Origin of the sequence: Anaeromicrobium sediminis (assembly GCF_002270055.1) — a bacterium.
GTDB classification, from domain to species: domain Bacteria; phylum Bacillota; class Clostridia; order Peptostreptococcales; family Thermotaleaceae; genus Anaeromicrobium; species Anaeromicrobium sediminis.
Map to the genome: position 1 here is coordinate 1 of NZ_NIBG01000020.1, position 57,671 is coordinate 57,671.

General features: G+C 32.0%; 54 protein-coding genes, 1 pseudogene, 1 riboswitch and 2 other annotated features (1 of these 58 running past the window's edge). Of the genes and pseudogenes, 19 read left to right on the forward strand and 36 right to left on the reverse strand.

Going from position 1 to position 57,671, the window contains the following annotated elements; translation table 11 throughout:
• From CCE28_RS16995 to CCE28_RS17045, 11 genes are all read right to left on the reverse strand, one after another.
• Positions 1-2,280, reverse strand: a 2,280-nt coding sequence (locus CCE28_RS16995; RefSeq protein WP_095134923.1) for an efflux RND transporter permease subunit, incomplete at its 3' end; no start/stop codon positions are given.
• A 13-nt stretch (positions 2,281-2,293) separates the two neighbouring features.
• Positions 2,294-3,379: an efflux RND transporter periplasmic adaptor subunit gene (locus CCE28_RS17000; RefSeq protein WP_095134924.1), complete on the reverse strand. Its 1,086-nt coding sequence runs from the start codon at positions 3,377-3,379 to the stop codon at positions 2,294-2,296.
• A gap of 114 nt (positions 3,380-3,493) precedes the next feature.
• Complete coding sequence (locus tag CCE28_RS17005; protein ID WP_095134925.1) at positions 3,494-4,084, reverse strand: TetR/AcrR family transcriptional regulator; 591 nt, start codon at positions 4,082-4,084, stop codon at positions 3,494-3,496.
• A 333-nt stretch (positions 4,085-4,417) separates the two neighbouring features.
• On the reverse strand, positions 4,418-7,471 hold the full coding sequence (locus CCE28_RS17010) for an efflux RND transporter permease subunit (protein WP_095134926.1): 3,054 nt from the start codon (positions 7,469-7,471) through the stop codon (positions 4,418-4,420).
• A gap of 13 nt (positions 7,472-7,484) precedes the next feature.
• Positions 7,485-8,570, reverse strand: a complete 1,086-nt coding sequence (locus CCE28_RS17015) for an efflux RND transporter periplasmic adaptor subunit (RefSeq protein ID WP_095134927.1) — start codon at positions 8,568-8,570, stop codon at positions 7,485-7,487.
• A gap of 254 nt (positions 8,571-8,824) precedes the next feature.
• The gene (locus CCE28_RS17020; RefSeq protein WP_095134928.1) at positions 8,825-9,136 is read right to left on the reverse strand and encodes a hypothetical protein; all 312 of its coding nucleotides are present in this window, start codon (positions 9,134-9,136) and stop codon (positions 8,825-8,827) included.
• 408 nt (positions 9,137-9,544) lie between these two features.
• Entirely contained in the window at positions 9,545-10,009 is a 465-nt protein-coding gene (locus CCE28_RS17025; protein ID WP_176461892.1) for a DUF3231 family protein, read from the reverse strand.
• A 124-nt stretch (positions 10,010-10,133) separates the two neighbouring features.
• Complete coding sequence (locus CCE28_RS17030; protein ID WP_330396878.1) at positions 10,134-12,179, reverse strand: multicopper oxidase family protein; 2,046 nt, start codon at positions 12,177-12,179, stop codon at positions 10,134-10,136.
• A gap of 387 nt (positions 12,180-12,566) precedes the next feature.
• A complete protein-coding gene (locus CCE28_RS17035; RefSeq protein WP_095134931.1) occupies positions 12,567-13,925 on the reverse strand; it encodes a PFL family protein in 1,359 nt (452 codons plus the stop codon).
• A gap of 15 nt (positions 13,926-13,940) precedes the next feature.
• A complete protein-coding gene (locus tag CCE28_RS17040; RefSeq protein ID WP_095134932.1) occupies positions 13,941-14,213 on the reverse strand; it encodes an ACT domain-containing protein in 273 nt (90 codons plus the stop codon).
• Between the two features lie 137 nt (positions 14,214-14,350).
• Positions 14,351-14,438: riboswitch (glycine riboswitch) on the reverse strand.
• A gap of 410 nt (positions 14,439-14,848) precedes the next feature.
• On the reverse strand, positions 14,849-15,997 hold the full coding sequence (locus CCE28_RS17045; RefSeq protein ID WP_095134933.1) for a THUMP domain-containing class I SAM-dependent RNA methyltransferase: 1,149 nt from the start codon (positions 15,995-15,997) through the stop codon (positions 14,849-14,851).
• A gap of 283 nt (positions 15,998-16,280) precedes the next feature.
• Between CCE28_RS17045 and CCE28_RS17050 the strand changes: the two genes are divergently transcribed.
• From CCE28_RS17050 to aroF, 9 genes are read left to right on the forward strand one after another with little or no spacing between them, the layout of a single operon-like run.
• The gene (locus tag CCE28_RS17050; RefSeq protein WP_095134934.1) at positions 16,281-16,757 is read left to right on the forward strand and encodes an HD domain-containing protein; all 477 of its coding nucleotides are present in this window, start codon (positions 16,281-16,283) and stop codon (positions 16,755-16,757) included.
• Between the two features lie 18 nt (positions 16,758-16,775).
• Complete coding sequence (locus CCE28_RS17055) at positions 16,776-17,354, forward strand: anthranilate synthase component II (RefSeq protein WP_095134935.1); 579 nt, start codon at positions 16,776-16,778, stop codon at positions 17,352-17,354.
• A 10-nt stretch (positions 17,355-17,364) separates the two neighbouring features.
• Positions 17,365-18,726, forward strand: coding sequence for an aminodeoxychorismate synthase component I (gene pabB, locus CCE28_RS17060; protein WP_095134936.1), 1,362 nt, complete (start codon positions 17,365-17,367; stop codon positions 18,724-18,726).
• 8 nt (positions 18,727-18,734) lie between these two features.
• The gene (locus tag CCE28_RS17065; protein ID WP_095134937.1) at positions 18,735-19,496 is read left to right on the forward strand and encodes an aminotransferase class IV; all 762 of its coding nucleotides are present in this window, start codon (positions 18,735-18,737) and stop codon (positions 19,494-19,496) included.
• A 3-nt stretch (positions 19,497-19,499) separates the two neighbouring features.
• On the forward strand, positions 19,500-20,060 hold the full coding sequence (folE, locus tag CCE28_RS17070; RefSeq protein WP_095134938.1) for a GTP cyclohydrolase I FolE: 561 nt from the start codon (positions 19,500-19,502) through the stop codon (positions 20,058-20,060).
• A 13-nt stretch (positions 20,061-20,073) separates the two neighbouring features.
• Positions 20,074-20,916: a dihydropteroate synthase gene (gene folP, locus CCE28_RS17075; protein ID WP_095134939.1), complete on the forward strand. Its 843-nt coding sequence runs from the start codon at positions 20,074-20,076 to the stop codon at positions 20,914-20,916.
• Positions 20,904-21,269 (forward strand): dihydroneopterin aldolase, encoded by a 366-nt coding sequence (folB, locus tag CCE28_RS17080; protein ID WP_095134940.1) that lies wholly within the window; start codon positions 20,904-20,906, stop codon positions 21,267-21,269. The genes folP and folB overlap by 13 nt, the downstream gene beginning before the upstream one ends.
• Positions 21,262-21,747, forward strand: a complete 486-nt coding sequence (gene folK / locus CCE28_RS17085) for a 2-amino-4-hydroxy-6-hydroxymethyldihydropteridine diphosphokinase (protein ID WP_095134941.1) — start codon at positions 21,262-21,264, stop codon at positions 21,745-21,747. Before folB ends, folK begins: the two co-directional genes overlap by 8 nt.
• On the forward strand, positions 21,737-22,519 hold the full coding sequence (gene aroF, locus CCE28_RS17090; RefSeq protein WP_095134942.1) for a 3-deoxy-7-phosphoheptulonate synthase: 783 nt from the start codon (positions 21,737-21,739) through the stop codon (positions 22,517-22,519). Before folK ends, aroF begins: the two co-directional genes overlap by 11 nt.
• A 46-nt stretch (positions 22,520-22,565) precedes the next feature.
• Here the strand turns inward: aroF and nfsA are convergent, their stop codons facing one another.
• Positions 22,566-23,303 carry an oxygen-insensitive NADPH nitroreductase gene (gene nfsA / locus CCE28_RS17095; RefSeq protein ID WP_095134943.1) on the reverse strand — a complete coding sequence of 246 codons (738 nt, stop codon included), beginning with the start codon at positions 23,301-23,303 and terminating at the stop codon, positions 22,566-22,568.
• A 310-nt stretch (positions 23,304-23,613) separates the two neighbouring features.
• Here nfsA and CCE28_RS17100 point away from each other — a divergent pair, with 310 nt between their 5' ends.
• The 4 genes from CCE28_RS17100 (at position 23,614) to CCE28_RS17115 (ending at position 29,350) form a co-directional block, all read left to right on the forward strand.
• Positions 23,614-24,723: an RCC1 domain-containing protein gene (locus tag CCE28_RS17100; protein WP_278277590.1), complete on the forward strand. Its 1,110-nt coding sequence runs from the start codon at positions 23,614-23,616 to the stop codon at positions 24,721-24,723.
• 434 nt (positions 24,724-25,157) lie between these two features.
• Positions 25,158-26,261: an RCC1 domain-containing protein gene (locus CCE28_RS17105; RefSeq protein WP_095134945.1), complete on the forward strand. Its 1,104-nt coding sequence runs from the start codon at positions 25,158-25,160 to the stop codon at positions 26,259-26,261.
• A gap of 486 nt (positions 26,262-26,747) precedes the next feature.
• Entirely contained in the window at positions 26,748-28,463 is a 1,716-nt protein-coding gene (locus tag CCE28_RS17110) for a methyl-accepting chemotaxis protein (RefSeq protein WP_095134946.1), read from the forward strand.
• Positions 28,464-28,759: 296 nt separating this feature from the next.
• Positions 28,760-29,350, forward strand: coding sequence for a DUF3793 family protein (locus tag CCE28_RS17115; RefSeq protein ID WP_095134947.1), 591 nt, complete (start codon positions 28,760-28,762; stop codon positions 29,348-29,350).
• Between the two features lie 60 nt (positions 29,351-29,410).
• Here the strand turns inward: CCE28_RS17115 and CCE28_RS17120 are convergent, their stop codons facing one another.
• A complete protein-coding gene (locus CCE28_RS17120) occupies positions 29,411-29,683 on the reverse strand; it encodes a metal-sensitive transcriptional regulator (protein ID WP_095134948.1) in 273 nt (90 codons plus the stop codon).
• 337 nt (positions 29,684-30,020) lie between these two features.
• On the reverse strand, positions 30,021-30,416 hold the full coding sequence (locus tag CCE28_RS17125; protein WP_095134949.1) for a hypothetical protein: 396 nt from the start codon (positions 30,414-30,416) through the stop codon (positions 30,021-30,023).
• Between the two features lie 171 nt (positions 30,417-30,587).
• On the opposite strand from CCE28_RS17125, the gene CCE28_RS17130 reads away from it, so the two are divergent.
• Positions 30,588-31,025 carry a rhodanese-like domain-containing protein gene (locus CCE28_RS17130; RefSeq protein WP_095134950.1) on the forward strand — a complete coding sequence of 146 codons (438 nt, stop codon included), beginning with the start codon at positions 30,588-30,590 and terminating at the stop codon, positions 31,023-31,025.
• Between the two features lie 92 nt (positions 31,026-31,117).
• Here CCE28_RS17130 and CCE28_RS17135 read toward each other — a convergent pair whose 3' ends face one another.
• From CCE28_RS17135 to CCE28_RS17160, 6 genes are all read right to left on the reverse strand, one after another.
• Entirely contained in the window at positions 31,118-32,755 is a 1,638-nt protein-coding gene (locus CCE28_RS17135; RefSeq protein WP_095134951.1) for a DUF7922 domain-containing protein, read from the reverse strand.
• A 300-nt stretch (positions 32,756-33,055) separates the two neighbouring features.
• Positions 33,056-33,913, reverse strand: coding sequence for a 16S rRNA (adenine(1518)-N(6)/adenine(1519)-N(6))-dimethyltransferase RsmA (gene rsmA, locus CCE28_RS17140; RefSeq protein WP_095134952.1), 858 nt, complete (start codon positions 33,911-33,913; stop codon positions 33,056-33,058).
• 5 nt (positions 33,914-33,918) lie between these two features.
• Complete coding sequence (gene rnmV / locus CCE28_RS17145) at positions 33,919-34,464, reverse strand: ribonuclease M5 (RefSeq protein WP_095134992.1); 546 nt, start codon at positions 34,462-34,464, stop codon at positions 33,919-33,921.
• A 368-nt stretch (positions 34,465-34,832) separates the two neighbouring features.
• Positions 34,833-35,072 carry an MTH865 family protein gene (locus CCE28_RS17150; RefSeq protein ID WP_095134953.1) on the reverse strand — a complete coding sequence of 80 codons (240 nt, stop codon included), beginning with the start codon at positions 35,070-35,072 and terminating at the stop codon, positions 34,833-34,835.
• A 103-nt stretch (positions 35,073-35,175) separates the two neighbouring features.
• Positions 35,176-35,832 carry a Crp/Fnr family transcriptional regulator gene (locus tag CCE28_RS17155; protein ID WP_242973008.1) on the reverse strand — a complete coding sequence of 219 codons (657 nt, stop codon included), beginning with the start codon at positions 35,830-35,832 and terminating at the stop codon, positions 35,176-35,178.
• A 268-nt stretch (positions 35,833-36,100) separates the two neighbouring features.
• Positions 36,101-37,111 carry a 3D domain-containing protein gene (locus tag CCE28_RS17160; protein WP_095134955.1) on the reverse strand — a complete coding sequence of 337 codons (1,011 nt, stop codon included), beginning with the start codon at positions 37,109-37,111 and terminating at the stop codon, positions 36,101-36,103.
• 437 nt (positions 37,112-37,548) lie between these two features.
• Here CCE28_RS17160 and CCE28_RS22470 point away from each other — a divergent pair, with 437 nt between their 5' ends.
• Both CCE28_RS22470 and CCE28_RS23040 read left to right on the forward strand, forming a co-directional pair.
• Positions 37,549-37,713: a hypothetical protein gene (locus tag CCE28_RS22470; RefSeq protein WP_207652921.1), complete on the forward strand. Its 165-nt coding sequence runs from the start codon at positions 37,549-37,551 to the stop codon at positions 37,711-37,713.
• Positions 37,714-37,849: 136 nt separating this feature from the next.
• Positions 37,850-37,939, forward strand: a pseudogene (locus CCE28_RS23040) (HAMP domain-containing protein); the annotation flags it as partial.
• A gap of 142 nt (positions 37,940-38,081) precedes the next feature.
• Here the strand turns inward: CCE28_RS23040 and CCE28_RS17165 are convergent.
• The 10 genes from CCE28_RS17165 to CCE28_RS17210 all read right to left on the reverse strand — a co-directional run bounded on the left by CCE28_RS17165 (position 38,082) and on the right by CCE28_RS17210 (position 48,315).
• Positions 38,082-38,261, reverse strand: coding sequence for a hypothetical protein (locus CCE28_RS17165; protein WP_095134956.1), 180 nt, complete (start codon positions 38,259-38,261; stop codon positions 38,082-38,084).
• Between the two features lie 194 nt (positions 38,262-38,455).
• Positions 38,456-39,778, reverse strand: coding sequence for an argininosuccinate lyase (argH, locus tag CCE28_RS17170; protein WP_095134957.1), 1,323 nt, complete (start codon positions 39,776-39,778; stop codon positions 38,456-38,458).
• Between the two features lies 1 nt (position 39,779).
• Positions 39,780-40,982, reverse strand: coding sequence for an argininosuccinate synthase (locus CCE28_RS17175; protein ID WP_095134958.1), 1,203 nt, complete (start codon positions 40,980-40,982; stop codon positions 39,780-39,782).
• A 15-nt stretch (positions 40,983-40,997) separates the two neighbouring features.
• The gene (locus CCE28_RS17180) at positions 40,998-41,792 is read right to left on the reverse strand and encodes a transporter substrate-binding domain-containing protein (RefSeq protein WP_278277587.1); all 795 of its coding nucleotides are present in this window, start codon (positions 41,790-41,792) and stop codon (positions 40,998-41,000) included.
• Between the two features lie 715 nt (positions 41,793-42,507).
• Complete coding sequence (locus CCE28_RS17185; RefSeq protein ID WP_176461894.1) at positions 42,508-43,257, reverse strand: class I SAM-dependent methyltransferase; 750 nt, start codon at positions 43,255-43,257, stop codon at positions 42,508-42,510.
• 257 nt (positions 43,258-43,514) lie between these two features.
• Positions 43,515-43,976 carry a chemotaxis protein CheX gene (locus CCE28_RS17190; protein ID WP_095134961.1) on the reverse strand — a complete coding sequence of 154 codons (462 nt, stop codon included), beginning with the start codon at positions 43,974-43,976 and terminating at the stop codon, positions 43,515-43,517.
• Positions 43,967-44,830 carry a response regulator gene (locus CCE28_RS17195; RefSeq protein WP_095134962.1) on the reverse strand — a complete coding sequence of 288 codons (864 nt, stop codon included), beginning with the start codon at positions 44,828-44,830 and terminating at the stop codon, positions 43,967-43,969. Before CCE28_RS17195 ends, CCE28_RS17190 begins: the two co-directional genes overlap by 10 nt.
• A gap of 450 nt (positions 44,831-45,280) precedes the next feature.
• Positions 45,281-46,048: a TatD family hydrolase gene (locus CCE28_RS17200; RefSeq protein WP_095134963.1), complete on the reverse strand. Its 768-nt coding sequence runs from the start codon at positions 46,046-46,048 to the stop codon at positions 45,281-45,283.
• Between the two features lie 13 nt (positions 46,049-46,061).
• Positions 46,062-48,005 carry a methionine--tRNA ligase gene (metG, locus tag CCE28_RS17205; protein WP_095134964.1) on the reverse strand — a complete coding sequence of 648 codons (1,944 nt, stop codon included), beginning with the start codon at positions 48,003-48,005 and terminating at the stop codon, positions 46,062-46,064.
• On the reverse strand, positions 47,998-48,315 hold the full coding sequence (locus CCE28_RS17210; protein WP_095134965.1) for a hypothetical protein: 318 nt from the start codon (positions 48,313-48,315) through the stop codon (positions 47,998-48,000). The genes metG and CCE28_RS17210 overlap by 8 nt, the downstream gene beginning before the upstream one ends.
• 23 nt (positions 48,316-48,338) lie before the next feature.
• Positions 48,339-48,575: a binding site (T-box leader), on the reverse strand.
• Between the two features lie 170 nt (positions 48,576-48,745).
• Here CCE28_RS17210 and CCE28_RS17215 point away from each other — a divergent pair.
• Positions 48,746-48,904, forward strand: coding sequence for a DUF1540 domain-containing protein (locus tag CCE28_RS17215; protein ID WP_095134966.1), 159 nt, complete (start codon positions 48,746-48,748; stop codon positions 48,902-48,904).
• Between the two features lie 79 nt (positions 48,905-48,983).
• On the opposite strand, the gene CCE28_RS17220 is transcribed toward CCE28_RS17215, so the two are convergent.
• Positions 48,984-49,499 carry a tryptophan transporter gene (locus CCE28_RS17220; RefSeq protein ID WP_095134967.1) on the reverse strand — a complete coding sequence of 172 codons (516 nt, stop codon included), beginning with the start codon at positions 49,497-49,499 and terminating at the stop codon, positions 48,984-48,986.
• 128 nt (positions 49,500-49,627) lie between these two features.
• Positions 49,628-49,894: a binding site (T-box leader), on the reverse strand.
• A gap of 150 nt (positions 49,895-50,044) precedes the next feature.
• Here CCE28_RS17220 and CCE28_RS17225 point away from each other — a divergent pair.
• On the forward strand, positions 50,045-51,265 hold the full coding sequence (locus tag CCE28_RS17225; protein ID WP_095134968.1) for a sensor histidine kinase: 1,221 nt from the start codon (positions 50,045-50,047) through the stop codon (positions 51,263-51,265).
• A 48-nt stretch (positions 51,266-51,313) separates the two neighbouring features.
• On the opposite strand, the gene CCE28_RS17230 is transcribed toward CCE28_RS17225, so the two are convergent.
• The 5 genes from CCE28_RS17230 to CCE28_RS17250 all read right to left on the reverse strand — a co-directional run bounded on the left by CCE28_RS17230 (position 51,314) and on the right by CCE28_RS17250 (position 56,412).
• Complete coding sequence (locus tag CCE28_RS17230) at positions 51,314-52,342, reverse strand: ABC transporter permease subunit (protein ID WP_095134969.1); 1,029 nt, start codon at positions 52,340-52,342, stop codon at positions 51,314-51,316.
• Entirely contained in the window at positions 52,320-53,213 is an 894-nt protein-coding gene (locus CCE28_RS17235; protein ID WP_095134970.1) for an ABC transporter ATP-binding protein, read from the reverse strand. Before CCE28_RS17235 ends, CCE28_RS17230 begins: the two co-directional genes overlap by 23 nt.
• Positions 53,213-53,596, reverse strand: a complete 384-nt coding sequence (locus tag CCE28_RS17240) for a GntR family transcriptional regulator (protein ID WP_095134971.1) — start codon at positions 53,594-53,596, stop codon at positions 53,213-53,215. Before CCE28_RS17240 ends, CCE28_RS17235 begins: the two co-directional genes overlap by 1 nt.
• Positions 53,597-54,133: 537 nt before the next feature.
• Positions 54,134-55,237, reverse strand: coding sequence for a leucine-rich repeat domain-containing protein (locus CCE28_RS17245; RefSeq protein WP_095134972.1), 1,104 nt, complete (start codon positions 55,235-55,237; stop codon positions 54,134-54,136).
• Between the two features lie 14 nt (positions 55,238-55,251).
• On the reverse strand, positions 55,252-56,412 hold the full coding sequence (locus CCE28_RS17250) for a leucine-rich repeat domain-containing protein (RefSeq protein ID WP_095134973.1): 1,161 nt from the start codon (positions 56,410-56,412) through the stop codon (positions 55,252-55,254).
• A 233-nt stretch (positions 56,413-56,645) separates the two neighbouring features.
• Between CCE28_RS17250 and CCE28_RS17255 the strand changes: the two genes are divergently transcribed.
• Positions 56,646-57,671: the 5' portion of a beta-propeller fold lactonase family protein gene (locus CCE28_RS17255; RefSeq protein ID WP_095134974.1), read on the forward strand. Its footprint extends 510 nt past the window's final position; the window shows 1,026 of its 1,536 coding nt (coding positions 1-1,026); it begins with the start codon at positions 56,646-56,648; the stop codon falls past the right edge of the window.

The following is a 57,671-nucleotide window of genomic DNA, read 5'->3' on the forward strand; positions in this document are numbered from 1 at the left end:
ATTATTAATGTTACTTTCTAATTTAATATTATACTCATTTCCATTTTTCCTATATACTGAAGACTTTTTACCATATAGGGCCATATTTATTTGTCTCTGAATATCATACTTAGTTATTCCCATACTTATGGCCTTATCTTCATTCACATCCACATTTATTTCATATGTCTTATCCTTCATATTATGCTTTACGTTAGCTACACCTTCCATGTGGCTAATTTCTTTTTTAAGCATATTCGATACTTCTGCTAATCTATCTAAATCATCTCCTGATACTTTTATTTCTACCTTTGCATCGGATGGTGAAGCATTTGCTAGTAGTTTTACTTTACATTCACCTGCTGAAATATTTTCATCTAATAATACTTGTATAAAGTCTGCAAGCTCTAAATTAGAGTTAAATCTACTATCTCCCTTTTCTAAATCAAATTTACAAACCATTTGTCCATAGTCATTTGAAGGCATGGCTGGTGGCATGGATATATAAAACTTTGGAAGGCCATTTCCTACAGCAACCGTATAACTTGTTATCTCTGGCACATCCTTTAATAAGTCTACCACTTCATCTGTAAGTTCTTCTGTAGCATCTATATTCGATGCTGCTTCTGAATTCATATCTATATACAGCAAAGTCTTATCCGTATAAGGGAAAAATTCTGATGGTAGTGCTGGCATTAATATCTTAACCACTAAAATTAGTATTATAAATGTACTTATTACTACAGTTTTAGATTTATTTAAAGAATTTCTTAAAGTATTTTTAAAGAATTTTCTTAATACATTTTCTTTCCCATTCTTTTTAACTGTCTTTTTAAATAGCATAGCTGACATGGCCGGTGTAATAAACATGGATACCACATAAGCTGCTATTATGGATATTATAAGAACTAAAGGTATAGCCACTAAGAAGTCTCCTGCTACTCCTGGCAATCCCAATAATGGTGAAAATGCCGCTATAGTAGTTAGCGTTGCTGTGAATATTGGAATGGCAGACATGCTAGTTCCCTTCTGTGCTGCTTCATCAGGAGTCTCTCCATTATCTATTCTCACTTGGATAGTGTCACTAATAACTATGGCATTATCCACTAGGATTCCAAGGGCTACTATTAAAGCCGTTAAGGACATCTGATGTATTTTTATTCCCATTAAATACATGACTCCAAAGGTTATTAGTATGGACATGGGAATAGCTGCTGATACTACTAGGGCATTTCTCATACCCATTCCTAAGAATACTACTACAATAACCAATACTACACCCTCAACTAAATTTATCATAAAATCATTAACAGATTTAGATACATCCTCTGGTTGATATATGACTTCTTCTACTACTAGGTCCTCTGGTAATTGAGCCTTTACCTCATCTATTATTTTTCTTACGTCTTTACCTATTATTACTACATTTTTTCCTTCTTTAAAATATCCAGTTAAGAGTACAGCATTCTTTCCATTTTGTTTATACTTTTGAGCTCCTTCTTCAAGGCCCATATATATGTCTGCCACATCTCTTAACCTTACTGTACTACCATTTTGTGACGATATTCCTATTATAGTATTTTCTACATCCTTTAAAGATGTGAATATACCTGGTGTTTTTACTGTAATCTTATCTTTACCATATTCAATATCTCCAGATGGTATTTCAACATTTTGTGCTTGTAGTGCTTTATCTATATCATCAATTCCCATTCCATATTGATTTAATTTTTCTATATCTACAACTACTTTAACTTCTTTTTCTAATTTACCCTCTATGGTGAACTTAGATATTCCATCTACATCTGATAATTTATCTTCAAATAATTCACCAAAAGACTCTAATTGATCATAGGTATAATTGTCCCCTGATAAACTTATTATGATCCCTGCAGCTTCAGTTAAATCCGTATTTATATCACTTGCCATAGTGCCACTAGGAAGTTCACTTTCCACATCAGCTACGGCATTTCTCACATCCTGCATGGCCTTGTCATTATCCACATCACTATCAAAGGCTACTAAAACAATTGATAAACCTTCCTTAGATGTTCCTTCCACCTTATCAAATCCATCTAATTCCACCATCTTATCTTCTATCTTTTTGGTTACAAGTTCCTTCACATCGTTAGGAGATGCTCCTGGATAGGGAGTTACAATAAGGGCATAGGGTGCCGATACATCTGGACTCTCTTGTCTTGGCAATATATAGTAACTAACGGCTCCTACTATACCTATTACAATGGATAGAAATATAACTATTACCTTTTTCTCTATAACTTTTTTAATTATGCTATTCATAAGTATGACCTCTCTACTCCACTATTTTTATTTTAGTTCCATCATCTAAATTCTTCATACCGCTTATAGCTATTTTTTCTCCTGCCTTTAAGCCCTTTACTAACATCTTGTTATCAGAGATTTTATCTATTTGTATAGTTCTCTTAAAAGCTCGATCTCCATCTATTACATACACATAGTCTTCTCCATTAGAAAAAATCGATGTTACTGGTACCCATATGCCCGATTCCGCTCCTATAGGGAAATCCACATTGGCAATAGAACCTAATCTATACTTATTTGTATTAACTGTTACTTCCACATTATAGGTTCTACTTTCCTTATCTGGAACTTCTGAAATATTTGTTACAGTTCCATCAGCCTTATTTCCATCCACATCTACTTGGGAATTTTGACCTAATTTTAATTTATCAATATCCCTTTGAGATACCCCTACATTTATTACCTGTTCATTACTTCTAAGAACTAATATGGGATTATAGGCTCCTACTAATTCATTTTCTTCTACTAGCACATCTAATACAATCCCATCATTTTTAGATTTTAGTGTTGCATCATGAATTAAAGTAGTTTTATAATCATAATCAGCCTTTGCCTGTTCATATTGAGCCCTTGCCTGTAAATATACTGATTCACTTTGATCCAGTTGAAGTTTCACTTTGTCATATGTATCTCTAGATACGGCCTGTTGACCATATAATTTCTCTATTTTATTAAAATATTCTCTATTATAACTTAGAGCATCATTGGCCTTTGTAATATTTAACTCCGCTGCATCTAATACTCCCTTAGCAGCTGTTACTTGGAAATTTAAATCAGAAGTATCTAGTGTTGCTAGTATTTGTCCTTTACTTACTTTATCACCCTTTTCCACATTTATAGATCCAATCTTTCCATTTACTTTAAATCCATATTTAGTGGTTTCCTTAGAATCTACAGTTCCTATATAGTCTAAGCTAACAGGCTTTTCATCCTTAGCTACCTCTTGTACCTTTACAGCCTTAACCCTTTCTTCCTTTTCATCTGCCTCAGCTTTATTGCAACCTGAGAGTGAAAACATCAACATTAATATAACCATTAGTGATACTAGTTTTTTCATACTTTATTCATCCCCTTTTTTATAATTTAATAGGATTAATGAACCGATATTCATTAATGTGTATAATTTAAAATGAATGATTGGCCATTCATTTTTGATTTAAAAAAAATAATATTATTTTAATGCATTTACGCACATTTTAACTATTTTATTTACTCTCTCTTCTGTTAACTTATTTGTATCCATGCCATCCCTTAATAACCAACTTATGTAGGTAAAGGGCATTGCTACTAATACTAATCCCATGTCAGTAGAGTCTACTTCTTCATCTAGTTCTTTTTTCTTTTTTCCCTTCTCAACCATAGCATCAATAAATTTTTGAATCGGCATTTCACTATTTTTAATTATTCTTTGAAAAGTAGTTCCTGATTCTACAGCTAATACTGCTGCAAGCATGGCCTTTGATGGATAGTTTCTAGCCATGATAAACAGTTTTTTTATAAAATCCTCTATTATGTTATATATGGAATCTTCCCTTTTACATAAAGAATTTATCTCCTCATCATACATCCTAAAGTTACTTCTTATTAATTCAGTAACTAACTCTTCCTTACTTTCATAATGTCTGTACATATATCCAGTAGAAACCCCTGCACGTTTTGCTATTTGTGCTATGGAAGCTCCCATGTATCCATATTCAACTATCATTTCTATTGCTGCTTCTTTTATTTTCTCTATTTTTGTTGGATCTGTTCTTCTCGCCATAATTTACTTCCCTCTTCTTAAATGAATTTTAATTCATTTTATTACATTCATACACTTTAGTCAATAGGAAATATTAAATTTTCTTTTCCAATTATATATCATAATTAGTTTTTTAAATATAGTTATTTTTTATTTTTTTGAATTTTCCCACCAAAAGGCATACTTTGTATGCTTCGCTATGGAACCCTATGGTTCCCTTCGACGCAACTGAAGTTGCTGAGCACCCTCCTTTAAACAGGCAGGGGAATTCTTCCCCCACACCCCCTTCATTTTTAACTTATTCACAGTTTTAAAAGTTTATAATTTATGAGTAAGTTAAAAAGAGGTCTATTTCTAGACCTCTATTTTTCTTCCTTCCCTGAAAGTCTCTATTAAACTGTATATTACAGGTATTACTATCATAGTTAAAAAGGTAGATGCAGCCAATCCAAACATGAGACTTATGGCCATGGGTGAAAATAAACTACTATTGCCTATGGCTAATGGAACTAAACCCATTATGGTAGTTACTGCGCTTAGTATGATAGCATTAAATCTTTTATCAACTGCATCTATACAAGCCTCATCTATATTGTGACCCTCATTTCTTGCATCATTTATATACTCAATTAAAAGTATTCCGTTCTTAACAACCAATCCTATTAAAGCTATTATTCCTAAAAATGCCGTTAAGGACAGGGGCTTTTTAAAGAAGTATAGCCCTATAACAGACCCTATTATAGATAGTGGTATGGTCATAAGTATTACTAGGGGTTGTATAAATGAATTAAATTGTATAACTAAAATAATATATATTAATATTACTGTAAACCCTGCTAATATGCCTGCCACACTAAAGTATTCCTTTATGTCTTCACGTTCTCCATCAAAGGTAATTTTTACGCCAGACAAATCCATTTTAGGAAGCAACTCATTTTCTATTCTATATTCAATCTCTGTAGCATTGTATCCTGGTAATTCATTGGCTAATAGTTCTATTGATTGTTCCCTATTAAAGGTTTTTATAGTATCTAGCTTACTGGAATAATTTATTTGAGCAAATTGTTTTAATGGAACTTTTTTCCCTGTTATGGACGATTTTATTTTCATGTTACTAAGAAGGGCCGTATCTTTAATATTGCTTTCTATTTTTATATTGTATTCGCCTCCATCCCTTCTATAAACAGAAGATACCTTACCATAAAGGGCCATGTTTATTTGCTTTTGAATATCATATTTGGTTATTCCCATACTTATGGCCTTATCTTCATCTATATCCACTTGTATTTGATATACCTTATCCTTCATATCATGTCGTACATTAGTGGTTCCTTCTAATTTAGACACTTCTTTTTTCATAATATTAGCCACTTCCATTAATCTATCTAAGTTTTCCCCAGACATTCTTACTATGATCTTAGCATCTTTAGGTACTGCATTAGCTAAAAGCTTGGCCGTACACTTTCCTTCTGGTATATTTTCATCTAATATACTTTGTATATGGTCTAATAATTCTAGTTTTGATTTAAAACGATTTTCTCCTTTGGCTAAATCAAATTTGCAAAGCATTTGACCATAATCACTAGATGGTGTAGCTGGAGGCATAGTTAGATAAAATTTAGGTAATCCGTCACCTACGGCCACCGTATAATTTGTTATTTCTGGTATGTCCTTTAAAACCTCTACCACATGATCTGTAAGTCTTTCTGTAGCCTCCATATTAGCTATATTTTCCGAATCCATGTCTATATAAACTAAATCCTTATCCACATAGGGAAAAAACTCCGATGGTAACAGGGGCATAATTATTTTTACAGTAATTAATAAAACTATAAAGGTGCTGAGTACTACAGTTTTTTTTCTTTTCAAAGACTGTCCTAAACATTTGTGGAAAACTCCCCTTAACCTTTGTTTTTTTAATGCCTTCTCCTTAGTAGGTTTGAAAAAAATAGTAGCCAGAGATGGAGTTATGAACATGGCTCCCACATATGCTCCTATTATGGATATGATAAGCACTTGTGGTATAGCTAATAAAAAATCTCCTGCTGCTCCTGGTAAGCCTAGTAGTGGTGAGAAGGCTGCTATAGTAGTAAGGGTTGCTGTAAATATAGGGATTGATGACATACTAGTCCCTTTAAAAGATGCCAGTTCATTACTTTCTCCCTTATCGATCCTCACTTGAATAGTATCACTAATAACTATGGCATTATCCACAAGTATACCTAATGCTATAATAAGAGCTGTTAAAGACATTTGATGTATCTTTATTTTCATTAAAAACATTACTCCAAAGGTCATTAATATGCAAAGGGGTATGGAAGTGGATACTACTAAGGCGTTTCTAAGACCCATTCCTATAAAGACTACTATTATTACTAGTACGATACCTTCTAGTAAGCTTAACATAAAATTATTTACTGAATCCGATACATCCTTTGGTTGATATACTACCTCCTCCACTACTAAATCGGTGGGCAATTTACTTTTAACATTATCTATTATCTTCCTTACATCTTTACCTATTAATACAACATTTTTATTTTCCTTAAAATAACCTGTTAAAAGTACTGCATTCTTTCCATTTTGTTTATATTTAGCCATACCTTCTTCTAAATCCACATATATATTAGCCAAATCCTTTAAACGAAGAACATTTCCATTTTGTGGCGATACAGCTATTATGGTATTTTCTATATCCTTTATGGATGTGAATATACCAGGTGTTTTTACTGTAATTTTATCTCCATCATAATCTATATCTCCCGTTGGAATTTCAACATTCTGTGCTTGTAATATTTTATCTATATCATCAATTCCCAATCCTATTTCATTTAATTTTCTAATATCTATATCTACCTTTACTTCCTTGTCAAGTTTACCTTCTATAGTAAATTTAGATATGCCCTCTGCATTTGAAAGTTCAGTCTTAAACAGCTCTCCAAAGGACTCTAATTGTTCATAAGTGTAATTTTCACCAGATAAACTTATTATGATTCCTGCACTCTTAACCAAGTCCGTATCTATGTGGATACCCATTATACCTGATGGCAGATCCCTTCTCACATCTTCTATGGCATTTCTCACATCCTGCATGGCCTTATCGTTGTCCGCATCTGAATCAAACTTTACTATTATAATTGATAGACCTTCCTTTGAAGTTCCCATAGCCTTTTCAAAATCATCCAATTCTACCATCTTATCTTCTATCTTTTTCGTAACCAATTCTTTTACATCTTTAGGAGTTGCCCCAGGATAAGATGTTATAACCATAGCATAAGGAGCTGATACATCTGGACTTTCTTGCCTTGGTAAAATATAGTAACTATATATGCCTACTAAACCTATTATTACCGCTAAAAATATGGTTATTACTCTCTTTTCAATAAGTTTTTTAATTATTGTATTCATTCAAATAACCCCTTTATTTAACGATTTTAACTTTAGATCCATCGTCTAAATTTTTCATCCCGCTTACTGCTATAATTTCTCCAACTTTTACCCCCTCAATTTCCATCATATTGTCATATATATTTTTAATTTTAATTCCCCTTTTAAATGCCCTATCTTCTTTTATTACATATACATAATCTTCTCCATTAGAAAATATGGCTGTCATTGGAATCCATATGCCCTCTTCTTCTCCCACAGGAAAGGACACTTTAGCAATTGAACCTAATCTGTATTTTTCATTATTTACTACTACTTCCGTATTGTAAGTTCTAGTATTTTCATCAGGCACCTCACAAATGTTGCTTATTATCCCTTCTGAAATATTGTCTTCCACATCTACCCTAGCTTTCTTTCCCAATATAATTTCATCTATTTCACTTTGAGAAACACCTATATTGACTACTTGACTCTCACTTCTAACTACCACAGCAGGATAATATGCTCCTATCAATTCATTTTCTTCTACTAATACATCTAGTACGACCCCATCCTTCTTAGCTTTTATGGTAGAATCATCTATAATATTTATGGAATACTCATAGTCTGCCTTCGCCTTCTCATATTGAGCCTTGGCTTGTAAATATGATGCTTCATTTTGATCTAATTGAAGTTTAGCTTTGTCATAATTGTCTTTAGAAGCAGCATTTTCTTCATATAGTTTTTCTATTTTCTTAAAATAATCCCTATTGTAATCTAATGTATCCTTTACTTTCCCTATATTTAACCTGGCCGTGTCTAGTACTCCCTTAGTCCCCTTCATTTTAAAATTTAAATCCTTTACCTCTAATATAACTAACACATCTCCAACCTTTACCGTGTCTCCCTTTTCTACCATAATCCTCTCAATTTTCCCATTTACCTTAAATCCATATTTAGTAGTCTCTTTAGAATCTACAGTTCCTATATATTCTAAAAATACAGGCCTTTTTTCAAATTTTACTTCCTGAACTTTTACTGCTTTTACCCTCTCCTTATTTAAATCTGCCGATGCCTTTGAACAAGCTGTCAATGAAAATAAAAGTACAAAAGAAATTAATACCATACATACTCTTCTCATGACTATTACTCCCTTCTTTTTAATGAATTAAAATTCATTATTCGCCCAAATAAAATGAATGGTTAGCCATTCATTTTATACTTATTAAATTACTTTGTATACACACCAACTTTCCTGAGGATAACATCCCCCTTACAATATACTATATATATTCATATTGATTTAAAATATTACCAAATCAAAGAATTTTTTAATAATTTTTCAATAATTGATTCTCTTGAATTTTAAAAAAGCTAGGATTACTCCTAGCTTTTTCATTTAAACACATATTCTCTATATAAGATAAAAGTTAATCCTAAAGGAAATCTAATTCCTATAACAGGATGAGCCTTTAGGCCTTTACATGTCATAATGGAATAAATACTTCCCATAGAATAGGGATCTATATTTATATAATCAAAATGAAAATCTATTTCTATTAAGTAGATTCCACTAAAAATTAATATGACATACAATATTTTCTTTACAAAACTTATGCCATCTTTTTTTATCCATCTATATGATAACCAGGTACTTCCTATGAATAATAAAACCCATATGAACAAATAGATAAATTTCATGTACATAAATTTCTCCCCTTAAAATACCTTATCCACTTTTGATTATTGACTCTCTTGGTGCAACGATAGGTTCATGCAAATAATTTCTAAATACCCCTAAATAGAACTTAACGATCTGACGGATAACTCCCCCTGAATAACCACCAACAATCTTTCACATGTTCCCTTTATCGTTGCAACAGATAGTGTTACTTACTAAATATAAGTTCTACATTTAGGATGAACTTACCTTCTATTTTATATAATAATACAATATACCAAAAAATGTCTTATATAGAACAATAATGTGTTTTTAGGGAATGAAAATACACTTTTCTCCCCTAAAAACACATATCTCATTCAAATAAAGCTCCTAGATTAAAACTAGGAGCTTTTATATTTGAATATTTCCTAATACTATATTTATATCATCCCTTAGGATGTACTTGGTGGATTCATAATCCAATTTTTCTCGTAATTCAATTCCACAATTTTATCAAAGGCTTTTTTATCATCTTCAGTAATATCCCAAATAAATTTTCTCAAATCTCCCCTTGTAGCATCCATAAATGCAATATTATCAAGAATCAATGACAATCTTAATATTTCCATTATAGCTAACCCTATTTGTTCGTCAGTTATTTTTTTCCTCTGGGGCATTGACGGATAGGCTAATTCTTCTTTTTTTAAAAATTCTTGGATTTTTTCCACATGTGGAACTGCTTGCATTTCAGTGCCTTGTTTAATAAATCTTTTTAATTCAGGATCTTCACAAAGATCATGAAGTATATCAAGTACTGGTATTCCTATAATTTTATGACGACATATATCCCATAAACCGGAACTGCCACCCCAATGTAGTGGATGTTTGTTGTCCGTCAATATATCCGTTAGTTTCAATCTATTCACCCTTCCTTTATTCACTATGAATTTATTAAATATTATTTCTTATTGAAATAAAATTATTCACTAGTGTTTAAACTGGGTATAAGAAGACTTATTATAAGAAGTCAGATATTTATAGTTATCTTATACAGCCTTTTCTAATGCAAACTTTAACAATGTCCTTTTCTACAAATTTGTAAGCTAATGGTTTATCTGTATTAGGATCTGTTCCAAAATTTTGAGTACGAGCAAAAACTTCACATAATATGGTTGCACCTGTAATTCTAAATTTATCACCTTCGTTAGCATCTTCTCGATCAATTGCACATTGGAAAGGAATATCATCTACAATTTCTTTTTCTTGTTCAATTCCATTGTCCAAAAGGGCAGTATAGGTGATAGTCCTGCGAATGAATCCACTGATAACAACTTTTTCAGGGCATACCTTTTCAATTTCAGCATAAACTGCATTTTCATGAACAATAGGTTCATCCCTTAATGCAGGAGGAACTAATTGAGTGTCTCCCTCCACCATAACTTGGCAACAGGACTGAGGGTTAGCTACAGGTATAGGACAATCAACAACCTTAAGTGGTCTCATCATTTCATTGTCTTCATGGTCTATTATATGGCAATGCCATACATATCCAGGACCAAAGGTAGGATCAAATGGAAATAAATTTACCCCGGGCTTAACTTTTTTAGGATTAGCATCCTGCGGTGCCCAGCGAAGTTTAAGTCTAGTAACTTGTCCTGGCATCATTAAAACAGTATCTTTCCATCCACGCTCATTTGGTGGTGGATCAATCGGATTACCTTCCAAGAAAGGTTCAACAGGCAATGATATGGTTGGATGTTGAAGAGGAGGTTCACCATTAAGTTTGATCCATTCTTCACGGTATTTTGTACTATCAAAGTTTTGACGATTTAAAACTTGGAACTGTATTAGGTGTATGTGAATTGGATGTGCACCACCCGTAAGGTTCACTATTTCCCACTCCACCGTTGATCCTACTATAGGCAATTCTGAAACCGGAGCCCCCCACACCTGTCCATCCAGTAATAATTCAAGAGGCATTGTAGGTTGCCTGAATATCACGTTTAGAGTTAATACCTCTTTAGGCACATCTGGAGTCAGTACAGGTATTTTATTCAACTCTGCTGGAAGTTTATTTGGTGGTACTACAGGTGTATCAAGTACAGTGAATTGCATAATTTGTCCAACAGTATCCGGGTCTGGTATTGGACCATTTGGGAAAGGAGCACGTGCATTATTAGTCATAATGATATTTGTTCCAGGTTCTAACATTGAAAAATCAATCAAGATGTCAGCACGCTCTGCTGGTGCAAGTAGTAGCTCAGTCAACGTAACAGGGAAAGGTAGAAATCCTCCGTCAGAACCAATCTGAATAAAGGACTGATTATTTGAAAGCTTCAGATTATAGGTTCGGGTGTTAGATCCGTTAATGACCCTGAATCGGTATTGTCTACGCTCCACATTCAAATTAGGCCATACCTTTCCATTGACCATAATAGTATTACCTATAAATGCGGGACGCCAATAGGGGTGAACATCAGGAACGACGCCATTGCTAGGAAACAATAATGAACCATCTTCATTGAATGAACGGTCCTGAATAACTATAGGCATTTCATAGGGGCCACTTGGAAGAAGTGGAGATATTTTATTGTTTGGATCTCTTAGTAGATAGGCTCCAGCGAAGCCTCCATATACGCCAAGACGTGTGGTTCCTAGTGCATGATCATGATACCAAAGTGTAGTTGGCTCCTGTGTGTTTTGATAGGTAAAACGGGACTTGGAAAATGCCTCACCTTTTTTTTCCTCTCCAGCCGTAAACCATGCCTCTGGATGACCATCTGAATCAGATCTAACCTCTGCCCCATGTAAATGTACCACAAGAGGAACTGGACTCTGGGCTAAAGCATATCCTGGAGGAAATGGTAAAAATGGTGGTATTGGTCTTGGCATATTATTAGGATTTGCCCAATGTAGTGTTGGATCTACCGCAAACAAATTTGGTTCGGTAATGTTATTTACCCACTGCACATTTACGGGTATGTCTCGAACAGCTTCAAAGGTAGCACCTGGTGTACTACGGAAACAAGAAATCTCACCTATACACGGATCTTCCACAGTACCTTCAAATCCCCAGACAGTTGTCATAGGAAACATAGGCGGAAGGAGCTGTTGCATAAATTGGGTCATACTAATTGTATAGTTATGACTTATATCTTCACCTGTAATCGGATCTTTTACAATGGTAGGTTTAAATACAGGTGGAATAAACAATTGATTAACATATTTAGGGATGATATTTGGATCTAATGGTTTTGTCATCCCTATCGCCTCCTTTTTATATAAATATTTGAGAATAAGTTGTCCCTTCTCACTTATATAATATGAGGCTTGGCCAAAAAAGTGATTAATTAGCCTTTTATATTATTATGCCGTTTTGGCAGATGAAAATAGGGCTAGGCTTATAAAATCAAATTTTCAAGCCTAATCCCATTCCGTTACCCTATATATTCTAAAAACAAATAATAGTCTCCCTTAATTTTTGAAGCTATGAACTGGGGCTGGAACTCTTCCTCCTCTATTTATAAAATCAACACTACTAAATTTACTTACGGCCATAATAGGAGCACTTCCTAAAAGACCTCCAAATACTACTTCATCTCCGAGACCTTTACCATAAACGGGAATAATCCTTACGGCAGTTGTTTTATGATTTATTACTCCAATAGCCGCTTCATCGGCAATCATAGCTGAAATAGTTTCATCTGGAGTATCGCCAGGAATGGCGATCATATCAAGACCTACTGAGCAGACACACGTCATTGCCTCTAATTTTTCAATATTTAGTGAACCAGATTTTACAGCCTTTATCATTCCCTCATCTTCACTAACAGGGATAAATGCTCCACTTAATCCACCCACATGGGAAGAAGCCATAATTCCTCCCTTTTTAACAGCATCGTTTAAAAGGGCTAAGGCCGCTGTAGTACCGTGTCCCCCACAGCTTTCAATACCCATTTCTTCTAAAATTCTTGCCACACTATCTCCTATAGCAGGAGTTGGTGCAAGGGATAAATCTAGTATTCCAAAGGGAACATTCAGCCTATTTGCGGCTTCCTTCCCTACTAATTCTCCCATTCTCGTTATTTTAAATGCAGTTTTCTTTATGGTGTCAGCCACCACATCAAAGGGAGCACCCTTTACCTTTTCTAGTGCTGCTTTTACAACTCCTGGTCCGCTTACACCTACATTTATGACGCATTCCCCTTCTCCAGCTCCATGAAAGGCTCCTGCCATGAAAGGATTATCTTCTACTGCATTAGCAAAAACAACAAGCTTAGCACATCCTATACTATTTTGATCCCTCGTAAGATAAGCTGTCTTTTTAATGATTTTACCCATATGGGCAACTGCATCCATATTTATACCCGACCGGGTGTCTCCAATATTTACTGAAGAACACACTCTTTCTGTAACAGAAAGGGCCTCTGGAATTGAATCTATAAGAATCCTATCTCCCCTTGAATATCCCTTTTGAACAAGGGCTGAAAAACCACCAATGAAGTTAACGCCTACTGCCTTTGCCGCCTCATCTAGTGTCTTTGCAAACTCTACATAATTTTTATCATTGCTTGTTTGGGCAACTAATGATATGGGGGTTACAGAAATCCTCTTATTTATAATAGGTACTCCATATTCTGCTTCAAGTTCTTCTCCCACTTTTACTAGGTTTTCTGCATATCTTGTAATTTTATCGTAAATCTTAATCCGCGATTGTTTTCCATCTGTATGGCAGCAATCTAGTAAGGATATCCCCATGGTAATAGTTCGAATATCTAGTTTTTCCTTTTCAATCATTTGAATTGTTTCCATTATATTTTTAAATTTACTCATTGTCATCATCTCCCATTATGAAATTTTGTGCATAGAATCAAATACATCTTCATGTTGTATTTTAATAGAAACACCTATACTTCTACCCACTTTTTCAAGATTGTCTTTTATATCTTTAAAGAAATCTTTCCTATCTTTTAAATCTACAATCATAATCATGGTAAAGTAATCCTGCAAAATAGTTTGGCTAATATCTAAAATATTTATATTGTTTTCTGCTAAAGCAGAAGTAACCTTTGCAATTATACCAACCTTATCCTTTCCTATTACTGTAATAACGCCCTTCATAAAACACATCTCCTCTTTTATTGAATATAATTTTTTTAAAAATAAAAGAGACACAATCAAAATGATCGGTCTCTAGAAAGTAAAATTATAAATGAAAAATAAGTATGTATCCATAGGAATACACCCTTTTTCATTATTAATTATCCCCTGTCCTTTTACCTGAGAGTTTCACCATTGCTGGCTTTCCCCTTCGGTGCTCATATGAGTCTCTCCAGAGGCCCGTCCCATAACGGTCGCAAAAACTTCCGCTATCTTCAACCGGCACTATGAAATTATGTAGAGAATTATAACACAATTCTAAAATGTAACGCAACTACAAATTTAAAAATACATTTTTGAGACGTATATACCTTTTAGTTGTAAGCTCCATAAATCATAGCACCTACAAGTTTTTATAAATCAAAAATTTTTCAGCAGGTGGAACATCAGAACATCCTTTGCTGCAAACAATTATGAACCTTCTATCCTAACTATAACATTCACACTCTATAGTCTGATAGTGACTTGCCTGTGAAACGTTTTGATTTATGGAAATGTAGTAGGTCCACATAAGCCTAGCTTACATATAATTTCTCTCCATAGCAAAAAAGATTCTAGTTTTTTATGAGTAAAAAACTAGAACCTTCATATCTCATCTATTTATTATTAAAATATTCTTTCGGTGGCTTTGGGCCAAAGAATTGGTAGTAGTCTACCTTAATTCTACCGTTAAATAATTTTCTCTTTTTATCTGCTTTCTTACCATATAACTTCTCTAATTCTTCATCAGAAGTTATTATATATTTTGACCAGGTTTTAAATTTTGAAAAGCTCTTCCCCATTCTCTTATAAAGTCTTTGAACTTCTGCCTTCTCCCCTAATCTTTCTCCATAGGGAGGATTGCTGATTATATATCCATATTCCTTGTCAGAATGGATCTTTCCCATATCATGTGATTCAAATTTAATACACTCGTCTACACCTGCATTATATGCATTATCTTTAGCTATCTTTATAGTTTTAGGGTCTATATCTGATGCATATATGTCCAATTCAATATCTTGACGAATAGATTTAAGGGCATGAGTTCTAGCATCTTTCCAAGCTTGCTTTGGTATTCTTGACCAGTTTTCTGATATGAAACTTCTTTCCAGACCTGGGGCTATATTTTTACCTATCATAGCTGCCTCTATAGCTATAGTTCCAGAACCACAAAATGGATCTATAAGGGCTCTGTCCCCTCTCCATCTGCTTATCATTACCATGGCTGCTGCTAGAGTTTCTTTAAGGGGAGCTTCATTGGCCGTCTCCCTATATCCTCTTTTATGTAATCCTACACCAGATGTATCTATGGTAATTGTAGCTATGTCCTTTAAAAGAGCTACTTCTATTCCATATTCTGCACCCGTTTCTTTAAACCAATCTACTTTATATTGAGATTTTAATTTTTCTACTATGGCCTTTTTAGTTATGGCCTGACAGTCAGATATACTAAATAATGTGGACTTTACACTCTTTCCGTTTACAGGAAATTTGTCATTTTCACCGATCCATTCATGCCAAGGTAATTTTTTAACTCCTTGAAACAATTCTTCAAAGGTAGTAGCCTTGAATTCTCCCATTTTAACTAATACTCTATCTGCTACCCTAAGCCACATATTTAATATGGGAATATCCCTTTCCTCTGCCTTAAATTCTACTTTACCATTATCTACTTTTATTACTTCATATCCTAAGTTTTCCACTTCTATTTTTACTAATTTTTCTAACCCAAAGGTTGCCGTTGCAATTAAAGTTAATTCCATATTATCTCTCCTATATGTTATTCTTTAGTATTATAACACATATGGTTAATCAATATTAATTTTGTTGACTAATTGTTGACGTATTTTTTATAATATATAAAATGTCAAAATTTATCTAAATTCATAGGTTTAAGGATAAATATTCCCTTTTCTACTGTTATTAATTTATCTATATTGATTGTAAATAATAAATAATGATAAAATTAGACAAAGTAAGTTATATAGGGAGATAGTTTAGAAATTAAAGTTGTTAACAAATCCTTAAATACTCAGGAGAAATCATATGAATAGAGTAAACAAAATATTAGAAAATGAAAAGTACAAGGAATACTTAAATAGAATAAACATGTGTGAAAAAGACAGAATATTTTGCCGTCATACCCTACAACATTTTATTGACGTATCTAGAGTAGCGTATATTCTTTCATTAGAAAAAAATCTATCCTTAGAAAAGGAAATAATATACGCAGCAGGATTACTCCATGATATTGGTAGGTTTATGGAATACGAGGAAAATATAGACCATGCAGTAGCCTCTGCTCATTTATGTGTGCCTATCCTTGAAGATAGTTTATTTTCTCAGGAAGAAATAGGTTTAATAAAGCAGGCTATAAAAAGTCATAGAAATAAGGATTTATTAAAATCAGATTTAGATTTTATAATTTATGAAGCAGATAAAAAATCTAGATTATGTTTAGACTGTAAGGCACTCAAGGAATGTAAAAAATTCAAAAACACACTACCAAAACTCACATATTAAATAAGGGAGCTGTTTTAGTTGATATTAATGATTGATAACTATGATTCATTCACTTATAACTTAGTTCAGTATTTATCTTCATTAAAAGAAGAAGTAGTTGTAAAAAGAAATGATGAATTGACTATTGAGGACATAGAAAATTTAAATCCAGACATTATCGTACTGTCTCCTGGGCCATGTACTCCTAATGAAGCTGGTATTTGTATAGAAGTAGTTGAAAAACTTAAGGGTAAATATCCAATCCTAGGGATTTGCCTAGGTCATCAAACTATAGGACAAGTATTTGGTGGAAAAATAATAAAAGCGCTAGAACCAGTTCACGGAAAGGTTCACAATATAGATCATACTGATAAGGGCGTGTTTAAAGGACTTAACAATCCTCTTAAAGTAACTAGGTATCATTCACTAGTCATAGATAAGAATACGTTACCAGACTGTCTTGAAGTTACTTCTCTAACTAAAGAAGGAGAAATTATGGGTGTAAAACATAAGGAATTTATGATAGAAGGGGTACAATTCCATCCAGAAGCCATACTTACAGAGCAGGGAATGGAACTACTTCATAATTTCTTAAAGAGAGCTAAATCTAAAAAGTAGGTGACTAAGGATGAAAATAAAAAAAATAGATACTAAATATAACGGATTTGAACTATATACTTTATTTAAAAATTATCCCTATAGCTTCATTCTAGATAGCGGTATGGATAAGGAAAGACTGGGTAAATATTCTTTTATAGGATTTGACCCATTCTTAGTATTTAAAAGTAAAAATGAAACTATAACCATTGAAGAGGGTAATACTACTAGGGTTTGTAAAGGTAATCCCTTTGATGAATTACGAGATATTATGAAAAAATACGAATTCAAATATGATTCTCCCCTTCCCTTTATAGGTGGGGCCGTTGGATATTTTTCCTATGATTTATGCCATCACGTAGAAAATCTACCTAGAACTGCCCTAGATGATGTTAATATATATGATTGTCACTTTGGATTATACGATGGAATAATAGTAGTGGACCATACTGAGGACGAAACATATATATGCTCTTTAGGTATTAAGGATGATGAAAATAAGGTAATAGAATTTATAGAAAATATTATAAGTAAAAAGCCTCTGCCTTCTGTAGAAGAAGAAAATAAGGATGAAGTAACTATAGAATCTAACTTTACTAAAGAAAATTATGTAAAAGCCATAGAAAGTATTAAAAATTACATTAGAAGTGGTGATATATATCAAGCCAATATGACTCAAAGATTTACGGCAAATATGACCCAATCACCCCTTTCTTTATATTCTAAGTTAAGAAATATAAATCCAGCACCCTTTGCTGCATTTATGGACTTAAAGGACCATCACATATTATCCTCTTCTCCAGAGAGATTTATTCAGATAAGAGATAATCATGTGGAAACTAGACCAATTAAAGGAACTAGACCTCGTGGAAAATCCCCTGAGGAAGATAAATTAAATAGCGAAGATCTACTGAGCAGCGAAAAGGATAAATCTGAATTATTAATGATAGTTGATTTAGAGAGAAATGATTTAGGACGAGTTTGTAAGTCAGGAAGCGTATCAGTTCCTGAGTTATTTACCCTAGAAACTTATCCTACTGTATATCATTTAGTTTCCACAGTGGTGGGAGAGTTAAGGGATGAAGTTCATCCTATTGACTGTATAAAATACTCTTTCCCTGGAGGTTCTATTACAGGTGCGCCTAAAATTCGTGCCATGGAAGTTATAGATGAATTAGAACCCACTCAAAGAAATCTCTATACGGGATCAATTGGATATATTGGATTTAATGGAGATATAGATACTAATATAGTGATTAGAACTATCCTTTGTAAAAATAATAAGGCATATTTCCAAGCTGGTGGTGGAATAGTGTGGGATTCTGATGCTCACCTTGAATACGAAGAATCCCTTCATAAGGCACGAGCTTTGATGAATGCATTAAAGTTGTAGGTAATATTATGAAAAACTCACTTGCCTATCAATATGGATATGGACTATTTGAAACTATAAAAGTGGAAAGCTCTAAGTTACTGTTTTTAGATGATCACATTGAGCGATTAGCCTCATCTGCCACTCAAATAAATATGCCGGTAGAACCTTTAAAAAATTTAAAAAACAGGGCCTATTTATATATAAAAGAAAATAACATAAAAAATGGCATACTAAAAATTATGTATATTAAAGACACTAATTATAAAGTAGAATTCCTATATCGTGAAAATCCTTATAGTCAACACCTGTATGAAAAGGGATTCAAAATTAATTTTTCGGATTCAAAAAGAAACCCCTATTCAAATATGGTTTACTTAAAAACTAATAATTATCTAGAAAATATATTGGAAAAAAACAACTCCAAAAGTTTAGGATTTCATGAACCCTTATTTTTAAATGTACACAATCATATAAGTGAAGGTGCCACTAGCAATATATTCTTTGTAAAAAATAATATTGTTTATACGCCAAGTATAAATTGTGGCCTTTTAAATGGAATTATAAGAAAAAATCTAATAAAATTTTGTAAACAAAATAACATTCAGTTAATAGAAGGAGAATTTAGTAAAGAGTTTTTACTAGATTGTGATGAAGTCTTTGTCACTAATTCCATCCTAGAAATAATGCCTGTAAGCATGATAGAAAACAATTCATTCAATATAGATACTTACAATTTAACCAAAGAAATATATAATAAATTTTGTGACTATATGAGAAAAGAGGGGTAAACAATGGATAAGGAAAAAATTAAAAGAGCCGTAAGAGACATATTAGAAGCTATAGGAGAAGATCCAGATAGAGAAGGATTACAGGATACTCCTGACAGAATAGCTAGAATGTATGAAGAAATTTTTTCAGGTCTTAAAGAAGACCCAAAGGACCACTTACAAATATTTTTCCAAGAAGAAAAACATGAAGAATTAGTATTAGTTAAAGACATACCCTTTTATTCCATGTGTGAACATCACCTAGTTCCATTCTTCGGAAAAGCCCATGTGGGATATTTACCAAAGGGAGGAAAATTAACAGGACTTAGCAAATTAGCAAGGGTAGTTGAGACCGTAGGAAAAAAACCTCAACTTCAAGAAAGATTAACTGCACAAGTGGCTGAAACCATAGTGGAAATGTTAGATCCGTATGGAGTAATAGTAGTTGTAGAAGCAGAGCACATGTGCATGACCATGCGTGGAGTAAAAAAATCCGGATCTAAAACTATTACTTCTGCCGTACGTGGATTATTTGAAAGGGATGTAAAAGCAAGAAATGAAGCTATGACGCTTATTAAGTTTTAGGGGGAAATAAATAATGGGCAAAATGGATTTAAAATGCGGTAAATATACATTAAATTTAGGTAGTAAAACTTTCATAATGGGAATCCTAAATGTAACACCAGATTCATTCTCAGATGGCGGAGAATTTACTAGTGTAGATATAGCTATAAAACATGCTAAAGAAATGGTAAGTGAAGGAGCTCACATTATAGATGTGGGTGGTGAATCTACAAGACCAGGTAGTGAAGAAGTGGGAGTAGAAGAAGAAATAAAAAGAATAGCTCCTGTTATAGAAGCCCTTGTACGTGAGGTAGATGTTCCCATTTCAATAGACACTTATAAGTCTCAGGTGGCGGAAAAAGCCCTGTCCCTTGGTGCTCATATAGTAAATGATGTATGGGGAATGCAAAGGGATAAAAATATGGCTAATGTGGTAGCAAAATATAATGTTCCTATCATAGCCATGCACAATCAAATAGGTACTGAATATTCTACAGACATTATGGATAGCATGATAAATTTCTTCAAAGAAACTGTACGTATTGGTACAGAAGCTGGAATATCTCATGATAAGATAGTTTTAGACCCGGGTATTGGCTTTGGAAAAACAGCTGATCATAATATAGAAGTCATGAGTAGACTTGAAGAATTAAACCAATTAGGATATCCTATATTATTGGGTACATCTAGAAAATCTACCATAGGTAAAATACTAGACCTACCTCCTAAAGAAAGGGTAGAAGGCACTATTGCAACTTCTATCATAGGAATTCAAAAGGGCGTAGATATCTTAAGAGTTCATGACGTAAAAGAAAATTTACGTGCCGCTAAGGTAGCTGACGCCATAGTAAGAGGTGTAGTTCCATGGACAAAATAATAATGAAAAATTTAGCTTTCTTTGGCTACCACGGTGCAATGGCTGAGGAAAATGTTCTTGGTCAAAAGTTTTTTGTGGATGTGGAAATTTATACAGATTTAAAAAAGGCAGGAAAAAGTGATCAGGTAGAAGATACTGTTCACTATGGAGAAGCCTACACATTAGTTAAGGACATAGTGGAAAAAAAGACTTTTAACCTAATAGAAGCCCTAGCTGAAAACATAGCCAATGAAATATTAACAAATTTCTCAACAGTAATGGAAATTGATGTTACAATAAGAAAGCCAGAAGCTCCTGTTCCTGGTATTTATGACTATTTTGGAGTACAAATAAGGAGAAGTCGTCATGAGTAAAGCATACTTAGGAATCGGCACTAATATGGGTGATAAATTTAAAAACATAAAAGACACTTTAGAATTACTAAATAAAAATAGTAAAATAAATGTTACTAAAATATCCTCCTACTATGAAACGGAACCAGTAGGATATGCAGATCAGGATTGGTTTTTAAACATAGTTTGTGAAGTAGAAACGGATTTGTTGCCCTATGAATTATTGGATTACTGTGCTTTTATTGAACACGAATTAAAGCGTGAACGAATTATAAGATGGGGTCCTAGAAGCATTGATGTGGATATACTCATTTACGAAGGATTTACATCTACTGATGAGAAATTAACTGTTCCTCATCCTAGAATGACAGAAAGAAATTTTGTAATGATACCTTTACATGAGATAAATGACAATTTAGTAATTAATGGTGAACCTATCAAGAGCATTATTGATAGATTAAATGGAGAAGAAATTAGGAAGGTAAATCATGAAAGATAAAAAAATACTAAACGGACAAGAAATAATAGTTAATGTTAGAAATTTAAAAATAGGTGGAAAGAATCCTAAAATATTTATAGGAGGTCCATGTTCTGTAGAAAGTGAGAAACAAATCATGACTACAGCTAAACACCTTAAAGAAATTGGTGTGGATATTCTACGTGGTGGAGTATTTAAACCTAGAACTAGTCCTTATGCTTTTCAAGGATTAGAAGAAGAAGGTCTTAAAATGTTAAGAAAAGCTGGAGATGAATTTGACTTACCTATCATTACAGAATTAATGGACGAGAAAAATTTAGATTTAATGTTAGAATATACAGATATAATTCAAATAGGGTCACGAAACATGTATAATTATCCCCTTTTAAAGACCCTAGGAGGCGTAGACAAGCCCGTATTATTGAAAAGGGGTATGAGTGCTACCATAAAGGAATGGGTCCTAGCAGCAGAGTATTTAGCGGCCCATGGCAATAAAAATATTATCCTTTGTGAACGTGGAGTACGTGGATTTGATAATTATACTAGGAATATGCTAGATTTAGCAGCTGTACCTATTATGAAAAAAGAAACTGGTCTACCTATAATAGTTGATCCATCCCATGGTACAGGAGTAAAATGGCTAATACCACCTATGACTAAAGCTGCCCTTGCAGCCGGTGCCGATGGAATAATGGTAGAAGTTCATCCAAATCCAAGTGAAGCCCTAAGTGATGGAGATCAATCCCTTACTTTTGAAGAATATGAAAATATTTATAAGGAATGTGCAAAATAGCTTTGAGAAATCTCAAGGCTATTTTTTATTTGTACTATATATAAACTTATTTCATTTCAAATCCTTTACTTTTCAAAAACTCTCTCATATGAGGCCTTAACTCATTCCCCATTTTTTCTGCCATCTGCTTAGACCAAGAATCGTCTCTCTTTCCCCTAGTTCTTTTAAGATAATATTCACTGATTACCTTATCATACTCTTTTATTTTTTCTTCGTCCCCTTCTGTACTATATTTTTCTTCCTTAAATACCACATCCAAAGGTAATCTTGGCTTTATTTCTGGGTCTTGATTTGGATAGCCTAAACACATACCAAATAGGGGATATACATTTTTAGGAATATTCAAAAGATCACAAACCTTGTAAGGGTCATTTCGTATTCCTCCTATGTACACGCCTCCTAACCCCATTGATTCAGCAGCTACCATGGTATTTTGAGCAGCAAGGGCCGCATCTACAGTTCCTATGATGAGTGGCTCAGTGTACCCCTCTATCATGTGGGTATTATTCATTTTACAAGCTAAATCTAATCTATTTAAGTCTGCACAAAAGACTAAAAACAATGGGCACTTTTCAACATATATTTGGTCACCACTTAATTTTGCAATTTCTTTCCTTGTATCCATATCCTCTACCCTAATAATTGTATAGGCTTGAACAAAACTAGAAGTAGACGCACATTGTGCTGATTCAATAATCATTTTTATTTTCTCTTCTTCAACCCTTTTGTCTTGAAACTTTCTAATAGATCTATGGGATTTTAAAAGTTTAATAACTTCATTCATTTCAATACTCCCCTTCTTACTTTTCTTTTATTAGTACCCATACAAAGCCATAAATAATCCTATTCTTTTTTCTAAGTCTAAGAACTAAAAAAAATCATTAATTATGTTTTTGCCATTTGTTTTTTTCTTACTTCAATACTTAATTTAAGAAGTTCTTTTTCAAGTTTCACATTAAAAATACTTTTTTCACAAGTTTTTAGCTTGTCTAATATAATAAACTAAACGTAAAATAATTGTTTAGTTAGTACTTATATTTAGTTAAATATAATGGCAAATTGGAAGGTGATTCTATATGCGTTGTCAAAACGATATGGTTTGTAAAAATAATACAGGTTGCCAAGACGATATTCTTTTTTCATGGGGACGTAATAATTGGGGTCAATTAGGTATCGGCTCGTTTGGCGGTTCTAGCAATACTCCTATAAAAGTAATGAGTGGAGTAACTGGACTCTTCAATCCTATGGCTATAACTGCTGGTGGATTTCATAGTTTAGCAATTGATCCCAATTATAAAGTTTGGACATGGGGACGTAATGATAATGGTCAATTAGGTGATGGTACTTTCACTAGTAGTAATATCCCTGTGCGGGTGAGTAAAGTAACTGGACTCTCCAATGTTATAGCTATAACTGCCGGTAGATTGCATAGTTTGGCAATTGATTGCAATGGCCAGGCTTGGGGTTGGGGAGGTACCTTTTTTGGTGAATTAGGTGATGGCACTTCTGGTCCTGGCCAAGATATGAATACCCCTGTTCAGGTAAGTGAATCAACTGGCCTCTCCAATGTTATAGCTATAGCTGCCGGTGGTTTTCATAGCCTAGCAATTGATTGTAGTGGGCAACCTTGGGCTTGGGGACGTAATTGGTTTGGTCAATTAGGTAACGGTACTTCTGGTCCTGGTGTTATTAGTAGTACCCCTGTACAGGTAAGTGGACTCTCTAATGTTATAGCTATATCTGCTGGTAGTGCTCATAGTTTAGCAATTGATTGTAGTGGGCAACCTTGGGCTTGGGGACGTAATAATAATGGTCAATTAGGTAACAATACTACCACTGATAGTAATACTCCTGTACAAGTAAGTGGACTCACCGATGTAGTCGCCATATCTGCTGGCGGTGGGCGTAATAGCGTCGATGATCCTTTTGGCCATAGCTTAGCAATTGACTCTGCTGGTCAAGCTTGGGCTTGGGGACTTAATAATTGGGGCCAATTAGGTGACGGTTCTAACAGTGATAGTGATATCCCTGTCCAGGTAAGTGGACTCACCGATGTAATCGCTATATCTGCTGGTGGTGGGCATAGCTTAGCCATTGATTCTAATGGTCGGGTTTGGGCTTGGGGATTGAACTCCAGTGGTCAATTAGGTGACGGTAATTTCACTAATAGTGACACCCCGATTCAGATAAGTGGAGGAACTTGACTCTTTGATGTAATATCTATAGCTGCCGGTGGTCAGCATAGTTTAGGCCTAAAATATCTATCCTGTGGAATTCTGCTTTAGATAATGCCTTTTTACTTTAAGTAGAATACAAATTATAAAATGTTATCTACAGTAAATTCATATATTCTTAAATAGCCAAGCATAACCTAAGGTAACTCTTTCAGGTTATGTTTTGTTTATTTAACTGTCTCAATAATTCTACTTAATCCATAAAATTATTAACTTAAACTTTTAAATAGAAAATAAATTTATTATTAGTTATCCTACAGATTATATTCATGGCCAAGATTAACTGTCCCATAAAGTAAGTCACAAGTTTTCAGCTTGTCCAATATAATAAACAAACAGTAGAATAGCTGTTTAGTTAGTATTTGATTAGTTAAATATAATGGCAGGTTGGGAGGTGATACTATATGAGTTGTAAAAACAATATGATTTGTCAAAATAATATAGGTTGTCAAAACAATACCCTTTTTTCATGGGGACTTAATAGTTTTGGACAATTAGGTGATGGTACTAACATTAATAAGAATATCCCTGTAAAGGTAATCAGTGGAGTAACTGGACTCTTCAATCCTATAGCTATATCTGCTGGTCGATTTCATAGCTTAGCAATTGATTCTAATAATCGTGCTTGGGCTTGGGGACGTAATGATAATGGCCAATTAGGTGACGGTACTAACACTGATAGTAATATTCCTGTGCAAGTAAGTAAATCAACTGGACTCACTAATGTTATAGCTATATCTGGTGCTCGATTTCATAGCTTAGCAATTGATTGTAGTGGTCAAGCTTGGGCTTGGGGATTTAATAATAGGGGACAATTAGGTAACGGAGTAACAGGCGGTTCTAGTAATATCCCTGTACAGGTAGATACAACAACTGGACTCACCAATGTTATATCTATAGCTGGCGGTGGTAACCATAGCTTAGCAATTGATTGTAATGGTCAAGCTTGGGCTTGGGGGCGTAATAATTTTGGTCAATTAGGTAACAATACTACCACCGATAGTAATACCCCCGTGCAAGTAAGTGGAGGAACTGGACTCTCTAATGTTATAGCTATAGCTGGCGGTAATTTTCATAGCTTAGCAATTGATTGTAGTGGCCAAGCTTGGGCTTGGGGACGTAATGATGATGGACAATTAGGTGATGGCACTAACTTTAATCGTGATGAGCCTGTACAGGTAATTGGACTCTCTAATATTATAGCTATAGCTGCTGGTCGTGATCATAGCCTAGCAATTGATTCTGATGGTCAAGCTTGGGCTTGGGGACTTAATAATAGGGGGCAATTAGGTAACGGAGTAACGGGCGGTTCTAGCAATACCCCTGTGGCGGTAGATACAACAACTGGACTTACCAATGTTATCGCTATAGCTGGTGGTCAAACTCATAGCTTAGCTATTGATTCTGATGGTCAAGCTTGGGCTTGGGGCCGTAATAATTCTGGTCAATTAGGTGACGGTACTAACAATAATAGCAATACCCCTGTACAAGTAAGTGGAGGAGCTTGACTCATCAATGTAATATCTGTAGCTGGCGGTGGTCAGCAAAGTTTAGGCCTAACATCTCTATCCTGTAGAATTCTATCTTAAGAAACACTTTTTACTTTAAGTAGAATACAAATTATAAAAGGTTATCTACAGTAAATTCATATATTGTTAAATAGCAAAGCATAACCTCACGTAACTCTTTCTGGTTATGTTTTGTTTATTTTAAACAGATAAAAAAGTAAATATTTTTTATTTTCGACAAATTCTAATATAATTTCCTAAAATTATACTTTATAATACTAAATGTATTAATTACTTTAAAAATAAAGTGTTTAAATAAAATAATAATATTATCAATGTTAGACAAATGATGTATGGAAAAATTTGGACGCTTTATGCCATACTGATGTAGTGGCGTAACCGACTAACTATAGCTTTTTTTATAGTTAGTTTTTTTGTATGTAAAACTTAAAAATTCAATATTAAAATCATGGGGAGGGAAATAAAATGGAGAAAATACCATACAGAGAAAGATTGGGATTCAAAATCACTTTATCCTTTTTAATCATCATAATACTAACTGCTGGAAGTTTATTAGGTATAGTGTATCATCAAAATTATAAGCTATTAGTACATAATGTAGGAAATAACGCTTTAAAAATTGCACAAGTAGCTTCTGAAAAAATTGATGTGGAAGAATTTAAGAAGCTAAAAACAGTAGACGATATGGAAAAAGCATCTTATAAAAAGATGCAAGAAGATCTTAATTATATTAGAAATATAGGCGGAGCAAAATATTTACATACTATAAGGGTAAATGAAAATGGTGAGTATGTATATGTAGTAGATAGTGATGTTGAACAAGAAACAGAGATTGGTGAAGAAGCAGAATTTTATTCAGAATATGAATATGTTATGAAGGGAAATCCTTATATAGATGATGTAATATGGATTGATCAATATGGTATCTTAATATCTTCACAGTATCCAATCAAAGATGAAAATGGTGCAGTAGTTGGATTTGTAGGTGTTGACTATGATGTAGAGACAGAATATCACGCATTTCATAAAATGAAACAAAATATCATTATAATGGCATTAGGGTTACTAATATTAACATCCATATTAGGAGTAATTTTATTAAAAAAAGTAACAAAACCAATAGAAACTATAGCTAAAGTAGCTAATAAAGTTGCAAATTATGATCTAACAGTTGAAAATATTAATATTAAAAGTAAAGATGAAATAGGGCAACTAGCTGAAGCTTTTAATAGGATGGTAGAAAATTTAAGACAATTAATCAACCATATAACAAGTACATCAGAGAATTTAGGAGCATTTTCTCAGCAAGTGGCTGCTTCAACCCAGCAATCAAATTCTATGGCAGATCAAGTGGCCCAAACAATGGACCAGCTTGCCAAAAATGCAATAGAAGAAGCAACATCCATAGAACAAGCTACCAAAACAATCAATGAGATGGCAGCAAGTATGCAACAAATTGCAGAAAATGCCCAAACAACAAATGTAGCTGGAAAAAATGCTGAAGAAGCAGGAGAAAATGGAAAACAAGCAGTAGATAAATCAATCCAAACAATGGCTCAAGTTCAAATGTTTATGAAAGAAGCTGTTGGATCAACAGAAACTTTAGGAAAAAATTCAAAAGAGATAGGTAATATCGTTCAGATTATAACAAGTATTGCGGACCAAACTAATCTTTTAGCATTAAATGCAGCAATAGAAGCTGCCAGAGCAGGAGATTCAGGACGTGGTTTTGCTGTAGTAGCAGAAGAAGTTAGGAAGTTAGCAGAAGAATCAAGCAATGCTGCTAGCCAAATTACCAAATTAATAGACAACGTACAAAAAGGAACAGGTTCAACAGCAGATTTAATCAAGAAAGGATCAAAAGTAGTAGAAGAAGGTTCCATTGCAGTTATGGACACTGGAAGAGCATTTGATGAAATACATACAGCTATAAATCAGATTACAACTGATATAGAAGAAATATCTGCAGCAACGGGGCAAATGTCTACTGGATCAGAGCAAATTGTAACTGCCATGGACAATATAGCAAATTTGACACAAGAAGGTGCTACTGGCACACAGCAAGCTTCTGCTGCAACACAGGAACAGATGGCCACAATTGAAGAAATTACTTCTAGCGCTCAAAATCTTGCCTATATGGCAGATGACTTACAAAAACAAGTGTACCAATTTAAACTATAAGTAAAGATGCAGTTGGAATTTAATATGATTTAATGAAAAACTTTTTAACCCAATACAATAATTATATAAATATTAAAATTTAAACACTTAAAGAAGATTTTTATAATCTTCTTTTTCTTTTTATCTTTTTTTTAATGGAACATAACATACTTTTTTATTGTACATATGTTTCTATATGTGAATTTGTTCCAAAAAAATTTAAATTTAATATTATAAAGTAATAACTGGTTTATTTGACAATTATTATCCTCATTGTTATAATTGATAATAATTATCATTATCAAGGAGGTGGTCCTATGAACGAACATAAACAATGTTTTAAACAAAATAAAGACCCATTTATACAGTGGTTAGTAGGAACTTTAGGTCCTGTTATATTGGGAGTAAAGCCATCAGAAATAATGAGTTTTAAAATGAACGATGCCACTACTAATGAAAAAATAAAAAAAATAGAGGAGACCTTCTCTATTTGTAAACATATATCTTATAAAATTTCATATTATAATGGTACTAGTATAAAAGTATTGTTTTATAATGTGAAATCTTTAGAAAAAACTTTAAAAGAGCCGAGAAACTTGAAATTCCTAGCTTCCATAGGTTATCCGAAAAAATTTTCTCTAAATTTTTTCCTAAATCATTTGATTAGTAAGATAAATCTTGGTATAATACCTACAGAAATAGGAGTTTTTTTGGGATATCCTTTAAAGGATGTCATTGGGTTTATGGGTCATCCATCTTTAAAGTTAACGAAGGTTAATGGCTGGAGAATTTATGGGGATTCGAGAATATCTGATCAGAGATATGAAGAATTTCTCCAAGCTAAGAAAAAGATTCGTGACTTGTTAACAATCAATAATCCCAGTACTATTCTCGCTATAACATCATAATAATGTTATCATATAAAAACCCCCAAAGGACACTGGTTTTACCTAGTGTCCTTTACCCCGTTATTTAGCAAATTTTACAATGGTGCTTAATACTTTTTCTAAATCTTCTCTACTTATTTCTCCATCACAATTTTTTATTAAACAATCATCTGCATACTTCTCAATTATAAGTAATCCAACCCTATGTACAGAAGATCTTATAGCTGCTATTTGTATAAGTATATCTTCACAGCTCTTATTATCCTCTTCTATCATCTTTTCAATTCCACCTATATGTCCCTTAATAGTTTTTAACCTATTTAATATATCCTTTTTGGCTTGTTCTTTAGTCATAATTTACCTCCTAAGCTTTTGTGCCCCTACGCAGGGGGGTTAATTATAATATATCCTTTTTTGAAAAAAAATCAAGGTCTTTTGAGCTTTTAAACCTTTTTATAGACAATAAAAAAAGGTGTACTTCGTACGCTTCGCTATGGAACCCTATGGTTTCCTTCGACGCAACTAGCGTTGCTGAGCACCTTCCTTCAAAGAGGCAGGGGAATTCTTCGCCCACACCCCCTTATTTTTTACTTGTCCACAGTTTTAAAAAATTATAATTTCCTAACAAGTAAAAAATAAAAGGATATGTCTAAGGCATAATACCTTATAAACACATCCATCTAAAAAAAATTTAATAGCCGTAAGGACCACCATAGGGATCACCATAAGGGCCACCATAAGGACTACCATAAGGACTACCATAAGGATTATAGCGGCGTCTTCTCCTTCTTCTTCTTAGAAGCTCAGTGATAATGAAAGCTCCTATTAAAGCTTCTAATGCTCCTCCCCCATATACAGATGCTTCTACATCTTGTTTTCTTCCTTCTCTTTCGTACATTACTTTTACCTCTTTAACCATTCTATCAAAATCCTCTTTACTAGGGAATGGTTGCATATGCATATTGTATATATGATCTTCCCTTGCACATACCATTCTTACGTAAGGATATAGTTTATGGTAAAGAGGGTGATGAAGCTTTATGGCTTCTCTTTCATAATACTCCATGTGTTCATAGTAGTTGTACATTAGACCCCCTCCTAAAAAATTTCATGGTATATAATATGTAGCTTCTTTATGTAAAGTGCATAGATTTTAATATAATCTTAGGAATTGTCCTTACTTTTTTAATTATGAGGAATAGGACAAACAATTCTTAAATATATTATTAGTACGAGATAAGCTAGAGAGGTGAATATTATGTTAAAAATATTTGTTTTAAAAAGGCGCAATGTATACATAGCTTTATTAGTCTTATTAGTTTTAGTAGGTGGTCTTATTTTTTTAATGGCTAGGTCTGGGTCTAATGAAACCTTCTCCGATACCATGAAATTTACCTATAAGAAAATATCTCCTGAGCAGACTAAGGTATTGCTAGATAAAAATCCCAATGCTATAGTATTTGATATTAGAGAAGAAGACGAATACATACAAGGACATATCCCCAGTGCAACCCACCTTAGCTATAAGGAGCTAAAAGTACAAATGGAGTATTTCAATAAGGATAGAATATATGTCATATATGGACCTACTGCTAAAAAAGCTGCTAAGGTAGCTGATGTTATGACTAGCAAAGGTTTCCCTAAAGTGTATATTTTAAACGGTGGTATAGACAAATGGCCCTATGATTTAGAATAAACTAGAGTATATCTCTAGTTTTTTTTATTTTAAGCAACGTAAATCAAAATAATTTTAGGGGGTTATTAAATTTAATAACCCCCTATTTTTTTTTAAATTCTTGGTGGAAGAGTTGGATCCTTTGGTACTACAATTTTACCTGTTTTAGCATCTATATGAAGTATCCAATATCCATAGTCATTGACCTCTTTACGGAACGCTTCCACAGGATGCCAATATACAAATCCTGTCATTCCTTCATAGGGTTGTTCACTTTCCATAAATCTACCTGGAATACCGTACATATAGTATTTTGTGTCATCTTCTTCATATTTAATTCCAAATATATAATGTTCATATTTATTAATTAGACCTGGACAAGTTGGTCCACTTTCTTCATTGTCTTCTTCAGATACATACCCATAAAATGGTAAGAAGTTCCTGTACATGGTTTGATCATCATAATCAATTCTCCACCATCTAGTATTTTGTATATTTTTATCAAATGGTATTATTTCTGGATAATACCCCAACATGCTCTCCACATATTTACATATCATTTTAAAATGATATTGATAAGATGAATGTTCCATTGAATCCCTATTAGTTAATCCATCTAACTGAAATTCCTTATGTGAAGACTCTATTTCTTCTTCCATATAACCGAATTGATTTCCCATAAAATCCAAATTTTTCTTATCATATTCTATAAATTCTTTTTCTACTTCTGTTCCTGAATCTTTAAAAGTATTTAATTCTTCTTTTACTTCTACTTCTGTTTCTATATCTTTAAAAGCTTCTATTTCTTCTTGTACATCCACTTCTGTTCCTAGATTTTTAAAAGTTTCTATTTCTTCTTCCACTTCTACTTCTGTTCCTAGATTTTTAAAAGTTTCTATCTCTTCTTCCGCTTCTACTTCTGTTTCTATATCTTTAAAAGCTTCTATTTCTTCTTGTACTTCCACTTCTGTTCCTAGATTTTTAAAAGCTTCTATTTCTTCATCTTCTTTAACTTCAGCAAATAATTCCACCTTTTCTTCTTCATTATTTTTATCCAATACCTCTTCCAGGATATTATCCTCTTTACTAACTTCAGCAAATTCAACTGGTACATCTTCTACAGGTGATATGCTATCTGCAACTTCTCTTTCTTCCTCATAAGTATTTTTATCAGATTCTACATCCACTAAATTCTCAATCTTATTTTCAGCAACTTCATAGTCATTATTATGTTCATGGGATACATGAATTTCTTCTTTTTCATTATGCTTTTGAAATAGATCCTCTTTATTTTTCTTGTATAACTTGCTACTAAAAGCTTCTTTCCATACTACCTTCTTTTTATCTATATATCCAGCTAAAGGTATGATGATTGACTTTCTCTTCGCATCTTTTGTTGATTCTGCCACAATACAAACTACATTAAAGTCCTTCATTGATGCTTTCTTTCCATCCACATTATCTGCATTAAAGGTCCATTTTAGTTCAGCTTTACCAGACTCTTCTACCTTTAAAATGCCATTATCCATATAGATAATATCATCTCTGTTAGTACCTACTAAATAGGACCTATACACATATTCTGCGTCGTAGAAGTATTTGATATTCTGTATATAATGAGTAAGTACACCCTTTCCGTTTTTCACTTCAATCTTAGTGTATCCCTTTGGACTTTTTCCTGTTTGTAAACTAAAACCTTCATCTTCCTGACCTAGTATAATAAAATACCTACGGTATTTCTTATTGTCCATTCTTTACTCCCTCCTCCCGTTTTTATCACCTTACTATTAATATATGTGGTCTTTTAAAAATAGTGCCTTTTTTATCATAAGATTTAAGTAAAAAAAATTATACTTCGTATAATTCGTTATGGAACCCTATGGTTCCCTTCGACGATTGCTAACGCAATCTGAACACCTTCCTTTAAAGAGGCAGGGGAATCCTTCCCCCACACCCCCTTAATTTTTTACTTATCTACATCTTGAAAAATTTATAATCTCCTAGTAAGTAAAAAAATAAATGACGTGAAAATTTTTCACGTCATTTATTGATTATATTATGAAAGCATCTGCTAATTTAGCAAACTCATCTATGGATAAAGTTTCTCCCCTTCTCTTAGGGTCTATTTCAGCCCTTTCTAAGGCTTCCCTTATAAAATCCTTCTCAAAGTTCAACCCACTATTAGATAAAGCATTTAAAAGGGTTTTTCTTCTCTTACCAAAGGCAGCTCTTACTATTTTAAATAATAGTTTCTCATCTCTTACTTGGACTCTAGGTTTTTCTAACACTTCTAAGTTTATAACAGTGGATTCTACCTTAGGTTGAGGAATGAACACACTTCTTGGCACTTTAGTTATTATATGGGGCTCACAATAATATTGTACTGCCACAGATAAGGCTCCATACTCTTTAGTTCCAGCACTGGCTCTCATTCTATCTGCAACTTCCTTTTGAATCATTACAGTAATACCTTTAACAGGTACCTTTTCTTCTAGAAACTTCATTACAATAGGTGTAGTAATATAGTAGGGTAAGTTAGCTATTAACTTAATAGACCCTTCAACCTTTAAATCTCGTAACAAGGTGTGTACATCAACTTTTAATACATCCTCATTAACTATATCTATATTATCCTTATCTCCTAGTGTTTCTCCTAATATGGGGATTAATGTCTTATCTATTTCTATGGCCACGACCCTTTTAGCTTCTTCACATAATACTTGAGTCAGTGTTCCAATTCCAGGACCTACTTCTATTACTGTATCTTCCTTAGTTACGTTTGATCCATGGACTATACTGTATAGTATATTTTCATCTATCAAAAAGTTTTGTCCTAAACTCTTTGAAAATTTAAATCCGTGCTTGTTTACTATCTCCTTGGTCTTTTTAGCTGATACTAATTTATCCATTCTTATTATTTCAACTCCCTCTTCACATTCTCTAGTGCCACGTTAAATTCTTCTCTAGTAATACCATAATTATTTAATCTATGTAAAAATTGCTTTCCATTGGCATATCCTATACCTAATTCTTTTCCCATTCTATCCCTCATTTTAGTAGCCTTATCCGAACCTACCAGATCATTTCTTATTAAGTCTATCTTTTTAAATTCTTCTCTTTTTTCGTGGACGATACTTCTCACCTTTTCAAGGGCAGCTATTATACTCTCAGGGGTGGCATTTTCTATACCTATGTCACCTTTTTTTGTAGCTTCGTCCCTAGGTAGGAAAGCATGTTTGCATCCATCTACCCTATCAGTTATATATTTTCTTATCTTCTCTCCTGCAAAATCAGGATCGGTAAATATGATTACTCCCTTTTTCTCTTGAGCAAATTTAATTCTATCTATAGTCTTTTTCGTAATACCAAATCCATGGGTAGTTATGATTTCTGCATCTACTGCTCTTTTCACTGCTGATACATCATCTCTGCCTTCTACAACAATGACTTCTTTTATTATCATTTGTTTCCTCCATTTTTATTTATTCTTTCCTAATTTTACAATATGTATTTTCCCTTGTATAGGATTAATTGTAAATTAAAGCATATTCAAAAAATAAACTAGTAAAATAGCTCATTTATTTTTTGAATATGCCTAACTTATAAAGACAGTTAGCTTTTAGGCTAACTGTCTTTTATATCTAACTATTATTTCCTTTAATTATTATGAATACACCTGCTTCCTTTTGGCCCACTCCACTGGTTACAGGAAATACATCTTACTTTTCCACCTTTTCCCCGTCGTTTAAGCAAATCAGAATCACAGATGAATAGTATAATCTTTAATTCAAATAAAACCTCTTTATACCTATCTAATATATAGTCTTGTTAAAGTTTTGCTAGTTCTACTATGGTTTCGCCTACGTCCTCTGCACTTTTAAACGGAAAATGGTTAGCATTTAGTAATTTTCCAGCTTCACCTGCTGTTATTTTCAAATCTCCAGCTTTACATGTTGTCTCTGCCCCATTAGGGAATGCTCCTAACAATTCTTCTGGTGTATTGATAGGGAACTGTGCGTCCTTTAAAGCTCCCACAATTTGCTTTTTAATAATTTCACGTACTGACATATCCTTATACCTCCCATGTATTTTTCTTTACACAGTTAGTATACTTTATATAATACTATGTATCTGTAAAGTACTTTACAAAAATACCTTTAAAATTAATATCCTAAATTGCATTCTCCAATATGATGCTATCAGTTATATATATGTATCTTTTTTCAATAGCAATTAATCCCTCATTTTTTAAGGTATTTAGTATATTAGTTACCATTACTCTAGATGCATTAACTAAATTAGCCATATCTTGATGACTTAAAATAACATCGATTTTTATTCCTCTTTGAGTGGTCTTGCCATGCTTTTCAGCCAATTTCTTTATAATATTTAGTATCCTACCCTTAACATCATTAAATGCTATATTAGCCATTTGTTCTGTATATCCATTTAACTTATTAGTTAGATGCTTCATCATTTTTATTGCAATCTGTGGATTTTTTAAAAGCTCCATAAAATCACTTCTTGAACATACACATACAAAAGTATCTTCTAATGCCTTTGCATTAAAGGTATGTGTGGAATCATCAAATATAGTATTCTCACCAAATATATCATCATGCTTCAGTATATCTAATGATATTTCTTTACCCTGGGCGGATACTTTATATAATAATATCCGTCCTTTTCTTATGAAATAGATCTTATCACAGGGCATGCCTTCACTAAATACCGCCTGTCCTTTTTTTAGAAATGTTGGGCGAGCTAAACGAGCTACTAAATTCTTTTCTGAATCATCAAGAGAACTGAATATATCTAGATCTTTCATACATTTTATTTTTTTTGTCATTATTTTAATCCTTTCTACCATGTATTTTATAATTAATTGGCTTAAACGCAATCATTCTATTACTATATAATATATCATATGGGAAATTCTCAACTAAAGCCAGGATACAACGTACAGATAGGTGTGGAAAATTTGTTCTTATGATGAAAAAAATTCGATTAATACACATGAACTCTATAAAACTAGGACCAACCAACATGAATAAAGAGACTATCTCAGAAATCATTCTGAGACAGTCCCTTATATTTTACTCTAGTACATATACCATTACAGGTCGTCTTCCATATTTATACACTTCTTTAGAATCTGCAATGAATAAATCTATTTTATTTCCCTTTATGGCTCCACCCGTATCCTCAGCAGATGCAAAACCATAATCTTTAGTTCCATCTAATGCCTTTACATACAATTTACTTCCTAAAGGTATCACTCTAGGATCCACTGCCACAACCCCAGGTCTAGCTTTTGTTCCACTACGAGTTATTCCATAATATTTATCTCCTGGATTTTTACCACAACTTTCATAACTTAAGTCATAGGCTGTAGCAGTCATTTTTATGACCTTTTTAACCCTTTGGTTGCCCCTTGATGTGGCCACATATTGTACAGTTCCCTTTTCAACCACTTCATCCCTAGGTTCCGCTAGAACTTCTTCTGCTAACATTTCTCTAAATATTTCTTCGCCATTTTTATATACTACTTTATACTCTATTACTTTTTTTCCCTTTTCACCTTTAGTTATTAAATTTACTTTACCCTTATCCATATCGTCATTATATTTAATAATACTCTTATAATCAATTTCTTCTTCTACCTTTAATGATTTTTCTAGGATCTTAACTATTTTTATTTCCTTCTCTTCTCCAATAGATCCCTCTAATGCGGGTGTTACTTCGTCATTTGGCCCAATTTCAACCCCATGTTCCATAAGTATATCACTAACTTTTGTGTTAGCGCTCATTATAACTTCTTCTTTTTTATCTATTACTATGTCTATTGGCTTAGCCCTGTTAATAATAATCTTCATATTTTTAGATAATTTACTATCTAATGGAGCTGATATTTTGTCATAAGCATTCAAATTGATTTTTCCCTTTTCTAAGGTATCTTCTACTGTGTTCATGAACCCACTTACTACTATTTTTCTGTTTCCATCCTCTACAGTTACTTTTTCATAGTTGGCATATCCAACTGCCACTATACTTAATATGAACACTAGTACTAGAAGTCTATTGGCTTTTTTATGTTTAATATTCATAAAATTTCCTCCTTCTAATTTGTCTCCAAGGATTTCCAGGAGACATGGTATTTTATCTCATAGAAGCTTAATAGTTAAATTTTGTATGTTTTATTCATACATTTCCTATTATTGACTTCATATGGATTTTTATACTTTACATATTTTTGTAATATTATTCATGAAAATTTATATTTCCCGGGAAATAGACTTTTTAATCCTTTTTTCGCCTTTTGGAACATAATACCGTTTTGTCAGTGTATAATATTCCAAAAGGCGAAAAAAGGAGTCACAAGAACAAAATAAAAGTGAAAAACAAATTGATGTTAAGTTTAATTATTATCACAAATTTAAGTCTATTCATAGTATCTTATTTTGGTTACACTTGTGTAGATAATATTTTATAAGATTCTATAAATAGTAAAATAGAACTCACTGTAAATAAATATAATGAGGATTTGGATAATTGGGTACAAAATAAAGTTCAAATGTTAGAAACTACAAAGGACATTATTGAAAAAACTAATAATATGGATAACCTTAAAAGGGACTACTTTAAAGGATATGAAAGAGACCCTCGTATTTATGACATGTATTTTGCATATTTTTCAAATATTTTTTAATAGATTGAGATAATTGGATTCCACCAGAAGGAAATGTTATATAAAAAGAACGACATTATTTATTATGAATTAAATAATGTCGTTCTTTTTATATAACCAATTAGCAAAGGCCCTTAACTAGTTAAATAACCAAGTAAATATAGTAGGTAACGGAGACCTTACTCATACTATACAAGTCTCTTCTAAGGATCAAATAGGGTCTTTAGGAATATCTTTTAATATCTAGATTTAATATATAATAAAAAAAACCGTACTTTTTTAAAGTACAGTTTCTTATTTTCAGTAAAATATGCACAAAGAAATCAGGACAGAATATTAAATATCCCTCTGTCCAATGGCAGAAAAATAGAAGACGATGATTATTTAAATTAAGCTTTTACAAGTTCATGTCTTATAGTAAATTTACTTTTTCTTTTGTATGTAAATAAATCTTTTTTAGATTCTATATTAATATAATCTGGACAATATTGCACGTCCCCATTTATAATATGCATTTTACATTGTCTTTTACAGCATGCGCATTTATTAGCAACTTTTAAATTATCCATTATTATCCCCCTTAAGCTGTCCACTTTTTTTCATCTTAGCATATGTATATTAAAAAATATGTAAAAGTTCATTGTCAAAAAAACACTAAAAACGGCTATCTACTAATTTTTATCTTTTTTTCGTGTCTATACAGGTTCTTTTACTATACCATATTTGTATACAAATTTAAAATACTACAAGGCTAAATAAAAATTTAGCCTTGTAGTATTTCCTTTTTTATTCCCTTTTTTAAAGATTCTTCATAATCTATAAAATCATATATATCTTCTTCAAATTTAACGTTAAAGTTTTTAAATTCACCTATGGATAATTTTTCTATTGGAATATTTTTTTCTTCACAATATAGGACTATATTTCCTGAAATTTCATGGGCATCTCTGAAACTAATACCCTTGTTAACTAGATAGTCTGCCACTTCTGTAGCATTTAAAAATCCCATTTTAACACTATCTTTTATGTTCTTTTCATTTACTTTCATTGTTTTTATCATACTAGTCATAATAACTACGCAATTAGATACGGTGTCTAGTGCATCAAAGAATTGCTCCTTATCCTCCTGCATATCCTTATTATAAGCTAATGGGAGGGCCTTCATAGTAGTTAATATACTCATGAGTGATCCATATACTCTACCAGTTTTTCCTCTTATTAGTTCTGCTCCATCTGGATTTTTCTTCTGAGGCATTATGCTACTACCTGTAGAATATTTGTCATCTAAAGTAATAAACTTAAATTCTTGGGAAGACCACATAATAATTTCTTCACTTAATCTGCTAAGATGCATCATTATTATGGAAAAAGCACTTATTAGCTCTATTATATAATCCCTATCACTAATACCATCTAGGAAATTATCTACTTTCTTGTTAAATCCCAAATTACGTGCAGTAAAGTCCCTATCAATACTATAGGTGGTTCCAGCTAAGGCACAACAACCTAGTGGGCTCTCATTTAAAATATCCACGCTATTTTCAAGGCGTTTTATATCCCTTTTAAACATTTCAAAGTATGCCATCATATGATATTTTAAAGTGACCGTTTGAGCCCTTTGAAGATGAGTATATCCTGCCATTATAATATTGTTTTCATCTCCAAAGATCTTTAAAGCATCCTTTAAATTATTTAGTCTTTCTATTAAGTTAATAGTTTCTTCTTTTGCAAATAACTTCATGGCTACTGCCACTTGGTCGTTTCTACTTCTAGCCGTATGAACTTTTTTTCCAACGGGTCCTATTTTCTCTATAAGGTTTAATTCTATAAAGGAGTGAATATCTTCATAATCTCCCTCTATCTTCAACTCTCCATTATCTACTTCTTCTTTTATCTCTTTTAGGCCATAAACTATTTTGTCTTTTTCCTCATTAGATAGTATGTCTACTTCACATAACATGGTCACATGAGCTATACTAGCTTTTATGTCATGAGGAAATAATCTTTTGTCAAAGGGTAGTGAACTATTAAATTGGTTCATTAAATAGTCCACTTCCTCCTTAAATCGTCCTCCCCAAAGTTTCATTTTACAGGTCCTTATCCATCATGGCCTTAATTTTAAATGGAAGATTGAATAAGTTTATGAACCCACCTGCATCACTTTGATCATAAAGATCACTATGGCCAAAGGATGATATTTCTTGGTTATAAAGTTTGTATTTAGAATCCATACCTGCTGGAATTATATTTCCCTTATAAAGCTTTAACTTCACCCATCCAGTTACATTTTCTTGAGTTTTATCAATAAATGCATCTAAACTTTCCTTTAAAGTACTAAACCAAACTCCGTTGTACACAAGTTCTGCATACTTAAGCCCTATCATTTGCTTATATTGATAAGTCATTTTATCTAATACTAAATGCTCTAATTCCTTATGAGCAAACATAAGAACGCTTCCACCAGGAGTTTCATATATACCTCTTGATTTCATACCTACTAATCTGTTTTCTAGTAAATCTACTACTCCAACTCCATTGTCTCCACCTATTTCATTTAATTTACTTAAGATTTCTACAGGAGATAGTTCTTCTCCATCTACCTTTGTAGGAATGCCCTTTTCAAAATGAATAGTAACATAAGTTGGTTCATCACTAGCTTCTTCTAGTGTTTTTGTCATCATATATAATATATCTGCTTTATGTTCATTTTTCACATCTTCTATATCTCCACCTTCATGGCTTATATGAAGTAAGTTTTGATCTCTAGAATAGATTTTTTCCTTAGTAACTGGTACTTCTATGCCCATTTCATTTGCATAATCTATAGCATCTTCTCTAGATTTAATATCCCACTCTCTCCAAGGAGCTATTATCTTTATACTAGGATCTATGGCCGCTATAGTAGTTTCAAATCTAACCTGATCATTTCCCTTACCAGTACATCCGTGAGCTATATACTTTGCCCCTTCCTTATGGGCTATCTCAACTAATTTTTTAGCTATAAGTGGTCTTGCAATTGAAGTTCCCAATAAGTATTTATCTTCATACACAGCATTAGCCTTTAAAGCTGTGAATACATAATCAGCTACAAATTCCTCTTGAACATTTTCAATGTAAATATTTACAGCTCCTGAAGCTAAGGCCTTCTCTTTAACTTCCTTCATGTCATCCTCTTGACCCACATTAACACAAGCAGCTATAATATCTAGATCATAATTTTCCTTTAACCAAGGTACTATGATAGATGTATCTAATCCCCCTGAATAAGCTAATACTACCTTTTCTTTCATTTTAAAATCCCCCTTCTATTCCTCAGCCAGTTGGCTATTTTTAGCAACAAATTCTTCAATTTTATTTTCTTTAATTAATTCATCTAATACAGTATCTATTACCTGTACTAAATCCTCATTTCCCTTTTTAACTGCTATGGCAGAGCCATTATCATTAGTTTCAATCTTCACATCTGATATGATTAATTCTTCATATTTATTCACATAAGATTTTGCCACAGGACTTTCTACTATTACTGCATCTACCTTTTTCTCAAGTAAATCTAACATTATATTAGAAAGCTTAGTTAATCCTTTTATATTCTTTTCATCTCCATATTCTTTAGCTAACTCTTCTTGTACTGTTCCCTTTTGTACTCCTAATTTAATACCCTTTAACTTATCTAAACTATTTATTTCACTACTATTTTCATCTAATATAACTACGGCTTGCTTAGCTTGATAATATACCTTAGAAAAATCTACACTCTTTTTTCTTTCTTCTGTTGGAGTCATCCCAGCTATGATAATATCAATCTTTTCTCCATTTAAAGCTGCTAATAATCCGTCAAATGCCATATCTTTAATCTCAACTTCTACCCCTAACTCTTTAGCAATTTCATTAGCTATATCTATGTCAAATCCTACTATAGTGTCTTTACCGTTTATATCCTTGTGAAATTCATAAGGTGGATAAGCAGCACTAGTTCCAATAACGATCTTTCCTTGGCTCTTAATAGAATCTACCTTAGACTGTACCTCTTCATTTCCACATGCAACCATACTCATAACTAATATTAATCCTAATAAAACCAATAATATCTTTTTCATATTCATCCTCCCTTTGTATTTTTATTCATATCAATGTATATTTATTAACTTGTATGAATTATATTACACATTTTTATAGGTGTCAATATGTTTTTTGTTTTTATTTTCAGTCAATTATTAACCATATTTTTCTGCAATAAAAAAACTCCTTGCAAATGCAAGAAGTTAAATAAAAAAGACTATCTCAAAACAGAAAATATTTTCTAGATAAGAGATAGCCCTTTTTTATGTGTAGTTCTAAATATTTTTAAATTTATAATCATAACCTCATTACCAAGTCTGTACTATTGATACAAATTTAATTGATGTAACCACAACTGTCATTGACATTACAATATATATACTTCCTATCATAGCTCTCTTAATCATTTTTAAATCCCCTTCTTTCAATTTTCTTAGTTTATTCCCATATTAAAATTATACATGAAAATAAAGATTTTAACTATTAACTCTTTCTTAAATATTATTAAATAAGAATTAATTATTTTATAACTACTAGATTATTTCCATGTAATAATATTCTGTTGATAAATCTAAAATATGGTTATAACATGGATTAAATTAATGATCGATAGATAAAGAAGGTGATAAAATGTTAATACTTTCAGTTTTGTTTCTTTTCCTACTTTATATTTGTTATGGTTTCAAACATTCCCACGCCCAAATAAGCTAACTGATAGGTTTAACCAATTTTACAGTAATGCTCTCCGTACTGCTATATAAATTTTAGATGATAAAAGTTTGCTCCTTTATTTTCATCACATAAATCCATCGTTGAAATTACTGTGGGATTCCATGAAGCTTTTCTAGGCGTATGTTTATAATATGAAAATTCATCTATAACTTCTATTTTATCATCCCATTTGGATACTTCTTTAGCTGAATCAACTCCCCAAGATAGTAAATTCTCTTTCATACCAGCATTACGCATCATATCATTTGCATATTTTAATCCTTCTCTAGATAAAGTATCAAAGAAAAACTCTCCATTAGAAAACTTTGATGCAAGTTTACAAAATAATTGACGTAATTCTTGTTCTTCAAAAAACATTAATACACCTGCCGCAAGAAAAAGTACGTTATCATGTATAGAAGTTATGTCATTAAACCAACTATAATCAAATACTGATTTTGAAATATACTTTCTACGTTTTGTCTCTGAGATGAACTTCTTTCTGAATTCTATTGAATCAGGAAGATCAAGGTCATACCACATAATTTGTCCGTTATCTATTCTTTCAAAAGTAGTATCTAAACCTGCACCAATATTTACGATAGTAGCTTTTGGATGTTTTTCAATAAAATTTTGTACAGCTATATCCATAGTTTTTGCCCTAACAACCCAAGATATGGCATTATATTCACTAAGTTTTTTCTCGAACGTAGAAAAATCATAATTAAGTTGACCTATAATCTCAATGGCTTTTGGGTCATATAATAGAGGATCACTTTTCTGGCTTTCCATAAAACGCCCCCATAGAGGTAAAAACATAGTTTGCTGAATACCACCTAATTCAAATATTGATTTTTCACTTGATGTATGCATAAAAATCACCTACCCGATTTAATTGATATCGATAATCCATCTCAATACCAATTAAATTTTATAATGAAAATTATATGAAATCAATTAAATGTATACAACAAAAATAGACAAATTTTAAAAAAGATGATTTTTACTATAGTAGAAATCATCTTTAAATGAATATTTATTATTTGTTTTTAACTATTAAAAGCAATATTAATCTCAATAGGAATATTGTCAGCCAATACTTCAACACATAAAACTTTGTCCACATTAACTTTTATATTAATATCTTTCCCATACATCAATGTGGGAGTTGATATATTTGTATTTATTTTCATATTCTCAAAGTTAATACTAGCATTTGCAGTAAGCATATTAGAAAGTTCAGAAAGTGCACTTTGTGCCATGTCATCTAATGTTTCAACGGGCATACCCATCATCATTTTTGAAGCAATTGCTTTTGCATTCTCTATGGTCATACCATAGATCACATTTCCTTTAACATCTCCTACCATGCCTAGATTAATCATTACACCATCAATTTTAATATTTTTCTCCTTTAAACTGAGTTCTCCTTTTTTTATGTCACTAAATCCAATCTGCGGCATTACAACCAAAAATGCTTCAACAAATGGATTGATTAATTTTACATCCATTCTTCATCACCTCTCTTGAATCCTACATTTAAATACATATCTCCAAAAGAAGTCTTACCTATCACAGAAGTGGTTTTTAGCATGGATTTTGATATCTTCAAGGACTCTCCATGAAATATTGTAGGAGGTGCTACACGCAGACCAAGAACTTCATTCTTTCGATTCAATATAGAACAAGCATTTCCAGCAATGATATTTGCAAATTCACTAGCTACAGCTAAGCATTCATCTATACTTTTTACTTCTCTTTTCAAAGCAGCTTCTGCTAACTTTTTAGCCGTTTCTTTTGACAAGTCAAGAATCATTCTTCCAGAGCATTTTCCGATAATACCTATAACAACAGAAATTCCTCTAGAATTTTCTGTAGCATTTGATTGAATTTCTTCATCATATGTAGGGATAGTTTTTGCCACTCGGTTTAAATTATTAGAAAAGCTTTCTTTAAATACGTGAAAGTATATTTCATTTAACTCTAAAAGTACATTTTTACCAGCCATTGCACGTTTTATTGCAGTAGTAATCTCATCTGGATCTACTGGTTTTTGAACATATCCTGCCACTTTATTTTCCTTTGCCCTTTTAACAATTTCATCATCTTTCATAGAACTTACAATAACCACTTTTATGTTAGCATCTATTTTATGAATTGCTCTTGTACATTCCAAACCATCCGTTCCAGGAATTGTCATGTCCATAGTAACTAAATCTGGTTTTTTTTCTTTCACAACCTCTATAGTTTCTTGCAAAGAACTTGCTTCTCCTACCACTTCAAATCCTTTTTCCTCTAACATATCTTTAAGTATACTTATTGAAAAAAAAGAATCATCCACAATCACAATTTTTATTTTTTCCACAATGCTACCTCCATAAGTCATTAAATTTTAAAAAATGTTCTTTATAAATAATAAAACTGCTCCACAATAGAAAATAAACAAAAAATATAACTATCTTCTATTGTAGAGCAGTTAAGGCTCATATAATATCAGATGATTGTCTTTAGCTGCTTTCTACTATTTATTTAATTTTTTACTATGTTCTTTATCCTAATTAAATTGTAAATTATATATATATTCATGTCAACGAAATTTGTAGAATCGTATGAATCTTTGTAAAAAAAGCATACTCCGTATGCTTCGCTATGGAACCCTATGGTTCCCTTCGACGCAACTGAAGTTGCTGATCACCCTCCTTTAAAGAGGCAGGGGAATTCTTCCCCTACAACCCCTTATTTTTTTACTTATCCATAATTCTAAAATTTTATAATTTCCTATAACGTAAAAAACACCCTCATAAGAGGGTGTTTCCTACTTTATTCCAAAGAACTTCTTTGCATTTTCACAAGTCTGCTCTGCCACCTGTTCATAAGATATGCCCTTTATTTGAGCTATCTTGTCTGCCACGTATTGAACGTAGGAGGATTCATTTCTCTTCCCTCTATATGGCATTGGTGTTAGGTATGGTGAGTCTGTTTCTATCATTAAATATTCTAGTGGAATTTGTTCTACTACTTCCACAGTTTTTCTTGCATTTTTAAAAGTTACTGGTCCTGCTATGGAAATGTAGGCCCCAAGTTTAACATATTGTTTAGCTAGTTCTACACTTCCTGAATAACAATGAAGAAGTACACCTGTTTCAAAGGCATTTTCTGCCTTTAGTATATCCATTACGTCTTGATTAGCTTCTCTGTCGTGAATTATTATGGGTAGATTCACTTCTTTAGCTAGTCTAATCTGTTCTATGAACCATTTTTTTTGTACATCCCTTGGAGAAAAATCATAGTGATAATCAAGGCCAATTTCTCCAATAGCTACTACCTTTTTCTTTTTGCTAAGACCCTTTAGTAGTGTAATAGTAGTTTCATCCATATCCTTAGCATCATGGGGATGAACTCCCACAGCTGCATAAATCATATCATACTTTTCAGCCAAGTTTATTGATGCCACAGATGAAGCAAAATCTGCTCCTGGATTTAATATATATTTTACGCCTTCTTCCTTAGCTCTTTTTATTATCTGATCCCTATCTTTATCAAATCTAGAGTCATTTAAATGGGCATGTGAGTCAAATAACATAGTGTGCCTCCCTTTAACCTACATTAGCTCCATCTTCAATGTCCGCTGTTACTAATGTTAATAATTCACCTTTATCTGCAGCTAATATCATACCTTTAGACTCTTCTCCTCTTAGTTTAATAGGCTTTAAGTTAGTTACAACAATAACTTGCTTTCCTACCATTTCCTCTGGAGTGTAGTACTTAGCTATTCCAGATACGATTTGACGTACTTCTTCTCCTATTTTTACTTGAGAAACTAATAGTCTATCTGCCTTAGGGTGCTTTTTACACTCTACTACTTTACCTACTTTTAAATCAAGCTTGGCAAAGTCATCTATAGTAATAGGTGCTTTTTCTTCTTTAACTTCTTCTTTTTTAGGCTCTTCTTTCTTAGGTTCTTCAACTTTGTTTAATTTTTCCAATGCTTCTAGCTCCTTCTTTATGTCTATTCTTGGGAATAATGCTGCTCCCTTTTCAACTTTAATTCCTACGGTCAGTTTTCCAAATTCATGGGCATCTTCCCAAGTAGTTCCTTGACCTTCTTCTATACCTAGTTGTTTCCAAATATTCTTAGATGTAGTATGCATAAATGGTAATATTAGAACTGAAACTATTCTAATTGCATCTGCTAAATTATATAATACATTGTCTAATGTTTCCTTGTTAGCTTCATCCTTAGCTAATATCCATGGAGTAGTTTCATCAATGTATTTATTACTTCTTCTTACTATTTTCCATATTTCTTCTAATGCATTTGAGTAATCTAGATTATCCATTTTTTCTTCTACTAGATTAGCAGCACTTGTAGCAATCTTCTTTAAATCTTCGTCAAACTCTGTAGAAACCTTAGACTCTGGAACTATTCCACCATTATACTTTTCAATCATGGCAACAGTTCTACTTACTAAGTTTCCTAAATCATTTGCAAGATCTGAATTAATTCTATTTAATAATACTTCATTAGTGAATACTCCATCTTGACCAAAGGAATATTCTCTAAGTAAGAAGTACTTAAGAGCATCTACTCCATATTTATCAGTCAATATAACTGGATCTACTACATTTCCTTTCGACTTAGACATTTTTCCACCTTCAAGTAATATCCATCCATGTCCAAATACTTTTTTAGGAAGTGGTAAATCTAGGGCCATTAGCATTGCTGGCCAAATAATAGTATGGAATCTCACTATTTCCTTACCTACTAACTGTACATCTGCTGGCCAATACTTGTCACAAGCCTCTTTTGCATCTGGATAGCCTAGGGCTGTAATATAGTTAGATAAAGCATCTAACCATACGTATATAACGTGCTTTTCATCGATTGGCACAGGAATACCCCAATCAAAGCTAGTTCTTGAAATACATAAGTCTTCAAGTCCTGGCTTTATGAAGTTGTTAATCATTTCATTTTTTCTTGAAGCAGGCTCTAAGAACTCTGGATGTTCCTCAAATAGCTTAAGAAGTCTATCTCCATATTTAGAAAGCTTGAAGAAATATGCTTCTTCCTTAGCTTCTTCTACCTTACGTGCACAATCAGGACAATTTCCATCTACTAGTTGAGCTTCTGTCCAGAAGGATTCACATGGTGTGCAATATAATCCTTCATATTCACCCTTGTAGATTTCACCTTTATCATAAAGCTTTTTAAATATTTCTTGAACGCGTCTTTCATGATAGTCGTCTGTAGTTCTTATAAAGTGATCATAGGAAATCTCCATAGTATTCCATAGTTCCTTAATTCCACCAACGATTTCATCTACGTATTCCTTTGGTGTAACACCCTTTTCCTTCGCCTTAGTCTCTATTTTTTGTCCATGTTCATCTGTACCAGTTAAAAACATTACATCATATCCTGTAAGTCTCTTAAATCTAGCCATAGCATCTGCTGCTACAGTAGTATAAGTGTGACCTATATGCAGATTTGAACTTGGATAATAAATTGGCGTAGTAATATAAAAAGTTTCCTTCTTAGCCATGTGCCTTCCTCCTCTTTTTCTTCTTTCTTTTTATTCTTTTCTCTAGTTTTTTAACTTCATAAAAACCAAATAATGACATAAAAATGTATCCACCCCAAGTAATATTTAATTTGTTATAATCAGGGGTTTTTATGTACTCTACAATGATTAAGTTAAATTCATAAGGATCTAGTAATATTATTGTGAGCGCCACAGTCAAATATATGATCGACACAAATATATATCCTCGTAGATATCCATAAATGAATCTTAATAGACTACCTATTCCTTGGGCAAATTTCAAATCCATCACCTTTCCAAAAAATCCCACTAAAAAAACCTCGTGCCTACATGTGTAGGGACGAGGTTTGGTTTCGCGTTACCACCCTAATTTTTCATTGCTTCACAACAATAAACTCAATAAGTGACATGATCACTTTGCAATATAACGGTTGCTACCGTCATAACCTACTATGATTTCAGTCATGCAGTTTAGGAGCCATCTTCAAAATGGTTTTTTGTACCAGCTCTCACCTTACCTGGTTCTCTTTAACAAATTCCCAAATTTACTCTTTCCATCATTACCTTTTTAGTTTAATATATTATTTAATTTTTTACTTAAAGAACATATTACTTTTTATTAATTTATATTATATATATTAATTTATAAAAATATGTATTTATTGTCAAGATTTTTTAAATATTACTATACATGAACTTTCACTTCCATGTACATACTATTTGTGTAGGGAGGTGAGTTAATGCATACAAATTCAAGTATAGGGTGTAATGTAACTGAATGTAAATATCATGCTGGTAGTAAAAATCTATGTACTTTAGATCACATTGATGTAGTAAAACATACTCAAAAGGCTGACACTGTTGAGTGTACTGATTGTGGTAGTTTCGTAAAATCTTAATTCCCCTAACATTTTAAATGTTTTCATTTCTCAAAAAAGCATATGGCAAAGGATATAAGCCCTTTGTCATATGCCCTTCTTATGCCATCTCTATTCTAGAATGTTTAAGGGCTACCTTTACAGCATTATATACAATTACAGTAGCTATGGTGTTAAAAAATGATGTGGGTAATACTACTCCTAAAAATAATACTTTAAATGATGCTGGAAGACCTACTATTAAGCTAGCTGAGTATAAAAATACTGTTCCACTTATAATCGTTCCTACCAAACCTATAAATCCAACAAATATTATATTTTTTTTATATTTTTCCATTCCCTTTATAATCATATATATTACTAAACAAGTAATAATCTTATCTATTATATTTGGTATTTGCCCTCCAGGGAAAGTAGTTGTCATGGCCGTTATAAAACCACCTAGTAAAGCCGTCATTAATATATTTTTCATATTAGTATTTACTAGCAAACATACAAATATTACACTAAGCATAATATCAAATTTCATTGCTCCTAATATTCCTGGTATAACTTGATGTAGTATAAATCCTATGGCAATTAGTAATGCCGTTAATATATTTTTTCTTAAATCCATTTCTAATCTCTCCTTTTATTTTTTCTAAATTTTTATTTTTTATTATCCAGTGAATTTCGTCACTTGTTCATGGCATCCTAATCACCTCCTTTTATGCAATAAAAAAAGCCCTCCATATGCGTAAACATATAGAGGGCGAATAATTATCTATTATCGCGGTGCCACCTCATTTATCTATTTTTAGGTATAAAAATAGACATCTCTTTAAGATACGAGAAAATAACTTTCCTGATATCCGATCTCTATAACGGGAGAACCCGGGTTACCTACTCTAACAATAATTTCAGTTCCCACTCATGAGCCCATTCCAAATTCCCTTAAATATGAACTTCCACCTACCGTTCACTCTCTGAAATCTAAAAAGAAAATGTACTTCTCTCAATCACAGTTTTATAATTAATGAAAAGATTCACTTTTTGTATCCATTTCTTATAGGACATTATACCTATAGTTAATTTATATGTCAAGTTTATATTTTAAGTCGATGCATTATTACATTTTTTGACACAACCTCTATAGTAGAATATTACTAAAGGGGGGATATAATGAATAATAAAGATCTTTTATGTAATATATTTGATAACATTCCCATTGGATTAATAATTGTCAATGAAGATTTAAAAGTTATTGATGTAAACGATACAGCAATCCGTATTTTTCATTCTGAAAACCCTATTGGAAAAAATGGTGGAGAAGTATTTAACTGCATGTATACCTCTATAAAAGGTACTTGTGGCCATAATTTGGCATGCAACATATGTGAGATTAGAAAAATTGTAACGGATACTTTCAAATATAGAATTCCCATATGCGATTTACATATTTCACCAGATTTAGTTTTTGATAATAAACTAGTAAAACCAATACTGAGATTTAGCACTTCACTAGTCACCCTCCATGATCAAGAGTATGTGGTTTTGCGAATAGAAGATTTAACTAACACTAAAGATGATACTTATAAAATGTATATAGATAAAATACGTAATTACGATAAAATTCAATCTGAACTTTTTTCGAATATTTCCCATGAGTTAAAAACACCTCTAAATTTATTATTTAGTTCTGTTCAGCTCTTAGAGATGTACTCTAACGAAAATCAAGGTTCAAATTCTGAGATTCACCATAAGACTTTAAATGTTCTGAAAAAAAATTGTTATAGATTATCTAAGACCATAGATAATCTTTTAGATACTTTTAAAATTAGTTTGGGAGAATTGACACTAAAAAAAGAAAGTCTAAATATAGTTGAAGCCATAGAAAAAATTTGTACTACCATGCTTCCTTCAATTGAAAAATTAAATCGACAATTTATATTCACTACTAATTTAGAAGAAAAAGTTATTTCCATAGATAAGGACGCCCTAGAAAAAATTATTATTAATTTAATTTCTAATGCAATTAAATTTACCTGTCCTGATGATACTATCATAGTAAAGCTCTATTGCCGTAAAGACAATATATTTATATTTGTAAAAGATAACGGCAAAGGTATACCAAAGGACAAGCATGAAATAATTTTTGAGAAATTTAGCCAGATAAATCCTCTTCTAAATAGGTACCACGAAGGTAGTGGATTAGGTCTTTCCCTAGTTAAGTCTTTAGTAGATTTGCTAGATGGACATGTATATGTAAAAAGCAAAGTGAATCATGGGTCTACTTTCATAGTGAAACTTTCCATTGATTCTAACCATGAAAATTTTGACTACCCTGATTACATACCTAGTATGGACAAAATATGCGCAAGCCTTGCTGATATATATGAATAGTTTATATATAAAAAAGCCTAAGATTTAAAAATCTTAGGCTTTTATTTATTAATTTTTTGCTCCACTAACATTTATAAAGTGATCAGTAAGTTTATATCCACTACATGCTCCTACTGCATATCCTGTTATCATCCCTAATTTTCCAAAGGTTAGCATGGCATCAAGCAATAGACCTAATAACAACATGGAACAAATGGTAACTCCATATAATAATACTCTATCTAAAGATTTAAATGCTAAAACTTCACCATTTCTATCCATATTAGTATTCTTAAAACACTTATATGCAATGGTACCAAAGCCTATAATATAGACACCTGCACAAATTAATCTAGTCGTTACATCCCCAGGCAGAGTATCATATGCATCAAATGGGAGTAAATACATGACCATAGAAGTATATTGGGCAAATATACCTATAGGGCTATCTTCAAGGGGCATACCAATTCCAAATCCCCAAGCATCTAAATTCCCAAATACTAATACTAATAAACCAAGGGGTAATGCCATAAATATAGGTGTTATAACAGATTGACTTATGCTATTTCCAGAAACGCTTCCAATTAATACACTAAACATAAAAATCAGTATAGTTATATAAATATTTAACCCTAAAGTTTCTATCATGACGTCAGGAGTATATATGGCACCTATTTCTTTAATACCAATACTCATGAGTATCATAATTAAACTGTTAATAAGAAATGGTGTTATAATACTTATTAAGCCTACCAATATTTTATTAAAATATATCTGTGCCTTTGAATAGGGCATATGCCAAAGTATATCTAATGTTTTCTTTCTCTTTTCTTCTCCTATTAAAATAGCTCCTAGGGATAATGCCAATACTACATTCATAAATATCTGTAAAAAAGACTCCCTATTTACAGCCCTTTTTATTTCCCACATATTAGAAGTATTCATTCCTTCTGATGCATATTTTAAATCACCTAAATAAGAAATATTTCTCATGGGCAAATCAATAAATAGTACTACTGTAGCAATTACTATTAACCACATTACTAGTTTCATATCTTTTTTTACTAGGGTTTTATTATATAATTTTTTTAAATTCATAGCCTTCACCTGCCATCTTATATATAAATATTTCTTCTAAAGACATATCCATGGTCTCTACTAAAATAGGATCATATACCTGTAATTTTTTAATAAAGTCATCTATATTTTCTTTCACTACAATGTAATATACTCTTCCTAGTTTTTCTATTTTAAGTATGTTCGAATCATTTTCTATAGGTTCTGGTAATTTATTTTTAAAGGCCACTTGAACCTTCTTAATATTTTCTTTTAAATCTTCTAAATCCGTTTCTAAATTTACTTTTCCCTTGTTTATAAAACCTATAGTGTCACAAATTTGCTCTAATTCTCCTAAATTATGGGTAGATACTAACACAGTACAATCATTATTAGCTGCTTCATTTACTATTAGATTTAGTACTTCCTTTCTAATGACCGGATCTAATCCACTAGTAGGTTCATCCATAATTAGCAATTTGGGATTTATTGATAAATTAAGATGAATAGACAATTGAGTTTTTTGCCCTTTAGAAAGTTTTCTGATCTTTTTATTCATGTCTAGATTAAACATTTCCCTTAATTTATTAAATTTTTCTTCATCCCAATTAGAATAGGTATTTCTATAAAAATCTACCATGTCTTTCACTTTGAAATTGGGATAAAAATTTTGATAATCAGGTACATAAGCAAGGCCGTCTCTAACTTGTGGGTCACTTACCGTATTTCCTTCTATATACACATTACCTTCCTCTGGATTGTATATACCAACTATATTTTTTATGAGAGTACTCTTTCCTGCTCCATTAGGTCCAACTAAACCATATATTGATCCCTTTTTCACCGTTAAATTCACTTCATCTAATATTTTTTCTTCTCCTAAGTATTTAGTAAGGTTATGAACTCGTAACATTATTCATCCCCCTTTATTTCTCTAATTAATTCTTTTATTATTGCCATAGTTTCCTCTTCTTTAATACCCATATACTTCAACTCGATTAAACCCTTTTTAAAGCTCTCTTTTACTAACTTCATTCTACTTTCATCTCTCTTTCCCTTATAGTCTGTAGATACGAAAGTCCCCTTTCCCCTTATCTTTTCTATTACCATCTGTCTTTCTAATTCTTTATATGCCTTTTGTATAGTGTTTGGATTTATAGTCATCATCTTTGCTAGCTCCCTAACAGATGGCATTTTATCTCCTGGTTCTAATATACCCTTTAATATGGACTCTTTTACTTCATCTACTATTTGTGTATAAATAGGTGTACTACTTCTTGGGTTTATATTGAACAAACCATCACCTCCAGTTCTGTATCAAGTGTACTATTTAACATAGTACACTTAATACACTCCCATAATACTATTTTTGATTTTTCATGTCAATAAAAAAACAACAAATTTTTAAAATTTATTGTTTTTCTCTACTAACACTAGTTATTCCATCTATTTGCCTATTTCTTATTAATACACTTTTAATTTCTTCATCCCATTTTACATATTGACCTAAGGCTTCAATTACTGTCCTTAAATGAAAAGATGTGACTAAGTGGGAATTTCTTAGTCACATCTCTATATATTTTACAACAGAATTTATTCTGTTGGGGTGGTTTTATTCAGCAAGTTCTTCCATATAATTCCATTCATACCTATTTTTCTTTTCCCTATCATTATCTAGTAAATACCACATTACCATGAGCAATGCATATAATAATCCTTCCATAATTCCTTCTCCCTTTATGTCTTTCTTTTATCTAAATTTATTCTAACAACCAAATGTGTTGAAAATGTTAAGTTCATGTGTTTTTTTAGACATAAATGAAAAATCTTTACTTATGGTGTGAATAAACTAGATTCTCTATATACCTTATACACATTTAAATCCACTTTATCCTTATCTATAAAATCATTTCCCATTGTATTTAAATAAATTAATTTATCTATTTTAGTTACAGGTCCTACATATTTTATTTTGTTAAGAGATATATCTAGTTTGTATAAATTCTTTAAATTTTCCAGATCACTTATATCTTCTATATTATTTTTTCTTAAATCAAGTTTCTCTAAATTTTCTAGGTTTCTTAACCCCTTTATGTCTTTTATTTTGTTTTCATATAACTTAACTTCTTTTAAGGTAGTGCAATCTTTTAAAAAATCCACATTATCTATATTAGTTTTAGTAATTTCAATTCTCTCCAGGGATGGCTTTATATAAAATTCATTAATATTATTTATTTTTGCACCTTCTATAGTCAAGCTCATTAAACCACCTATGTTATTAAGCTGCCTCAAATCCTCTATCTCACTATCCTCTATATGTAGGTTTTCTACATTATTTAATCCCTTTAAATCTTTCACTTTCAAATTTCCTAATCGAACCATATATAAATCATTTGAATTAGTTAAAAACTCAAGACTAGTAATTTCATTTTCCAATCTCAACTCTAACATTGTTAAATTAGTCAATTTACTAATAGGGCTTAAATCATTAGATTCTATATGAGCGCTATATATTTCAAAACTTCTCAATTTATCCAATTCTTCTATGAAGGAAATATCATCTATTTGTAATTCACTGCTCCACGTTCCTATCCTTAAATTCTGTAAGTCTTTTAGCTCTCCAATTAGTTCTATATTTTTTACTATAGGTGCAGTTCTCAATCTTAATTTTCTTAAATTACATAATAAATCTATGCCTTCTAAGTTTTTAATCTTATCATTACTATAAGTCCTTAGTTCATATACCTTTTTTAAGTCATCTTCAGTTAATGTGCCCGCTTTTTTCCCTAGACTTCTGCACACTGCCTTTTCCAATCCCCTATCTTTAAAAGTCCTTTTAAAGGCCTTAGGCAATATATTAGCTTCATAACAGCTATAGAATATACCCATAATCATAGATATAATAATTATTAAATATAATTTTTTAGTGTTTTTCATATATACTAACTCCTCTAGAACCCCAATATACCTCTTTCCACATAGGGCTTATATTTTTTCAAGTCTACCTTATCTTTATCTAGTAATTCATTTCCATTATAGTTCACATACACTAGTTTAGGTATTTTAGTAATTGGTTTTATATATTTTATCTTGTTATTAGATAAATCTAGTTTATATAGTTTTTCTAATCCTTCTAATGGAGTTATATCTTCTATTTCATTGTTTTTCAAATTTAGTAATTGAATCTCTTTTAAATTTTTAATAGGATTTATATCTTTTATCTTGTTATTATTTAATTTTACTTTATGTAAATTAGTCAAACTATTAAGAGCATTAATACCTTTTATACTACACTCACTTATTTCTAGTTCATTTAAATTAGTGCATCCTTCAATAAAATCAATATTTTTTAAATCTGTTTTTTCTATTTCTATCTCTTTTAACGTAGGATTATTAAATTTCTCTATATTTTCAACTTCACATCTATTCATAGTAAAATCTTTCAATTTTTCTAGTCCATTTATTCCTTCTAAATCCACTATCTCGGTATGAGACATATAAATATATTTCAAAGATTTCAAATTTGAAATTCCCTTAGTAGACTCAATTTTACTATCCCATATACTAAGATCATATAGTTTTTTTAAATCTCTTAGATTTTCTAAGTCTTTCACATGTACATTGTTCATTGTTATGCTCCATAGAGAATGTAACCCTTTTAAGAAGCTAATATCATTTATCGAGCCTACTTCATATAATTCCAATTTTTCCAATTTAGTTAAATTACTCACACCCTTCAAATATTCACTAGGCACTAATGTGCTATCAAAATTAAGTTTTCTTAATTCTTTTAATTCCCAAATAGCTTCTATGTTTTTCATATTATATTGATCATATATATATAAACTAGTTAAATTCTTTAATTTGCTTATTTCACTTATATCTCTTACTCTCGTATTTTTATCTATTTTTAGTTTAACTACATTTCCTAAATCTCTTTCTGATAACCTATCTTTTTTATTATACAATGCATTTCGCACTGCCTTTTCTAATCCTCTATCTTTAAAGTATCTGTCCTTTGACATGAACAAACTATTGGATTCATGTAAACTAAACCCCATTCCTATAATCATTGATATTATAATGACTATGATTAATTTCTTATTATTCATATCTATCACCCCATTCCATTTTACCAAATTATGTATATACCAAAAAGAATTGAGAACTTTATATTTAAAATTTTTATTAATTCATTTCTGCTTTCCTTTGATAATTTTTCCACACTTGTTTCCGCTTTTCTTATCCCATTTTAATGTATTGATAAATAGACTGTAATAGGACACATAAAAATTAATACTTTATGATTATATAATTTTTCTTTGACCTAGAAAGGAGATAGATAATGATAGACAATTCTTTTGTATATGTGGCTAATTTTGAATCAAATAATGTATCAAAAATAAAAGTATCAGATAACCCTGTAGTTGCTACTATAGACGTTGGAAAAAGTCCTCTTGCAATAGCAATAACCCCAGATGGAAAATTTGCTTATGTTGCTAATAGTGATGCAACTAAGGTATCAAAGATAAATGTATCAGATAACTCAGTTACTGATATAACTGTTGGGGCTGGTCCTATTGCAATAGCCATAACTCCTGACGGAAAATTTGCTTATGCTGCTAATTTATTTTCAAATAATGTATCAAAGATAAATGTATCAACTAATAATGTAGATGCTACCATAACTGTTGGAACTCAGCCTGGTGCAATAACAATTACTCCAGATGGAAAATTTGCTTATGTTGCTAATGAGGGTACAAATACTATATCAAAGATAAATGTATCAGATAATTCAGTAACTACCATAACTGTTGGAAATCGACCTTTTGCAATAGCCATAACTCCAAATGGTAAATTTGCTTATGTTTCTAATTTTGGATCAAATAATGTATCAAAGATAAATGTATCAGATGACTCTGTAGTTGCTACTATAGCTGTTGGAACTTATCCTGAAGGAATAGCCATAACTCCAAATGGACGATTTGCTTATGTTGCTAATGAGGGCTCCAATAATGTATCGAAGATAAAAGTGTCAGATGATTCAGTGACTACCATAAATGTTGGAACTCAGCCTGGTGCAATAGCCATAACTCCAAATGGTCGATTTGCTTATGTGCTTAATGGTGGTTCAAGTAATGTATCAAAGATAAGGATATCAGATGACTCTGTAGTTGATACTATAGGTGTTGGGACTATTCCCTTTGCCATAGAAATAACGCCAGATGGACAATTTGCCTATGTTGCTAATAGTGGTTCTAATAATGTATCAAAGATACAAGTATCAAATGACTCAGTTGCTACTATAACTGTTGGAGAAAATCCATTTGCCATAGGAATAACTCCAGATGGTAAATTTGCTTATGCTGTT

Excerpts from the sequence above, each read along its gene's own strand:
- CCE28_RS17000 (WP_095134924.1), bottom strand. The coding sequence starts at position 3,379 with ATGAAAAAACTAGTATCACTAATGGTTATATTAATGTTGATGTTTTCA.
- CCE28_RS17005 (WP_095134925.1), bottom strand. The coding sequence starts at position 4,084 with ATGGCGAGAAGAACAGATCCAACAAAAATAGAGAAAATAAAAGAAGCA.
- CCE28_RS17010 (WP_095134926.1), bottom strand. The coding sequence starts at position 7,471 with ATGAATACAATAATTAAAAAACTTATTGAAAAGAGAGTAATAACCATA.
- CCE28_RS17015 (WP_095134927.1), bottom strand. The coding sequence starts at position 8,570 with ATGAGAAGAGTATGTATGGTATTAATTTCTTTTGTACTTTTATTTTCA.
- CCE28_RS17020 (WP_095134928.1), bottom strand. The coding sequence starts at position 9,136 with ATGTACATGAAATTTATCTATTTGTTCATATGGGTTTTATTATTCATA.
- CCE28_RS17030 (WP_330396878.1), bottom strand. The coding sequence starts at position 12,179 with ATGACAACTGTCTGGGGATTTGAAGGTACTGTGGAAGATCCGTGTATA.
- CCE28_RS17035 (WP_095134931.1), bottom strand. The coding sequence starts at position 13,925 with ATGAGTAAATTTAAAAATATAATGGAAACAATTCAAATGATTGAAAAG.
- CCE28_RS17040 (WP_095134932.1), bottom strand. The coding sequence starts at position 14,213 with ATGAAGGGCGTTATTACAGTAATAGGAAAGGATAAGGTTGGTATAATT.
- CCE28_RS17045 (WP_095134933.1), bottom strand. The coding sequence starts at position 15,997 with ATGGAATTAACTTTAATTGCAACGGCAACCTTTGGGTTAGAAAAATTA.
- CCE28_RS17050 (WP_095134934.1), top strand. The coding sequence starts at position 16,281 with ATGAATAGAGTAAACAAAATATTAGAAAATGAAAAGTACAAGGAATAC.
- pabB (WP_095134936.1), top strand. The coding sequence starts at position 17,365 with ATGAAAATAAAAAAAATAGATACTAAATATAACGGATTTGAACTATAT.
- CCE28_RS17065 (WP_095134937.1), top strand. The coding sequence starts at position 18,735 with ATGAAAAACTCACTTGCCTATCAATATGGATATGGACTATTTGAAACT.
- folE (WP_095134938.1), top strand. The coding sequence starts at position 19,500 with ATGGATAAGGAAAAAATTAAAAGAGCCGTAAGAGACATATTAGAAGCT.
- folP (WP_095134939.1), top strand. The coding sequence starts at position 20,074 with ATGGGCAAAATGGATTTAAAATGCGGTAAATATACATTAAATTTAGGT.
- folB (WP_095134940.1), top strand. The coding sequence starts at position 20,904 with ATGGACAAAATAATAATGAAAAATTTAGCTTTCTTTGGCTACCACGGT.
- folK (WP_095134941.1), top strand. The coding sequence starts at position 21,262 with ATGAGTAAAGCATACTTAGGAATCGGCACTAATATGGGTGATAAATTT.
- aroF (WP_095134942.1), top strand. The coding sequence starts at position 21,737 with ATGAAAGATAAAAAAATACTAAACGGACAAGAAATAATAGTTAATGTT.
- nfsA (WP_095134943.1), bottom strand. The coding sequence starts at position 23,303 with ATGAATGAAGTTATTAAACTTTTAAAATCCCATAGATCTATTAGAAAG.
- CCE28_RS17100 (WP_278277590.1), top strand. The coding sequence starts at position 23,614 with ATGGTTTGTAAAAATAATACAGGTTGCCAAGACGATATTCTTTTTTCA.
- CCE28_RS17105 (WP_095134945.1), top strand. The coding sequence starts at position 25,158 with ATGAGTTGTAAAAACAATATGATTTGTCAAAATAATATAGGTTGTCAA.
- CCE28_RS17110 (WP_095134946.1), top strand. The coding sequence starts at position 26,748 with ATGGAGAAAATACCATACAGAGAAAGATTGGGATTCAAAATCACTTTA.
- CCE28_RS17115 (WP_095134947.1), top strand. The coding sequence starts at position 28,760 with ATGAACGAACATAAACAATGTTTTAAACAAAATAAAGACCCATTTATA.
- CCE28_RS17120 (WP_095134948.1), bottom strand. The coding sequence starts at position 29,683 with ATGACTAAAGAACAAGCCAAAAAGGATATATTAAATAGGTTAAAAACT.
- CCE28_RS17125 (WP_095134949.1), bottom strand. The coding sequence starts at position 30,416 with ATGTACAACTACTATGAACACATGGAGTATTATGAAAGAGAAGCCATA.
- CCE28_RS17130 (WP_095134950.1), top strand. The coding sequence starts at position 30,588 with ATGTTAAAAATATTTGTTTTAAAAAGGCGCAATGTATACATAGCTTTA.
- CCE28_RS17135 (WP_095134951.1), bottom strand. The coding sequence starts at position 32,755 with ATGGACAATAAGAAATACCGTAGGTATTTTATTATACTAGGTCAGGAA.
- rsmA (WP_095134952.1), bottom strand. The coding sequence starts at position 33,913 with ATGGATAAATTAGTATCAGCTAAAAAGACCAAGGAGATAGTAAACAAG.
- CCE28_RS17150 (WP_095134953.1), bottom strand. The coding sequence starts at position 35,072 with ATGTCAGTACGTGAAATTATTAAAAAGCAAATTGTGGGAGCTTTAAAG.
- CCE28_RS17155 (WP_242973008.1), bottom strand. The coding sequence starts at position 35,832 with ATGAAAGATCTAGATATATTCAGTTCTCTTGATGATTCAGAAAAGAAT.
- CCE28_RS17160 (WP_095134955.1), bottom strand. The coding sequence starts at position 37,111 with ATGAATATTAAACATAAAAAAGCCAATAGACTTCTAGTACTAGTGTTC.
- CCE28_RS17165 (WP_095134956.1), bottom strand. The coding sequence starts at position 38,261 with ATGGATAATTTAAAAGTTGCTAATAAATGCGCATGCTGTAAAAGACAA.
- argH (WP_095134957.1), bottom strand. The coding sequence starts at position 39,778 with ATGAAACTTTGGGGAGGACGATTTAAGGAGGAAGTGGACTATTTAATG.
- CCE28_RS17175 (WP_095134958.1), bottom strand. The coding sequence starts at position 40,982 with ATGAAAGAAAAGGTAGTATTAGCTTATTCAGGGGGATTAGATACATCT.
- CCE28_RS17180 (WP_278277587.1), bottom strand. The coding sequence starts at position 41,792 with ATGAAAAAGATATTATTGGTTTTATTAGGATTAATATTAGTTATGAGT.
- CCE28_RS17185 (WP_176461894.1), bottom strand. The coding sequence starts at position 43,257 with ATGGAAAGCCAGAAAAGTGATCCTCTATTATATGACCCAAAAGCCATT.
- CCE28_RS17190 (WP_095134961.1), bottom strand. The coding sequence starts at position 43,976 with ATGGATGTAAAATTAATCAATCCATTTGTTGAAGCATTTTTGGTTGTA.
- CCE28_RS17200 (WP_095134963.1), bottom strand. The coding sequence starts at position 46,048 with ATGTTATTTGACTCACATGCCCATTTAAATGACTCTAGATTTGATAAA.
- metG (WP_095134964.1), bottom strand. The coding sequence starts at position 48,005 with ATGGCTAAGAAGGAAACTTTTTATATTACTACGCCAATTTATTATCCA.
- CCE28_RS17215 (WP_095134966.1), top strand. The coding sequence starts at position 48,746 with ATGCATACAAATTCAAGTATAGGGTGTAATGTAACTGAATGTAAATAT.
- CCE28_RS17220 (WP_095134967.1), bottom strand. The coding sequence starts at position 49,499 with ATGGATTTAAGAAAAAATATATTAACGGCATTACTAATTGCCATAGGA.
- CCE28_RS17225 (WP_095134968.1), top strand. The coding sequence starts at position 50,045 with ATGAATAATAAAGATCTTTTATGTAATATATTTGATAACATTCCCATT.
- CCE28_RS17230 (WP_095134969.1), bottom strand. The coding sequence starts at position 52,342 with ATGAATTTAAAAAAATTATATAATAAAACCCTAGTAAAAAAAGATATG.
- CCE28_RS17235 (WP_095134970.1), bottom strand. The coding sequence starts at position 53,213 with ATGTTACGAGTTCATAACCTTACTAAATACTTAGGAGAAGAAAAAATA.
- CCE28_RS17245 (WP_095134972.1), bottom strand. The coding sequence starts at position 55,237 with ATGAAAAACACTAAAAAATTATATTTAATAATTATTATATCTATGATT.
- CCE28_RS17250 (WP_095134973.1), bottom strand. The coding sequence starts at position 56,412 with ATGAATAATAAGAAATTAATCATAGTCATTATAATATCAATGATTATA.